This window comes from Janthinobacterium sp. SUN033, assembly GCF_030397595.1.
GTDB lineage: Bacteria > Pseudomonadota > Gammaproteobacteria > Burkholderiales > Burkholderiaceae_D > Janthinobacterium > Janthinobacterium kumbetense.
The window spans coordinates 283,315-340,985 of sequence record NZ_JAPQNV010000006.1 but is presented as its reverse complement, the minus strand read 5'-3'; the positions used below and the strand labels follow the sequence as shown (position 1 = coordinate 340,985).

Below are 57,671 nucleotides of genomic sequence, written 5' to 3'. Positions count from 1 at the left end.
CACGAGCACCTGCCGCCCGCCATGCACGCCACCTTGCTGCGCGCCTGCGTGCAAGCGAATGCGCCGCGCCGCCATGCCGTCAAGACCCTGGCCCTGCTGCTGGCCTGCGGTGCCTCGCTGTATGAGTTTGAGCGCCGCAGCCCATGGCGCGGCTGGATGGCCGATTACCGCACGGCAGTCAACCAGCGCCGCATGGTGACACTGGACGATGGCACCCAGCTCACGCTCAACACCAGCAGCGCCGTGAACATCGCTTACGACGGCGAGCGGCGCAGCATCGAACTGCTGGCCGGCGAAATCTTCATCGCCACCGGCAAGGATGCGGCACGGCGCCCCTTCTTCGTCGCCACACCGCACGGCAGCCTGCAGGCACTGGGCACGCGCTTCACCGTGCGCCTGCACGATGACTATGCCAGCGCCGGCGTGCTCGAAGGGGCCGTCGCCGTGCTGACCGGCGACGGCGCCCAGCGTCTGGTGCTGCATCCCGGCGAAGGTGCCCATTTCGACAGCAACAGCCATCATCGCCAGGCGCTGGCGCCATATGGCGGCGCCTGGCTGGACGGCATGCTGGTGGCGCGCGACATGCGCCTGGCCGATTTCCTCGCCGAGCTGGCGCGCTACAGCGAGCATCCGCTGGCCTGCGCGCCCGGCATCGCCGACCTGCGCGTGTCCGGTTCCTACCCGCTGGCCAATGTCGGCGCCATCCTCGACGCCGTCAGCGCCAGCCTGCAATTGCGGCGCAATACCGTGACGCGCTTCTGGGGTCAGCAAGTCGTCAGGATCGAACTGGTGGCCCGCTGAATTAAATTTTCTGCAAAGTGAGCTGTTTCGGCGTGCTCGCGTGACTTGGAAGGTAGGCAGTCTCCATCTTGCGCATCCACGAAAGGTTTTATTCCATGCACCACGCTTCGCGTTCCCTCCTTACCCGCACCGTCCTGGCCTGCGCCCTGTCGCAAATCGGCTTGGCTCTCACCCTGCCGGCGCTGGCCCAGGCACAAAGCCAGCAAGTGCGCATCTACAGCATTCCCGCCGGCGCGCTGGGCGATGTGCTGACGCGCTTCGGCAGCGACAGCGCCATTTTATTGTCGTTCTCCAGCGACGCCACGCAAGGCTTGCGCAGCGCCGGCCTGCAAGGCAGCTATGGCGTGCACGATGGTTTCCGCGTGCTGCTGGCCGGCAGCGACCTGCAAGCCGTGCCGCAGGCGAACGGCGGCTACCTGCTGCAAAAGATCCCCGCCGGCGCGGATACTGCCTCGGTGGATAGCCGCGGCGTGGCCGTCATGGGCGGCGTCACCGTGGTGGCGGCGGCCGAGCGTAGCGCCGTGACGGGCGGTACCGGCAGCTATACGGGCGGCCCCGCCAGCGGCGCCACGGGCCTGGCCTTGAGCCAGCGCGAAACGCCGCAATCGCTGACCATCGTCACGCGCCAGCAGATGGATGACCAGAACAGCAATGCCGTTTCCGACGTCATGAAAAACGTCAATGGCGTGAGCGTGCAAAATTACGACAGCGACCGCTGGAGCTTCCAGGCGCGCGGCTTTGCCGTCACCAATTTCCAGTACGACGGCGTGTCGGCCATCTATGACGGCGTCTACGACTGGGGGACGACGAACAGCGACATGGCCATCTACGACCGCATCGAAGTGCTGAAAGGCGCGACGGGCCTGATGAGCGGTTCGGGCGACCCGTCGGCCACCGTCAACATGGTGCGCAAGCGCCCCACTGCCCACTTCGAGGGTTCGGCCACCCTGGGCGCGGGATCGTGGGACAACTACCGCGGCGAAGCCGATGTTTCCGGCCCCCTGAACGACAGCCGCACGGTGCGCGGCCGCCTGGTGGGCGCCTACCAGGACAAGCACTCCTACCTGGATCGCTACACGCAGCAGAAATCCGTCGCCTACGGCATCATCGAGGCGGACCTGACGCCCGTCACTCTGCTGACGGCCGGCTTTACGCACCAGGATTACAAGCCGCGCGGGTCGACCTGGACCGGTTTCCCCGTCCTGCTGTCCGACGGCACGCGCACGGATTTCCCCACCTCGTGGAACCCGGCCACGGACTGGAGCCGCCGCGACATGCAGAACACCACCCTATTTACGTCGCTGGAACACAGCTTCGCCAACGCGTGGAAAGTGAAATTGAGCGCCAATCAGTTGCGCAGCAAGCATGACAGCGTGCTCGGTTCGGCCAGCGGCGGCAATCCCGACCCCGCCACGGGCGCAGGCGCGTTTTTCTTCATGGGTAAATACAAGGGCGACCGCCGCCAGACCACCGTCAACGTCGACGCCAGCGGCCCGTTTACCGCGTTTGGCCGCCAGCATGAAGCGATGATCGGTTATTCCAGTTCGGCGGCGAAGCAGGATGGTCCCGTCTATGATTCGGTCTACCCGCCCGTCGAAGGCAGTTATTTCGACTGGCGCGGCCAGTACGCGGAACCGGCGTTCAAGCGCCTGGGCAACGACAACGATAGCACGCGTCAGAGCGGCCTGTATGGCGCCGTGCGCCTGCATCCGCTTGACGCGCTGTCGGTAATTCTCGGCGCACGCGTGAGCGATTACAAGCAGGAGCAGGACCGCACTTTCTTCGACGCCGGCACCGCGCGCATCACCTCGCGCATCGAGGAAAACAAGGTCATCACGCCGTATGCGGGCGTCGTGTATGACCTCGACAAGACGTATTCCGTGTTCGGCAGCTACACGAGCATCTTCGCGCCGCAAAGCAGCCGCGACATCAACCGCAACTTCCTGTCGCCCGTGCGCGGCAAGGGTGTGGAAGCGGGTGTGAAGGCCGAATACCTCGACGGCAAGGTCAATGGCAGCGCGTCCCTGTTCCAGATCCGTCAAAGCAACGTGGCCAGCCCTGTGGGCGAAGTCAACGGTGAGATAATGTATAAAGCCATCGACGGCGTCACCAGTCGTGGCGTGGAAATGGAAGTGACGGGCGAAGTGGCCAAGGATGTGAGGCTGAGCGCCGGCTACACCTACACCCACGTGCGCGATGCGGATGGCAAGGATGTCTTTTCTACCATGTTGAAAACGACGCAGCCTGCCCACCTGGTGCGCGTGCAAGGCACGTGGCGCCTGCCTGCCAGCCTGGACAAGCTGACCGTCGGTGGCGGCATCAACTGGCAAAGCAGCTACGACGGCAATATCTGGAACCCCGCCATCGAGGACAATTCACGCATCAAGCAGGGCGGCTACGCGCTGCTCAACCTGATGGTGCGCTACGAGATCAGCAGGAACGTCACGGCCAGCGTCAACGTGAACAACCTGCTGGACAAGAAATACTTCACGGGCCTCGGCCTGTTCCAGACGGGCTTCTACGGCGAACCGCGCAATGTGATGTTCACCGTGCGCACGAAGTTTTAATCAGCTCCCATACAGCGCCAGCGCCCAGGCTGGCGGGTGCAATTCCAGCGCCAGCGGCAGGTAAGCGGGATCGAAGCGCGCCGCCAGCAGATACACATTGGCGGCGCCCTTCGGCTCCCAATTCCCCGTAAAGCCTTTTTCGCCGGCCGCCACGCGCTTGCGGTCGAAGGGCACGGCGCTCTTGGCGAACTCCTCGTGCGTCTTTCTCCCCTGCGCGTACGGCGCCAGCCAGGCCAGCGCCTCGGCCAGGCGCCGCGCTGCCGGTGCGCCGTACCAGTCGTCGCCATGCGCCTGCGCCATCAGGGCGGTCGTCAGCAACGGCTCCAGGCTGTAGGTGGTGTAATGCAGGGCATCGCGCTGCTCGAAGTCGAAGGGTACGCCGCCGACGCCGATATTGCGCGGCACGTGCGCCAGGAAGCGTTCCTTCGCCCGCGCGATCAGCAAGGCGTCGCCCGTGACATACGCGGCGGCCGTGCCGATCTTGATGCGGTGGCTATGCCAGTTGTTGCGCGCCGTGGACGGGCCGCCCACCTTGATGGGGTCACTCAGATATCCGTGCGCCAGGGTGCGGCAAAACGCCTGCACCTGTTCGCGCTCGACGCCGTTCAAGCGTTCCTGCACCAGGTCAAAGCCCATGAGGAAGCTGGCCAGCTCCGTCTCGTCGACGGGACTGAACGACGGCTGGTAGGCGCCGCTCCAGGCCAGCAGCAGCTGGCGCGCCGCCTCGAAATGCGCCATCTCGCCCGATAGTCTCCAGGCCAGCGCCTGCAGGCGCGCCTGGCGCCAGTCTTCCTGCGCCTGCTGGCTGGTCTCGCGTCCGCCCTCGCCCTTCAGCAAGCCGCCCGTGCGCACTTCGGCCATCAGGTGCACGGGGCGCGCCGCATCCTTGCGCGCCGCCTTGACCACCTGTTCCGCAATGGCCGGCACCACCCGCGCCTTGAGCGTGCGGACGCGCGCGGCGGACGTCAGCGCAAACGGCAGCGCGCCTTCATGCGGGCGCGGCGCCGCGCGCAAGCCAGCCAGGGGCAGCGCCAGCAGGCCGGCCAGCACAATGCGCCGGCGCATCAGGTGCGTACTCAAAACCGCGTCTCCCGCGCCGCGCGCAAAAAGTTATCGAGGATGGGTGTGCAATCGAGCAGTTCGACGCCGCCCGCCGAATGGAATTCCGGGTGCCACTGCAGGCCCATGACGAAGCGCGCCCGCTGGTAGCGGATGGCTTCGACGATATTGTCCCCTTGCGAATACGCTTCCACCGTGATGTCGCGCCCCAGGTCCTTGACCGACTGATGGTGGATGGAATTGACGAGCGCCTCGCCCGTCTTCGGGAACAGCCCCGCCAGCGACGAGCCTTTCGGGAAGACGATGCTGTGGCGGTGGCGGTCATACAGGTCATTGACGTGCGAGGTGGCGCCTTCCACATCCGAGGCGATGTCCTGGTACAGGGTGCCGCCAAAGCCCACGTTGATGAGTTGACAGCCGCGGCAGATGCCCAGCACGGGCTTGCCCGCATCGACGAATTCGTGCAGCAGTTCCAGTTCGTACAGGTCGCGCGCGCGGTCGCCGCTCCATTCGGGCCGCGTGGCCGCCTCCGAATACGTCTGCGGCGAGACGTCGGCGCCGCCCTGCAGCACCAGGCCGTCCAGGTGGCGCGCATAGTGGCGCAAGGTGATGTTACTCGGGTGTAGCTGGCCGCTGGTATTGACGGTCGGGATCATGAACACCAGCACGTCGCGCGACATGACCCACTGGGCGATCGACTCTTCCAGGTATTGCAGGTTCTTGCTGCGCAGGCCAGTGGCACCCGGTTCGGGGTGGAAAATGCGCGCCGAGATGCCGATGCGCAGGGTGCGCCGCATGAAATCGCGGCTGGCCTTGTCGCGCATGGAGCGGTAGCGCGACGAGATCACCCGCCAGGCCAGCGCCAGCGGCGTGTCGTTGTCCTTCAGATAGCGGGGTGCGGCATCGCGCGCGCGGTGCTCATCATCGGGCGCCCTGCCTACCCGGTCGGGCCGCGCCGAAGCTGGCGCCGCGGGATCGGTGGAAGGGGGAAGCTGGGGATCTTTTTCGTCTGACATGGCGGAGCTGACTGAAAGCGGAGACGTTTTCAATATAAACCCCTGCCCCGGAAAGCACGATTCAATTTTGTAACAAAAGCCCACGCGCGGGGCATCCACGCAACACGTCCACGCCCGATGCATACAGCCCGTTTACGCTGGCGGCACCGCTTTTTAGAGAATCTTTACGCCCCCGCTGCTAATCTTGAGCGTACCTCAACCACCGCTGCAAAGCCACCATGGAACCCCATTCACGCCTGCAAACGCATCAAGCCCTGCCCCACCGCCATCCCCGCCTGCCCACCTTCCTCATGCATATCACGGTCGACAAAGCCTGCCTGGCCGAGCTGCGCCAGCTGGTCGTGCGGACCTGCGGCGGCATGCTGTCATTCATGCGCGTCGAGGCAGTCGACCACGCCGAACGCATGAAAGTCTGGCTGTGCGTGACGGAACCGGCCCTGCGCCTGACCATGGATGCCGTCATGCGCCTACTGCCGGCGGCAGAATTTGGCCGCATCAGCCAGGGGAAATCGCTATGAACCAGTATGCCTGCGAACACGCGATGTCTTCCTCGCGCATCACTGCGCACTTCCAGGGCATCTGGGTGCCGATGGTCACGCCATTCCTTGATGTCGATGGCGAAATCGACTTCGACGCCGCCCAGCAACTGGCGTGCGAACTGGCCGCCAGCGGCATCGATGGCCTGGTGGTGTGCGGCACCACGGGCGAAGCGGCCATGCTGAGCGCCGCGGAACAGACCATGCTGCTCGACAGCGTGCTCGAAGCCGTCGGCCCCCGTTTCCCCGTCGTGATGGGGATCGGCGGCAGCGATACGCGCAGCGTCGTCGCCACGGTGCAGCGCTACAACGACCATCCGCTGGCCGGCCTGCTGGTCTCCGCGCCCGCGTACGTGCGCCCGTCGCAGGACGGCATCGTGCGCCACTTCCAGGCCATCGCCGCCGCCACCGACCAGTCCATCGTGCTGTACAACGTGCCGGCGCGCACGGGCGTCAATGTCGAACCGCAGACAGCCGCGCTGCTGGCGCGCGACTCGCACTTCGTCGCCATCAAGGAAGCGGGCGGCAAGCTGCAGCAACTGGGCGAACTGCTGCTCGACACGCGCCTGGACGTCCTGTGTGGCGACGATGCGCTGCTGCTGGCCAGCCTGTCCATGGGCGGCCACGGCGCCATGTCGGCCGCCGCCCAGGTCCGTCCCGATCTGTATGCGCAGCTATATCATCTGGTCAAGCAGGGCCGCCACGGCGCCGCCGGCGCCCTGTTCAAGATCATGCTACCCGTCATCCGCCTGCTGTTTGCCGAACCGAATCCCGCTCCCGTCAAAGCGGCGCTGGCCATGCAAGGCAAGGTGCGCGACGCATTGCGCCTGCCGATGACGCCCATGTCCGCCGCCGGCCAGGCCGCCCTGGCCGCGGCGCTCGAACCCCTGATGGAACTGCCCGCATGGACCGCCAGCGACAGGGATGCGCCGCGCGAAGGCTGTCTGCTGCAGCTGGTTTCCCCCGCCAACATCATGCCAGCCGTGCGCCAAGATGATCATCGCCATCACGGATGAACGCGGGGGCATGGAGAAATCCATCCTGGCCGGACGGCTGGCCGCCTCGCGCGCGCTGGCCGGACGCAAGGTATTGCTGCTCGATGCCGATCCGCGCCAGGGCGCCATGGCGCAGGCCAGGAACCTGCACGACGGCGCCATGCACGGCAGCCTGACGCGGCCGCGCCTGATGGCGCGCGCCATCAGCGCCAAGGGCTTGCAGCCGGAGCTCGAGCACCTGGTGCACTGCTACCACGACATCGTCATCGACAGCGAAGGCCGCGACTCCATGGGCAGCCGTTCGGCCCTGATCGCCGCGCGCGTGCTGGTGGTGCCGCTCGACGGTGTCGTCGATGGCGCCGCGCAGGCGGGCCTGGCGCGCCGCATCGCACACGCGCGCAGCGTCAATCCAGGCTTGCGCGTCCTGCTGGCAACGGACGCGCAAGCGGCACCCGCCCATGCGCTGGCCGCGCAGATCCCCTCCGCCCGCGTGGTGGGACTGGGGCAGCTGTACTGCGCCGTTTTCAACCTGCCAGCGTAAGTACGCAAAAAAGGCGGCGCATGCGCCGCCTCTCCTTTCAGTCAACTCAGTCCATTAAAACGTCTTGCTGACCGTCAGCTGCAGCGCCGTCTTGCCCATGAATTTGCCATTCACGGGCGAGGCATAGGCCGACTTGCCCGCGTTCGTGCCGATCACGGCCAGCGCGCCCGAAACAAAGCCGAAGTCGCGCGTGACGCCCACTTTCCAGTCCGTATAGCTCGACGCGTCGTTGTTCCTGACCTTCTGGTGGCCCGCATGCAGGTTGCCGGTCCAGCCGTTCGTCAGGTCGATGGTCGCGCCGATGTCCAGGTAGCCGCTGTTCTTGCTGTTGACGATGCCGAACAGGTTGGAGACGGCGTGCGAATATTTGACGTAGGCGGGACCATACGACAGCTGGCCGTAGACTTCCTGCGTGTCCGCGTTGGCCAGGCCGATATTCTTCAAGCCGTTGTCCGCATACACGTAGGCGAGCACGCCCACGTCATAGCCGATATCACCGGTCAACTGGCCGCGCTTGCCCGCATACAGGTCCACTTCCACGTCGCCGCTGCCGCCCGCGTCCTTGGTCCACTTGATGGTCGAGGCCCAGGCGCCCGCATACAGGCCCGTCGGGTTGTTGACGTAATCGACGCCGCCCTGCAGCGCCGGTTTCAAACGCGTCTGCGAGATGCCGCGATAGCGGTAATCGGACACGCCGGCCACATTGAAACTGACTTCATTGTCGGGCTTGACCTCATCCGCGTGGGCCAGGCTGCCCGTCAAGGCGATGAAGGGGGTGGCTAGGGCAAGTGCCAGTAGCATTTTATTCATGGTTTTTTCTTCTTCATGGGTGGTATGGGCCTTTGCCAACATGGCGCAGCTGGCCCGCCGCTGCAAAAAAATGGGTAAAGCGTCCCCCTGGCGCGCGCGGCGCCTGTTTTCCAACAGGGAAATAACAGGTGTTAGAGCGGCAGCAGCAACCGGTAGCCGACGGCCGTTTCCGTCAGCAGGTACTGCGGCTGGGCCGGGTCGGCTTCCAGCTTCTGGCGCAGGTGGCCCATGTAGATGCGCAGGTAGTGGCCGTTTTCGCTGTTCGACGGCCCCCATACTTCGCGCAACAGCTGCGGATTGGTGACCACCCTGCCCGCGTTTTTCACCAGCACCGACAGCAGGCGGAATTCCGTCGGCGTCATGTGCACCAGCTGCTTGTTGCGTGTCACCAGACGGTCCTTCAAATCGACGCGCACGTCGCCAAACTGCACCACGCCATCGTCGCTGGCGGCAGGCTGGCGCTGGCGGCGCAGGGTGGCGCGCACGCGGGCCAGCAGTTCGCCCACGCCGAAGGGCTTGGTGAGATAGTCGTCGGCGCCCGCATCGAGCGCGCGAATCTTGTCCTGCTCGTCGACCCGCGCCGACAGCACGATGATGGGCACGGCCGACCATTTGCGGATGTCGGCGATGAAATCGATGCCGTCGCCATCGGGCAAACCGAGGTCCAGCACGATCAGGTCGGGCCGGCGCGTGCCCGCATCGATCAGGCCCCGCTGCATGGTGGCCGATTCGAAAATCTGCCAGCCCTCGTCCTCCAGCGCGGCGCGCACGAAGCGGCGGATTTGCGGTTCATCCTCGACCAGCAGGGCGGTGGCGGAAGGTTCGTTCATGTTGGTTTTCCTGTTTCATGGTCGTTGGCGTCGTCGAATTCGATCTCCGGCGGCGCCGGAGGCGTGCCCAGCGGCAGGCTGAACACAATGGCGGCGCCCCGTCCCGGCGCGTGCGGCTGCGCGTGGATGGTCCCGCCGTGGGCTTCGACGATGGCGCGGCAAATGGCCAGCCCCAGCCCGACGCCCGGCTTGTTCGATTCGCGCTCGCCGCGCGTAAATTTTTCAAAGATCGCTTCCTCGCGGCCGGGCGGCAAGCCCGGTCCATCATCAGCCACCGTCACCTGCAGGAACTGGCCATGCCCCCCGGCCGCGACCGTGATGGTGCTGCCGGGCGGCGTGTACTTGGCCGCGTTTTCCAGCAGGTTGCACAGCACGCGCTCGATCAGCACAGCGTCGTAGCGCACCAGCGGCAAGTCCGGCGCCAGCTGCGTCTGCACGGCGTGTTGCTGCAATTGCGGACCGCTGGCGCGCAGCGCGCTGCCCACCACTTCCTCCAGCGCCTGCCATTGCAGGTTGAGGCGCACCTGGCCGCTTTCGATGCGCGCCATGTCCAGCAAGTTCGCCACCAGGGCGCTCATGCGCACGGTTTCGGATTGCAGCGAACGCGCCATGTCCAGCTGCGCGGGCGACAGCGCCGGTTTCGACAAGGCCAGCGATTCGGCCAGGCCCACCAGCGACGTCAAGGGCGTGCGCAAGTCGTGCGACAGGGCCGCCAGCAACGAATTGCGCAAGCGCTCGGACTCCATCTGCAACAGCGCGCCCTGGGCCACGTCGATGTAGTGCACGCGCTCGAGCGCGATGGCCGCCAGCGCGGCAAAGGTGTCAAGGTGCTGGCGCTGTTCCGGCACCAGCAGCCAGCGCCCGCGGTGCGCGCCATCGAGCGGCAGCAGTGCCAGCACGCCTCGTGTGCGCATAGGTGCGATCAGCGGCAGGTAGAAAATGGGCGAAGCGGGCAAGGTATCCGTGCCTGTCCCCGCCGCCTGCGCATGGTCGAAAGCCCACTGCGCGATGCCGATATCGAGCGGCTCGCCGCCGTTCGGGGCTTGCAAGCTGCCCTTGTCATCAGGTAAAAGCAAGGTGGCGCGCGCGCGGAAAGCGCGTTCGATGGCGCTTTTCGTGATGTCGAAAATCTGCTCTGTCTGCAGCACGCCGGACAGCTCGCGCGAGAATTCGTACAGGGCGCGGGCGCGCGCTTCGCGGTGCGAGGCCACGCGCGCCTGGAAACGCAGGCCGGCAGTCAGGTGGCCTGTGATCAGGCCCACGGCCAGCATCACGCCAAAAGTGATCACATACTGGAAATCGCCCACGGCAAACGAAAAGCGCGGCGGCACGAAGACGAAATCGAAGCAAGCCACGCCCACCAGGCTGGCCAGCGCCGCCGGCCCGCGCCCCAGGCGCACGGCCACCAGCACCACCGTCAGCAAGGACAGCATGGCGATATTGGCCAGGTCCAGATAGGGCTGCAGGGGGACGGAGGCGAGCGCCGTGGCCAGGCTGGCGCCGGCGGCCAATATGTAGCGCCAATGGCGCGAGGGCCGGCGCGGCGCTTCCGCATCTTCGCCGGCCGCGCGCCGGGGCGCCGCATCGGCAGGCGGCAAGCCCACCTCGATCAGATCGATATCGGGCGCCAGGCTGGCCATGCGCGCGGCTGGCGACGCATGCCACAGGCGCGCCAGCGCACCGGCGCGGCTACGGCCCACGATGACTTTCGAGATATTCGCGCTGCGTGCATACTCGACCACGGCGCCGGCGATATCGGCAGACGGATTGACGGCCGTGCGCGCGCCCAGGTCCTGCGCCAGTTTCAGGGTTTTCAGGATGCGCTCGCGCTGGACCGCCGGCAGGCGCTGCAAACGCGGCGTTTCCACGTACAACGCATGCCATTCCGCGTTCAGCTGGCTGGCCAGGCGCGCCGTGCTGCGGATCACGTGCTCGCCCCCCGCGTGCGGTCCCACGCAGGCCAGCAGCGCGGCCCCCGTCTTCCACACGGGATTGATCGATTTTTCGACACGATAAGCCTGCACGTCGTCCTGCACCCGGTCCGCCGTGCGGCGCAAGGCCAGTTCGCGCAGGGCGATCAGATTACCCTTGCGGAAAAAATGCTGGGACGCCCGCTCGGCCTGCTGCGGCTGATACACCTTGCCCTGTTTCAGGCGGTGCAGCAATTCATCGGCGGGGATATCGACCAGCACCACTTCATCGGCGCGGTCGAACACCGTGTCGGGCAGGGTTTCGGCCACGCGCACGCCCGTGATGCCGCCCACCACGTCGTTCAGGCTTTCCAGGTGCTGCACGTTGACGGTCGACAGCACGTCGATGCCGGCCGCCAGCAATTCCTCGACATCCTGCCAGCGCTTCGGATGGCGCGAACCGGCCACGTTCGAATGGGCCAGTTCATCCATCAGTATCAGCGCCGGCGCGCGGCGCAGCGCTTCGTCCAGGTCGAACTCGAACAAGGTCTTGCCCCGGTATTCGATGGCCTTCAGGGGCAGCACGGGCAAGCCATCAAGCTGGGCCGCCGTATCCTGGCGCCCATGCGTCTCCACCACGCCCACCAGCAAGTCCTGGCCATCGGCCAGCAATTTGCGGGCGGCGGCCAGCATCGCATAGGTCTTGCCGACGCCGGCCGAGGCGCCAAAGTAAATGCGCAGCCGGCCGCGCGCGGCTTTCTTTTCCTGCGCCTGCACTTGCGCCAGCAGGGCATCAGGGTCGGGGCGTTGGCTGTCGTTGGGGAGCATGGGCATCTTTTAATGTCAAAACCAGGGGCAAAACCGGCGGCTCTGCTCCTGCATCATCTTACTTCGCGGCCGCATCCAGCGCCAGATTCAGTTCCAGCACATTGACCCGCGGTTCGCCGAAAAAGCCGATATACGCGGTTTTCTGCACCTTGGCGATGGCGTTTTCCACCTGCGCCAGCGGCACGGCGCGCACGCGGGCCACGCGCGGCGCCTGGTACAAGGCGCCCGCCAGGCTGATTTCCGGATCCAGGCCGCTGCTCGACGCCGTCACCAGGTCGACAGGGATCGGGGTGCGATTGCCCGGATCGGCTGCCTGCAGGGCAGCGATGCGCGCCTTGACGGCGTCCACCAGGGCCGGGTTGCTCGGACCCTGATTCGAACCGCCCGAACCGGCGCCGTTATTCGCCATCGGCGCGGTGGCCGATGGCCGGCCCCAGAAGTACTTGGGCGAGGTGAAGGACTGGCCGATCAGGCTCGATCCGACAGGTTTTCCACCACGCTCGACGATGCTGCCGTTGACTTCATCGTTGAAGGCCAGCTGCCCGATACCGGCCGTGGCAAACGGATAGACGACGCCGCAGATCACGGTCAGCGCGGCAAACAGGACCAGGGCGGGACGTACGATAGTGCTCATGATGGTTCCTTTAGACTAAATTGAGTGCGGACAGCAGCATGTCGATCAGCTTGATGCCGATGAAGGGCAGGACGATGCCGCCCAGGCCGTAGATCAGCAGGTTGCGGCGCAACAGGCTGGCCGCACCGATGGCCCGGTACTGCACGCCTTTCAGCGCCAATGGAATCAGCACGACGATGATCAAGGCATTGAAGATCACGGCCGACATGATGGCCGACGCAGGGCTGGCCAGGTGCATGATGTCCAGCGCCTTCAATTGCGGATAGGTGCCCACGAAGGCGGCCGGGATGATGGCGAAGTACTTGGCGATGTCGTTCGAGATCGAGAACGTCGTCAATGAACCGCGCGTCATCAGCATCTGCTTGCCGATTTCAACGATTTCCAGCAGCTTGGTCGGGTTCGAGTCCAGGTCGACCATATTGCCCGCCTCCTTTGCCGCCTGCGTGCCCGAGTTCATGGCCACGGCCACGTCGGCCTGCGCCAGCGCCGGAGCATCGTTGGTGCCGTCGCCCGTCATCGCCACCAGGCGGCCTTCGGACTGGTAGCTGCGGATGAGTTTCAGCTTGTCTTCCGGCGTCGCTTCGGCGAGGAAATCGTCCACGCCCGCCTCGGCGGCGATGGCAGCTGCCGTCAGCTTGTTGTCACCCGTGATCATGACGGTCTTGATGCCCATGCGGCGCAGTTCCGCGAAGCGCTCCTTGATGCCGCCCTTGACGATATCCTTCAACTCCACGGCGCCCATGACGCGGCCATCATCGACCACCACCAGCGGCGTGCTGCCGCGGCGCGCGATGTCGTCGACGGCGCGCCCCACCTCGGCCGGATACGGCTGGCCCAGCGCTTCCACATACTTTTTCATGGAGTCGGCCGCGCCCTTGCGCAGCTGGCGTACCTGCTGTCCGCCCGGAATATCCACGCCGCTCATGCGCGTCTGCGCCGTGAAGGGCACGAAGGTGGCGTGCAGGCTGGCCATCTCGCGTTCGCGGATATTGAACTTCTGCTTGGCCAGCACGACGATGCTGCGCCCTTCCGGCGTTTCATCGGCCAGGGAGGCCAGTTGCGCCGCATCGGCCAGCTGCTGCTCCGTTACGCCGGGCGCCGGCACGAAGCTGGAAGCCTGGCGATTGCCCAGGGTGATGGTGCCCGTTTTATCCAGCAGCAGCACGTCCACGTCGCCGGCCGCTTCCACGGCGCGGCCCGACGTGGCGATCACATTGGCTTGCATCATGCGGCTCATGCCGGCCACGCCGATGGCGGACAACAGGCCGCCGATGGTGGTCGGGATCAGGCACACCAGCAACGCGATCAGCACGGTGATGGTCACCGGCGTGCCACTGCCGGCCGCCGCCACGGAAAACAGCGAATACGGCAGCAAGGTCACGGTGACGATCAGGAACACGATGGACAGGGCGACGAGCAGGATCGTCAGGGCGATTTCATTCGGCGTCTTCTGGCGCTTGGCGCCTTCGACCATGGCGATCATGCGGTCGATGAAGGCTTCGCCCGGATTGACGGAAACGCGCACCAGCAGCCAGTCCGACAGCACGCGGGTGCCGCCCGTCACGGCGGAAAAATCGCCGCCCGACTCGCGGATGACGGGCGCCGATTCGCCCGTGATGGCGCTCTCGTCGACGGAGGCCACGCCGGCCGTCACTTCGCCGTCTGCGGGAATGACGTCGCCCGCCTCGACCAGCACCGTCATGCCCTTGCGCAGGTCGGTGGCCGGCGTGGGCAGCCAGGAAGTGCCGTACTTCGGCGTTTGCATTTTCTTTGCCATCACCGTTTGCTTGAGGGCGCGCAGGGATGCCGCCTGCGCCTTGCTGCGGCCTTCGGCCAGCGCCTCGGCGAAGTTCGCGAACAGCACGGTAAACCACAGCCACACGGCGACGGCGACGATGAAGCCGAATGGCGCTTCACCCTGGCCATTCAGGGCCTGGATGGCCAGCAGGGTCGTGATGATGCTGCCCACGTAGACGACGAACATCACGGGGCTGCGCCACTGCGTGCGGGGGTCGAGTTTTTTGAACGCATCGACGACGGCGGGGCCGATCAGTGCGGAATCGAACAAGGTCAGGCTTGTGCGTGACATGGTAGCCTCTTATTTGATGAAAAGTTGCAGGTGTTCGACGATCGGGCCCAGGGCCAGCGCGGGAACGTAATTCAAAACGCCGACGAGCACGACAACGCCGATCAGCAAGCCGATGAACATGGGGCCGTGCGTGGGCATGGTGCCGGCATTGGCCGACAGGCGCTGCTTGGCCGCCAGCGAACCGGCCACCGCCAGCACGGGCACGATCACGCCGAAGCGGCCGAACCACATGGCGATCGCCAGCATCACGTTGTAGAACGGCGTGTTCGCGGACAGGCCGGCAAACGCGCTGCCGTTGTTGTTGGCCGCCGACGTGAAGGCGTAGAGGATTTCCGAGAAGCCGTGCGCGCCCGGATTGGCCACGCCCACCGTACCCGGTTCGACCATCACGGCGATCGCCGTGCCCGTCAATACGAGGGCTGGCGTAATCAGGATGGCCAGCGACACCATCTTCATTTCATAGGCCTGGATTTTCTTGCCCAGATATTCGGGCGTGCGGCCTATCATCAGGCCGGCGATGAAGACGGCCAGGATGGCGAACATCAGCATGCCGTACAGGCCCGTGCCCACGCCGCCGAAGATCACTTCGCCGAACTGCATCAGCAGCAGCGGCACCATACCGCCCAGGGGCATGTAGGAATCGTGCATGGAGTTGACGGCGCCGCACGATGCGGCCGTCGTCACCGCCGCGAACAGGGTCGATGAGCTGATGCCGAAGCGCGTTTCCTTGCCTTCCATATTGCCGCCCGATTGCAGGCTGCTGGCCTGCTGGTCCAGGCCCAGGCCTTGCAAGGCGGGATTGGCTTGCTGCTCGGCGCTCATCACACCGGCCGTCATGACGACAAAGATCAGGGTCATGGCGGCCAGCACGGCCCAGCCCTGGCGCAGGTCGCCCACCATGCGGCCAAAGGTGAAGCACAGGCCGGCGGGGATGATGAAGATGGCCAGCATCTGCAGGAAGTTCGACAGCACGGTGGGGTTTTCATACGGGTGCGAGGAATTGGCATTGAAGAAGCCGCCGCCATTCGTGCCCAGCAGCTTGATCGATTCCTGCGACGCGACGGGCCCCATGGCGATCGTCTGCGTGGTCGCCACCTGCGCTTCCATCACGGGCTTGCCGGCGGCATCCAGCACGGGCTGGCCGTCGGCCGTCATTTTCGGCGTTTCATACGCCACGTGGTCGAGCAGGGTCACTTCCTTGTAGGCGGAGAAATTCTGGATCATGCCTTCGCCCATGAAGACGACGGACAGGGCCAGGGACAGCGGCAGCAGGATGTACAGGGTCGAGCGCACCAGGTCGACCCAGAAATTGCCGATCGATTTACCCGAGCGCGAGGCGAAGCCGCGCACCAGCGCAAAGATCACGGCGATGCCGGTGGCCGCCGAAAAGAAGTTCTGGCATGCCATGCCCAGCATCTGCGTCAGGTAGCTCATGGTCTGTTCGCCGCCGTAGCCCTGCCAGTTGGTATTGGCGACGAAGCTGACGGTGGTATTGAACGAGGAATCGGGGCTGACGGCGCCGAGACCCTGGGGATTCAAGGGCAAGAAGCCCTGCAGGCGCTGCAGGCCGTACACGAAGACGGCGCCCACGGTATTGAAGACGATCAGGGCGATGGCATAGCTTTTCCAGCCCATGGCCTTGTCGGCGGGCAGGCCGGACCAGCGGTACAGCAGGTTTTCCAGCTTTTGCAGCCAGCCCAGGCCGCGCACGGGGCCATCGCCGGCCACCCTGGCCATATACAGGCCCAGCGGATAGCCGGCGGCCAGCAGCACGGCCAGGAAAGCCACCAATAACAATATCGATTGCGTCGTCATCACAGTTCCTCCGCCTTCAGCAGCGCGACCAGCAGGTACACGAGCAGGCCAGCCGACACGACGGCGCCCAGCACATAAAACGCGTTCATTTGACGCTCCCTAATTTGTCGCAGGCGACGGCAAAGCCGGCCGCCACGACGAAAAACACGGCAATCAAGCCGAGATACACGAGATCCATTCCCACCCTCATTCAGGTTTGTTTTGATAGTGAGCAGATTAGCCAAAAGGGTCTAAAAAATTCGTAAAGACTGGGGAGGCAGCTGTAAACAAGATGTAAAAACGGGCGCTTTACCGCATAAAATCCTTCACAATGGGCGCCAAACCACGCGCGCGGCGCACTGTTGTTGCCTTGGAGTAGCGCTATTGCTCGCGGGACAAGATAGAATGCGCGAGCGTCCGCACAAGGACGCCAAGCCTGCCGCACTGCCCTCCCCCAGTGACGCTGGACGGGATATACTGTATATTCATACAGTTATCGCCGCCGCTGTCACTGTGCCCCGCAGTGCCCTGGCCTGGCGTTCCAACCACTGTCTTTACTTAGCTTGAACACGTATGGCCACTAAAAAACCAGCATCCGACTACAGCGAATCATCCATCCGTGTCCTGAAAGGACTGGAACCCGTCAAGCAGCGCCCGGGGATGTACACCCGCACTGAAAATCCGCTGCACATCATTCAGGAAGTGATCGACAATGCCTCCGACGAGGCGCTGGGCGGTCATTGCACGCATATCGCCGTGACGCAAAACACGGATGGCAGCATCACCGTCGAAGACAATGGCCGCGGCATTCCCGTCGGCCTGCACCCGGAAGAAGGCGTGCCGACGGTGGAAATCGTGTTTACGCGGCTGCACGCGGGCGGCAAGTTCGACAAGGGTTCGGGCGGCGCCTACGCGTTCTCGGGCGGCTTGCATGGCGTCGGCGTGTCCGTCACCAATGCGCTGTCGACGCGCCTGGAAATCACCGTCTGGCGCAAGGAAAGCGACGGCAACGGCTTGCATCACATGGTGTTTGCCAACGGCGACGTGATCGAGCCCCTGAGCTCCCGCCCCGCCCCGCGCGACGGCAAGAAGTCAGGCACGCGCGTCACCGCCTGGCCCGATGCCAAATACTTTGATTCGCCGAACATTTCACAAACCGAGCTGCAACGCCTGCTGCGCTCGAAAGCCGTGCTGCTGCCGGGCGTCACCGTCACCCTCACCAACGCGAAAACCGGCGATACGCAAACCTGGCAGTACGCGGAAGGCTTGCGCGGCTACCTGACCGAAACGCTGGCGCAGGTATCGAATGGCGAAACGCTGATTCCCCTGTTCGAAGGTGCGCAGTATGCGGGGCCGGACTCGGAAGGCTTTGCCGAGGGCGAAGGCGCGGCCTGGGTCGTGGCGTGGACGGAAGAAGGCGCCATCGTGCGCGAATCGTACGTCAACCTGATTCCCACCTCGAACGGCGGCACGCACGAATCGGGCTTGCGCGACGGCCTGTTCGGCGCCGTGAAAAACTTCGTCGAAATGCACTCGTTGCTGCCGAAAGGCGTCAAATTGCTGCCGGAAGATGTGTTCGCGCGCGCCTCGTTCGTGCTGTCGGCGAAGGTGCTGGACCCGCAATTCCAGGGCCAGATCAAGGAACGCCTGAACTCGCGCGACGCCGTGCGCCTCGTCTCGACCTTCACCAAGCCGCCGCTGGAACTGTGGCTGAACCAGCACGTCGACTACGGCAAGAAGCTGGCCGAGCTGGTGATCAAGCAGGCGCAATCGCGCCAGCGCTCGCTGCAAAAAGTGGAAAAGAAAAAATCCTCGGGCGTCGCCGTCTTGCCGGGCAAGCTGACCGACTGCGAATCGTCGGACATCACGCGCAATGAACTGTTCCTCGTCGAGGGCGACTCGGCGGGCGGTTCGGCCAAGATGGGCCGCGACAAGGAATTCCAGGCAATTCTTCCCCTGCGCGGCAAGGTCTTGAATTCGTGGGAAACGGACCGCGACCGCCTGTTCGCGAATAACGAGATCCACGACATCGCGGTCGCCATCGGCGTCGATCCGCACAGCGTGGGCGACTCGCCCGACCTGTCCGGCCTTCGCTACGGCAAGATCTGCATCCTGTCCGATGCGGACGTGGACGGCTCGCACATCCAGGTACTGCTGCTGACGCTTTTCTTCAAGCACTTCCCGGCCCTGATCAACAAGGGCCACATCTGCATCGCCCGCCCGCCGTTGTATCGCGTGGATGCGCCCGCGCGCGGCAAGAAGCCGATGCAGAAGATCTATGCGCTCGACGACGGCGAACTGCTCGCCATCGAGGACAAGCTGCGCAAGGAAGGCGTGAAACAGGGCGCCTGGTCGATCTCGCGCTTCAAGGGCCTGGGCGAGATGAACGCCGAGCAGCTGTGGGAAACGACGATGAACCCGGACACGCGCCGTCTGCTGCCCGTCACGCTCGGTGAAGTCGACCACATGGCCTCGGCCTCCCGCTTCAATATGTTGATGGGCAAAGGCGAGGCGGCAGGACGCCGCGCCTGGATCGAAGAACACGGCAATGAAGCGGAGGCGGATATCTGATGATCATCGGCATCGACCTGGGCACCACCAACAGCCTGGTCGCCATCTGGCGCGACGGCAAGGCTTCCATCATCCCGAATGCGCTTGGTGAACACCTGACGCCGTCGTGCGTGAGCATCGATGACGACGGCACCGTGCTGGTGGGCCGCGCCGCGCGCGAGCGCCTGCAGACGCACCCGCAGCTGACGGCAGCCGTCTTCAAGCGCTACATGGGCAGCGAAAAGAAGATCACCCTCGGCACGCAGCAATTCCGTCCGGAAGAGCTGTCGTCGATGGTGCTGCGCGCGCTGAAGGAAGATGCCGAAGCCTTTTTAGGGCACAAGGTCGAGGAAGCCATCATTACGGTGCCCGCATATTTCAGCGATGCGCAGCGCAAGGCCACGCGCATCGCGGGACAACTGGCGGGCTTACGCGTGGAGCGGCTGCTGAATGAGCCGACGGCCGCCGCGCTGGCCTACGGCATCCGCGACAAGGAACAGGAAAGCAAATTCCTCGTCTTCGACCTGGGCGGCGGCACCTTCGACGTGTCGATCCTGGAACTGTTCGAAGGCGTGATGGAAGTGCGCGCCTCGGCTGGCGACAATTTTTTAGGGGGCGAAGACTTCGTCACCGTGCTGGTCGACGCCTTCCTGGAAGGCAGCGGCCTGCGCGACGCTGTCGGCGGCCGCCTGCTCGACCCGCGCCAGCAGCAGCTGCTGCGCGATGAAGCCGAGCGCGTCAAGCGCCTGCTGTCGGAGCAGCCGTCCGTGCGCATGGCCACGCGCTACCAGGACAAGGAATACAGCTGGGAGATCAACGAGGACAAGCTGGCGCAGCTGTGCGAACCGCTGCTGGCGCGCCTGCGCCTGCCCGTCGAACGGGCGCTGCGCGACGCCACCATCCGCGCCGCGGAATTGAATGAAGTGGTGCTGGCCGGCGGCGCCACGCGCATGCCGCTGGTGCGTAAACTCGTCTCGCGCATGTTCGGCCGCTTCCCCGCCATCCACCTGGACCCGGATGAAGCCGTGGCACTGGGAGCCGCCGTGCAGGCAGGCCTCAAGATGCGCGACTCTGCCCTCGATGAAGTGGTGATGACGGACGTGGCGCCGTACTCGCTGGGCATTTCGATTTCGCGCCAGGTCGGCGCGAACCAATATGAAGGCGGGCATTACCTGCCCATCATCGAGCGCAATTCCGTGGTGCCTGTCTCGCGCACGGAAAACATCACCACCATCTACGACAACCAGAAGGAAATCAACGTGGCGATCTTCCAGGGCGAGTCGCGCCTGGTGGCCGACAACGTCTTCCTCGGCAAGATCAGCTTCCCGATACCCGCGAAAAAGGCGGGCGAGATCGGCATCGACGTGCGCTTCACCTATGACGTCAGCGGCGTGCTGGAAGCGGAAGTGACGGTGCTGGCCACGCAGGAAAAGCACAAGATGGTCATCAGCGACAATGCGGGCGTGATGACGCCGGAACAGATCGAGCAGCGCTTTGCGGAACTGGCCGACCTAAAGATCCACCCGCGCGAACAGATGGAAAACCGCACCCTGGTCACGCGCGCCGACCGATTGTACGAACAGTCGCTGGGCGACGTGCGCCAGTACCTGGCGGCGCACACGGCCAATTTCCAGGCGGCGCTGGAAACGCAGGACCCGAGCACCATCCGCAAGGCGCGCCAGGCGCTCGACGAGGTGTTGCGCCAGGTCGAGAGCGAGAGCTTCCTGTAAATGGACGGCGGCATGCACAACGGGCAGCGCAGCCTGTGGGAGATCCTGGACACGGAGCCGACGGGCGACGAGCGCGCCCTCAAGCGCGCGTATGCGAAGCGCCTGAAGGTGACGCGTCCCGAAGACGATCCGGCCGCCTTCCAGGAGCTGCGCGAAGCGTATGAATACGCGCTGCGCCATGCGCACCTGTTTGCCGAGGAATTTCCGGAACCGCAAGCGGCCGAAGCGGCAGCGACGGAAACGCCAGAAGCGCCGCCCATGGGACCGGCCGACCTGTGGGGCGTCATCGACGAGGCGGTGCAGGAAGCGCCTGCGGAACTGTGGGGCATCATCGCCCAGGAACAGCCCCCTCCCCCGGAACAATGGGGCGTGGTCGCCATCGACCCGGCGCAGGAAGCGGCCAACCTGTGGCAAGGCTGCCTGGTGCTGACGCAGCATGCGCATGCCGGCGACGTGCTGGCCCGCATGCTGCAGGACGACGCCATGCTGAACCTTGACGTGCGCGAGGAATTCGACCTGTGCGCGCTGCGCTATTGCGCCAGCGCCGGCTATGACCTGGCGCTGCGCCAGGCCCTGTTCGAGCAGCTGGGCTGGGACCGCGACTTTTCCTACCTGGCGCGCAGCCATGCGGACCTGGTGCGCGGCGCCGTGCAGCGCTTCCGGGCAGACCGCTCATTCGCCCATTTCAGCGACAACCGCGACAGCTACCCCGGCCTGGACTGCATCATGTCGCAGCAGCCGCCAAGCGCCTACGCGCGCCAGCTGTTCGACCAAAAATTCACGCTGCAGCTGCGCGAACTGCTGCACGCGATACGCTGGCAGCACAGCGAGATGCTGGCCTGCAAGCTCGATACAGACCTGTTCGAGCAGTGGGAACACGTCGTCCATGCCAAACGCTACTTCAAGCAGACGGCACTGGCCTCGGGCGGCCTGGGTTTCGTGCTGCACTTCATGCTCGCGGGTGTGCTCGATGCAGCCGGCTTCAAGCTCGGCGACACGGCTGCCTATGCCAGCCTGCTGGGCTTCCAGGCGCTCGCCTTTTCCCTGCTGGCCATGCATGCCTTGCGCTGGCCGGCGCCCCTGTTCGCGCGCCTGGAAGCGCTGCAGGAAACGTTGCAGGAACGCCTGCCCGTGCTGTGGCAACGGCCCGGCTTGCGGCAACTGAGCTGGATCGCGCCCTACCTCGTGCTGGCCTTGCTGCTGTTCCTGCCAGAACGCGGCGAGACCATGCGCCTCGTCACGGCGGCCGGCCTGTGCGCGTCGGCCCTGCTCGCGTATGCGATGAACCGCCAGCTATTGCATGGCATGCTGCTGTTCCTGTGTCTGGGCCTGTCGCTATTCGCGGCCATGTTCATGAGCGGCAGGGGCCAGTCGGCGCTGGCCATCGGCGATGCCATGCCATTGATGTTTTGCCTGGCGGCGCTGGCCCTGCGCAGCGCCACCGGTCTGTATGGCGATTGCGGCTGGCCAGAGGCGCTCTTGCCCCGCCTGCGCGCGGCATGGCTGATCGGCTGCGCGGGCTTGCTGCTGCAACTGTATTTGCAACTGCTGCCGGCCGCCTTCGTCGGCGCCGCGCTGTATGTCTGGTCGTGTGCCGGCTTGCTGTTTTCCCCCAGCGATTTCAAATGGAAGACGATCTGGCCGGTGGTGCTGGTGCCGTCCATCGCCACTTTCGTGCTGGCCAGCCAAGCCCCGGCCATCCGCGCCATGCCGATGATGCATAACAGCGTCGAACTGGCCCTGGCCGTGCTCTATTTGACCTTGCGCTACATGTATCTGACGTACGGCAAGTCCTTTTCCAAATCCGGGCTGTCATAATCAGCTCCACGAATTCAACCGCAACCACTTAACACCGAAACAAGCGCCATGTCCACACAAACCAATTTATTTGACGATGCCCAGCCTGAGCCGATCGAGCCGGATGAACCGGTATTCGACGGCGAAGCGCTGACCCTGTCCACCTTCGCCGAGCGCGCCTATCTCGACTACGCCATCTCCGTCGTCAAGGGCCGCGCCCTGCCCGACGTGTGCGACGGACAGAAGCCCGTACAGCGCCGCATCCTGTATGCGATGAATGAGCTGGGCTTGAATTCCACGGCGAAGCCGCGCAAATCGGCGGCCGTGGTCGGCGATGTGCTCGGTAAATTGCATCCGCACGGCGACCAGTCCGTATACGACGCGCTGGTGCGCATGGCGCAGGATTTCTCGCTGCGCTACCCGCTGATCGATGGCCAGGGCAACTTCGGCTCGCGCGATGGCGATGGCGCGGCGGCCATGCGTTACACGGAAGCGCGCCTGACGCCGATCGCCAAGCTGCTGATGGATGAAATCGGCATGGGCACGGTGGATTTCCAGCCCAACTACGACGGTTCGACGGAAGAACCGAAGCTGCTGCCGGCGCGCCTGCCGATGGTGCTGCTCAATGGCGCCTCCGGTATCGCCGTGGGCCTGGCGACGGAAATCCCGTCGCACAACCTGGCGGAAGTGGCCAAGGCGGCTGTCGCCATGATCCGCGATCCGAAGATGACGCACGCCGAGCTGATGGCCATCATTCCCGGCCCCGACTTCCCCGGCGGCGGCCAGATCATCACCCCGCCATCGCAAATCCAGGACATGTATGCGAGCGGCCGTGGCAGCATGAAGGTGCGCGCGCGCTGGAAGATCGAAGAGCTGGCGCGCGGCCAGTGGCAAGCCGTCGTGACGGAACTGCCGCCCGGTACCTCGTCGCAAAAGGTGCTGGAAGAAATCGAGGAATTGACGAATCCGAAGATCAAGCTGGGCAAGAAGGCGCTGTCGCCGGACCAGGTGGCCCTGAAGGCGCTGATCCTCAATTCGCTCGACACCATCCGCGACGAATCGGGCCGCGCCGCGCCCGTGCGCCTGGTGTTCGAACCGAAGTCGAAGAACCAGGACCAGACGGAATTCATGCTGATGCTGCTGGCGCATACGTCGCTGGAATCGTCGACCTCGATCAACCTGGTGATGATCGGCGGCGATGGCCGTCCGCGCCAGAAAGGCCTGGGCGACATCCTGCGCGAGTGGATCGATTTCCGCTTCGAGACCGTCACGCGCCGCACCGGCTACAAACTGGGCAAGGTCAAGGACCGCATCCATATCCTGGAAGGGCGCGAAGCGATCCTGCTCAATATCGACAAGGTGATCCAGATCATCCGCAATTCGGATGAGCCGAAGGCGGCCCTGATCGACGCGTTCAAACTGTCCGAACGCCAAGCTGACGATATCCTGGAAATCCGCCTGCGCCAGCTGGCGCGCCTGGAAACGATCAAGATCCAGCAGGAACTGGCCGAGCTGCGCAAGGAAGAAAAATCGCTGCAAGACCTGCTCGACAACCCGGGATCGATGAAGCGCGCCATCATCCGCGAAATCGAAGCGGACGCCAAGCAGTTCGGCGACGCGCGCCGCACCCTGATCGAGGAAGCGCAGAAAGCCGTGGCCGAACAGAAGGTGGTCGATGAACCCGTCACCGTCATCATTTCGGAAAAAGGCTGGGTGCGCGCGCGCACCGGCATCGGCCACGATGCGGCGCAGTTCACCTTCAAGGCCGGAGACAGCCTGCATGGCGCCTTCGAGTGCCGCACGGTCGATACCCTGCTGGGCTTTGGCAACAACGGCAAGATTTACTCGGTTCCCGTCTCGGCCCTGCCCAACGCGCGCGGCGACGGCGTGCCGATCACGACCTTGTGCGACCTGAGCGGCGGCACGCCCGGCAACGCCGTGCGCATCCTCCATTACTTTGCGGGCAATGGCGCCACCAACTTGCTGCTGGCGTCGAGCGCCGGCTACGGCTTCATCGCCAAGGCAGGCGACATGACGAGCCGCCTGAAAGGCGGCAAGGCCTTCATCACCCTGGACGACGGTGACGTGCCTCTGGCGCCCAAAGTCATTCCCGAGGCGGCCAGCGCCCTGGCTTGCCTGACGGAAGGCGCGCGCCTGCTGGTGTTCGGCCTCGATGAAATGAAAACCCTGTCCAAGGGCGGCACGGGCGTCAAGCTGATCGACCTCGATGCCAAAGACAAGCTGCTGGCCGTGCAGCCGATCACCCAGCGCGGCGTGGTGGTCTCGGGTATCGGCCGGGCATCGAAACCGCAGGATGCATCGCTGGGCGCCACGGCCCTGGCCGAACACTTCGGCAAGCGCGCGAAGAAGGGCAAGGCGCTGGCGGCCAAGCTGAAACCGGTATCCATGGCGGCCATCGGCTGACCGCCATCAAGTTATATGAAAAGACAGGTTCGCCTGTCTTTTTTTTGCCCGTCACCGCGTCGCGGCCGCAGAGAAAATAGTTGTACAGATAATTTTACAGATACGTCCCGCGCTCCCGTTATCCCTGCAGGCATGCCACCGGCATGCTGCCCACGGAGAGGAGAACAGCGATGACAAACAACGTTTCAGGCAAGCGGCCATGCAGCGCCTGACCCCGGCCGAACGGCTGGTGGCGGCGATGGCGGCCGAAGGCTTGCCGTATAAAAGCATCGCCAGGGAACTGGGCAAGTCGCCGGCCACCGTGCGCAACCAGCTGCATGCGATTTACCAGAAACTGGGCGTGGGCAACCGCACGGCGCTCGCCTGCAAACTGCGGGATCATCCTTGATGCCGCGCCAGGCGCAGCACGTCGGGCGTCGCTTCGACGATGTCGATCACCTCCTGCGCCCCGGCGGCGTCACTGAGCGCATAGCGTCCCATGCCCAGGGGGTGCAGCCGGGTAACGGGGCCGGCGCGGGGACGGTCATCGGGGCCGGGCGCCATGGACGTCAAGGTCGCCTCCTCTGGCGCCATGGCGCCGGCGGGCGCGCCGAACTCCAGCACCTTGCGCCCCTTGCGGCTGGGAGGAAAGGCGAACGTGGCCGTGGGCCGGTACACCTCGATACCATCCGCATCCTCCTCGAAGGAATGCGTCCAGCTACCGCTGGGCAAAGCCATCGTCATGCCGTGCATGCCGCCTCCCGTTGAACAGATTGTCATCAGAAACACGATACCACGCCGCCGAGGCTTTCATAGCCGCTCACGGAAGGCGACCAGGCCGTGCCATTCCACGCCTTGTGGAACAGGGCACCATTCGTGCCCGTGACAAACACGTCGAGGCGGTTCGCCGCCCACGCCGTGGCGCGCGGACGCGAGGTGCAGATACCGCCCAGGTTTTCAAACCCCGTCAAGGAAGGCGACCAGGCGGATCCATTCCACGCCTTGTGGTACAGGGCGCTGTCCGTGCCGATGACGAAGACATCGAGCCGGTTGGGCGCCCACGACACGGCTTCCACTTCGCCCACGCAGATGCCGCCCAGGCGTTCGAAGCCGTCGTTGGACGGCCCCCATTTCGCGCCATCCCACCACTTGTGGTACAGCGCGCCATCGGTGCCCGTGACGAAGACGTCGAGGCGATTCGGCCCCCACGCCACCGCCTTCGGCGACGAGGTGCAGATGCCGCCCAGGCGTTCATAGCCCGTCAGCGACGGTCCCCAGGCCGTGCCGTTCCACCACTTGTGGTACAGGGCCCGGTCCGTGCCGATGACGAAGACATCGAGGCGGTTCGCCCCCCACGCCACGGCTTCCGGCTGGCCCAGACAGATGCCGCCCATGGCTTCGTAGCCCGTCAGCGACGGTCCCCAGGCCGTGCCATTCCACCACTTGTGATACAGGGCCCGGTCCGTGCCGACGACAAACACGTCGAGGCGGTTCGGCCCCCAGGCCACGGCGCGCGGGTCGCCCACGCACAAGCCGCCCATCGCTTCATAGCCGGTCAGCGACGGTCCCCAGGCCGTGCCGTTCCACCATTTGTGGAACAGGCCGCTGTCGGTGCCCGTGACGAACACGTCGAGCCGGTTCGGCGCCCACGACACCACCTGCGGCGCACTGGTGCAGATGCCGCCCTGCCCTTCATAGCCGGTGACGGACGGCGCCCAGGCCGAGCCATTCCAGGCCTTGTGGTACAGCGCGCGGTCCGTGCCCAGCACGAAGACGTCGAGGCGGTTCGCGCCCCAGGCCACGACGGGAGAAGAGCTCTGGCGCGGCGTGGCGCCCGTGCCGCCCGTCCCCGTGCCGATGCTGGCGCGCGGACCATCGAGGCAAGCCTGCATGCGCGCCACCTGGCCCGCCGTGAACATGAACATGGCGGGATCGTCGACATAATCCATGTAGTTCATGAACATGTCGCCATTCGGCCCATTGCTGCAGGAAACGTGGGGGAACGAAGGCTGGCCCGTGTTCGGCCCGCCCTGGTTCGGCGTATCGGCTACATTGTCCGTGCCCGAGCACCCGGTGCCGTCGTCTCCCCAGATATGGTTCAGGTTCAGCCAGTGGCCGATTTCATGCGTGGCCGTGCGCCCCAGGTGGAACGGCGGCGCGGCCGTGCCGCTCGTGCCAAACGCCGATTGCAGGATCACCACGCCGTCGGTGGCGGCCGGGCCGCCGGGAAACTGCGCGTAGCCCAGCAGACCGCCACCGAGCTGGCACACCCAGATATTCAGGTAGCTGTCGGCCGGCCAGGCATCCATGCCGCCCGTCGCCTGCGACTTGACGGCATCGTCCGCGCCAAACGAGGCCACCGTCGTCTGGCGCCGCTCGATGCCGCTGGTGGCCGCGCCATGCGGATCGGTCGTGGCCAGCGCAAACTCGACGCGCGCATCGGCCGTCAGGGGCAAAAATGGCGCCGGCGTGCTGTTCACATCCGGGTTGACGTGCCGGAAGTCGCGATTGAGGACATCGATCTGGCTGGCGATCTGCGCATCCGAAATATTCTGCGCGGCCGTATTCCACACCACGTGCACCACCACCGGTATCTGCGTCACACCGGAACGTCCGGCAATGCTGCTGTCGCCCTCGTAGAGTCCGGCCAGGTTTTCTATATCGGCGCGCACGTTCGCATAGGATGGATCTTCGGTCAGCAGGCGGCGATGCACGTCCATCGTGGCGCAGGTGCGCGTCTGCGGCGTACCGCCACCCTGCCCCCCGTCGCCACCGTTGCCACCGCCACCATCGCCGCCCATGCCGCCGCCACCGATCTGCATGCAGCTGGTGCCCGCCATGCCTTGCGGCGCCTGCTGCATGCCGCCGCCCGGCATGGCGCCGGCATCCACGGCGGCCACGCCCTGGGCGAGCGCCGTCTGGTCGGCATACGACACGCCCAGGCGCGGCCCCGGCATGGCGTCGCCACCCGTCGCATCAGCATCGGCCTGCATGTCGCCTTCGACCGGCATCGCCTGCATGGAAGACATGGCGGACATGCCTTCAGCCGAACCGGTGGCCGGTGTTTTTTTCGTTTTAGCGGTGCTCATGATGTCTCCCTTCGTCTGTTTGCCAGATCACTATGGCACGGCGAAAAGAGGAGCATTTGCGGCAGATCAAGACTGGCAAGCGACGCCAGGGAAAAGTGGCGGACGAAAAAAAAGACAGCCGAAGCTGTCTTTGGGGTTTGCGGGCCGTGGCCCGCAAACGGGGAATTACTTGGCGGCGGCTGCCTTGACTTCAGCGTCGGCCTTGGCCTTGGCTTCTTCCGTCTTGGTGGCGGCCAGGGCCTTGTCGGCGTTCGCTTCCACTTTTTCCTTGGCGACCTTGGCGTTCGCTTTCACGGCCGTCTTGGTGGCTTTCGCATCGGCCTTGGCATCGGTTTTATCCGCCTTGGCTTCCGCTTTCAGCTTGTCTTCCGCATCAGCATTGACGACTTTGTCGTGTGCCTTGGCCTTGGTTTTGTTGGCCTTGTGGTGGGCGTCGGCTTTCTTTTCGTCGGCCTTCATTTCCGCCTTGGCGACATTCGCGTCAGCCTTGGCATCGACTTTGGCTTCCGAAGCAACAGCCTTGTTGACGTCTTTTTGCGCGGAAGCCTGGGCTTTCACAACGGCTTCCGTGGCCGGTGCGGTTTGCGCGAAGGCGGCGGTGGCAAACAGGGTAGCGATCAGTGCGGCGAGTAATTTGTTCATGATGTGACCTTTCAATATGGTTTAATTTTATTCTTACTAAAGGCGGGCAAAATGTTCAAAATTTGCCAGGCATCGCGCTGTTTCTTGATGTAGCGCAATGGCATGACTTCATAGTAAAGATAACGGGCAAACCACACAGTGCGTTAGCGCACTCAACGGAAAATATGTGCATTTCGGCAAACTTCCCATCGAGCGCGGCCGTACACTGCAGGACCTCACACGCTGACGGCCAGGGCCGCGTGGCGCGCCGCCACCCACTCCTCATTGGCCGGCTCCACGCCCACCACGATGCGGCTGGCATCGCTGGAAATACGGCTGGCGTTGCGCGCATTGGCCTGCGCGTCGAGCACGGGGCCAATAAAGCCCAGCTCGGCGCAGATGCGCTGGCGCAGCTCGGCGCTGTGCTCACCGATACCGGCCGTAAACACCAGCATGTCCAGCCCGCCCAGCACGGCCGTCAGGGCGCCGATCTCGCGCACGATGCGGCGGATATATAAAGCCAGCGCGGCGCGGATGCGCTCGCCCGTGGCATCCTGGCGCTCCTGCTGCGCCAGCAAGACCGGTGGATCGGCCGACACGCCCGACACGCCCAGCAAGCCCGACTCGTGGTACAGCACGTGCGCCACCTTTTCCAGCGACAGCTTTTCGATCTCCATCAAGTAGATGACGGCGCCCGGATCGAGCGAACCGCAGCGCGTGCCCATCATCAGGCCGTCGAGCGCGGAAAAGCCCATGGTCGTGGCCACGCTGTGCAGATTATCCATGGCGCACAGGCTGGCGCCGCTGCCCAGGTGGGCGACGATGACCTTGCCGCGCGCGACGGCACCGAAACGCTGCTCCAGCACCAGCGACTGGTATTCGTACGACAGGCCGTGGAAGCCATAGCGGCGCAAGCCCCGCTCCCACGCATCGTAAGGCAGTGCCAGCATCTGCTCGACCTGCGGCACCGTGTGGTGGAAGGCCGTGTCGAAGCACGCCACCTGGGCGATGTCGGGACGCGATTCGAGCAGCACCTCGATCGCCTCCAGCGCGAACGGCTGGTGCAGGGGCGCGAGCGGCACAAAGCTTTTCAGGTCCGCCAGCACGGTGAAGTCGATGCGCACGGGGGCGAAATACTTGCTGCCGCCATGCACCACGCGGTGCGCCACGGCGCGCAGCGGACGCCCGTCCAGCTGCGCCACCACTTGCGCGCGGATGTATTCGAGGGCCGCGTGATGCGGCTGCTCCGGGTCCAGCTGCAAGGCGACCGCCGGCAGTCCGCCGGCGCGGTAAGTGGCATTTTCGCGGCCGATGCCTTCGACCTTGCCGCTCCATTGCGCCTGCTGCGGCAGCACGCCGTGCGCTTGCTCGAACAGGGCGAACTTGATGCTCGACGAGCCGCAATTGAGCACCAGGATCAGGGTGCCGTCGGCGGCATGTTGGACTGCTGCGTTCATGGCGGCGTGCTCCGGTAATGGTTGGCCAGCATCACGGCGATGGCGCACGAGGCGATGCGGCTGGCGCGCGAATCGGCGCGGCTGGTCAGAATGACGGGGATTTTCGCGCCCAGCACGATGCCGGCGCTGTCCGCGTCACCCATGTATTCGAGCTGCTTGGCCAGCATATTGCCGCTTTCCAGGTCGGGCACCAGCAAGATATCGGCGCGGCCCGCCACCTCGGAGACGATGCCCTTGACGGTGGCGGCGGCGATCGACACGGCATTGTCGAAGGCCAGCGGGCCGTCGAGGATCGCCCCGGTGATCTGGCCGCGGTCGGCCATCTTGCACAAGGCGGCCGCATCGAGCGTGGCGGGCATGTCCGCATTTACCGTTTCCACGGCGGCCAGGATGGCCACGCGCGGCCTGGCCACGCCGATCACGTGCGCCAGGTCGATGGCGTTGCGCACGATGTCGGCCTTCATGGCCAGGTTGGGCGCGATATTGATGGCCGCGTCCGTGATGATGAAAGGACGCGGATAGGCGGGCGTCTGCATCAGGAAGCAGTGGCTGATGCGGCGCTTGGTGCGCAGGCCGGCGCTGGCCGACAGCACGGCCGACATCAGCTCATCCGTGTGCAGGCTGCCCTTCATCAGCGCCTCGACTTCGCCCTTGCCCGCCAGTTCGGCACCGCGCGCGGCGGCCGCATGGCTATGCTCGACGTCCTCGATGGCGATGCCGGCCAGGCTCAGGCCAGCTTCCAGCGCCACCGCCTCCAGGCGCGCGCGCGGCGCCACCAGCACGGGCGTGATCAGGCCGGCCGCATGCGCGTCGAGCGCGCCGGACAGGCTCAGTTCATCGCAAGGGTGGATCACGGCCACCTTGATCGGACCCAGGGTGCGCGCGTGTTCCAGCAGGCGCCGCGTACCGTCGCCGTTATGCAGGCGTACCTCGGGCAGGGTGGCGCGCTGGCGTTCGATCTGCTCGGCGGGCGCGATCACCTGCGCCTCGCCGTCGAGCACCACGGCACCATGCTGGTTGACGCAGCGGCACGCCAGGGTCACGTGGCGGCTGCGCGGCTCAAGGGCCGTGACGGTGACGCTGATGGCCAGCGTATCGCCCACGCGCACGGGCTGCAAAAAGCGCAGGGTCTGGCCCGTGTAGACGGTGCCGGCGCCGGGCAGGCGCGTGCCCAGCACGGCGGAAATGAGGGCCGCGCCCCACATGCCGTGGGCGATCACGCCCTGGTAGCGGCTGGCGGCGGCAAATTCGGCATCGAGGTGCTGCGGGTTGTCATCGCCCGACATCACCGCGAACAGGGCGATATCGTCCATGCTCAGGGTGCGCGTGATGCTGGCGCTGTCGCCGATGGCGATCTGGTCGAAGGTGCGGTTGCGTACGATATTCAAGTCATCGTCTTGGGTAGTAGTCATCGTGGTCTTCTATACAGGGGTAATGTGTTTGGCCGGCTTGGCTTTTGGCCCGGCAGGGGATGAGCGCGCGTCCGACGGCAACGCCTTCGCTTGCGCCTTGATCGCGCGCTCGAAGACGTCTTGCATCTGCTGCAGGCTCGCTTCCTCGTCCGGCGTCGGCGCTTCGGGCACTTGCAGCACTTGCTGCAGCCATTCGGACAGCGCCCCGATGTCGTCCGGGCTGGCGCGCGACAGCAGAATCGGCAAGGCGGCGATGGCGGCATCGAAATCATGCAGCATCAAGCGCGCCTGCTGGCGCACGATGCCGCGGAATTCCTCCATGTTGACATCCTGCCGGTACTGCGGCTTGATCAATTTCAGGGCCAGGTTGACCCTGCGCTCGTCGGCGATCATGCGGAAGCGGTAGATGTAGAACAGCGCGCGCACGGCCGCTTCCACCAGGCCGCCCCGCTGCATGTCCTCGTCCATCTTGCGCGTTTCGCAACGCACGTATTCGCAATGCTCGGGCGAGATACCGGGATGGGGGCGCGGCGGCGTAGTGTCGCCGATGGCTTGTCCCGTCAGCGCCTGCACCAGGGGCGAGCCGTACACCAGGTCGAAGGTGGTTTCCTGCACCGTGTCGCGCCAGTCGCGCCAGCCGTTCAAGCCGGCCGTGATGGCGCCGGAGATGGCCTCCTGCATGGCCAACAGCGGGTTGTCGGGCGCCACCGGCTGGCGATGGGCGCGTACTTTTTCCGCCTCCTTGGCCACCAGCCTGGCCAGCGGATTATGGTCCGTCCAGCGTTCGTAAGACACGCGCAGCGGATGCGCGAGCTGCAGGAAGCGCGCCGACTGCGGCGTGACCATGGCGCGGACCCACGGTTGCGCAAACGTGCGGTACAAGGCCAGGTTCACTTCGGACACGCGCGCAGCGGCGGCGAACTTGCGGTCGTTTTCCACGCTTGGCTGCACGATGGCGCGCACATCCTCGATGCCGCGGTGCTCGACCTGCAGCACATAGTCGCCGCTGGCCAGGTCCGCGTTCGGCGTATCGGGCGTCTTGTCGACGATTCTCGCTTCGTAGATGCCGGCCGGCAGCAGGTTGATCAGGTCGATATTGCTGGCGAATTTCTGGTGCTCCTTGTGCCCCACCTTGGCCGAGACGAAGATACCCAGGTGGCCGATGCTGTCATGCACGGCATACACGATGGTCTGGTCGTGCATCAGCACGTCCTTGTCGTCGCGGTACAGGTCCGTGATCCAGCCCAGCGCCTGCGGCGGCGGCGTGATGTTGTCGCCGTTCGAGCAGAACACGACGATGGGCGAACGGATATTGCGCAAGTCCAGGCGTACGCCATCGGACGTGATCAACTCCGCCGTAGCCAGGCGGTTGCCGATGAACAGATTGTCGACGATGTACTGCATCTCGACGTCGTTCAGGAAGACGTGGCCGCCCCAGTATTTTTCAAATTCCAGGTAACGGGGCGCTTCCGTGTCGATGTTTGCATACAGGTTGTACTGCTTGCTCCACAGGGTGTTGGCCGGGTTCAGCTTCTCGAAATTCTGCACCAGGCTGGCGCCGTCGAAACGGCCGTTGCCCAGGTCGCCCGCCAGCGCCGTGGCCCAGCTGCCGCCCATCAGCCCACCGGCGTAGCGCATCGGATTGCGGCCATGCCAGCCGGCCCAGTACGACACGGGCGCGCCGGCCACGATGATGGGACCGAACAATTCCGGGCGCATGGCCGCCGTCATGAGGATTTGCCAGCCCGCCTGGCAATTGCCGATGACGACGGGCTTGCCCTCGCTGAGCGGATGCAGGGCGATGACTGTTTCCAGGAAGGCCGCCTCGGCGTGCATCACGTCTTCCACCGTCTGTCCCGGCACGGGATCGGGCAGGAAGCCGATGAAGTAGCACGGGTGGCCGGCGCGCAGGGCCACGCCGATCTCGCTCTCGGCCTTGAAGCCGCCGATGCCGGGACCGTGCCCGGCGCGCGGATCGACGACGACGAATGGCCGCTTCGATGGATCGGGTTCCGGCGCATCGGGCGTCAAGATGCGCGCCAGGCCGTAGTTGACGGGACGCGCCAGTTCCAGGCCCGACATCACCAGTTCGGCGGGGAAGTCCAACACGTTCGGCACTTCCTCGGCCATGTGCTCCTGGTACTGGTTGCCGCGCCGGCGCATCACGTCCGCGTACAGCACGATGCGCTGCCACGAGTCGCGTGCATAGTCGCCCAGCACGCCCAGCGACGGCAAGCCGCCGGTGGAGAAAAATGGTGCAGCTTCGATCTTCATGGCTATCCTTTTCATGCAAAAAACGCCGGACCATTCCGGCGCGGGGGCTACGCCATCTGGCTGATGGTCTTGCGAAAGCGCGCCAGCGCGAAGGTAAACAAGGCCGTGCCGATGGCCAGCAAGGCCAGGAACGGCTTCCACACCACGTCGATGCCGGCGCCCCGGTACAAAATCGCCTGGCTCAATTCGACGAAATGCGTGGTCGGGGCGATCAGCATGATGTTTTGCACCAGCTGGGGCATGCTTTCGCGCGGCGTGCTGCCGCCCGAGAGCATCTGCAGCGGCAGCAGCACGAGGATCAGCAACATGCCGAACTGCGGCATGCTGCGCGCCACGGTGGCGAGGAAAATCCCCATCGACGTGGTGGCAAACAGGTGCAGCGCCGCGCCGCACAGGAACAGCGCGATCGAGCCTTCGATGGGCACGTGCAGCATGCCGCGCACCACCAGGTTCAACGACAGGGCGGCGGCCAGCAGCACCACCAGCCCCATTGACCATACCTTGCCCAGCATGATCTCGGCCGGTGTCACGGGCATCACCAGCAAGTGTTCGATGGTGCCGTGTTCGCGCTCGCGTATCAGGGCCGCCCCCGTCAAAATGATCGACAGCATCGTCACCTGGTTGATGATTTCCATCAGCGAGCCAAACCACGCCTGGCTCAGCGAAGGATTGAAGCGCGCGCGCATCACCAGTTCCACGGGCGAGACCGTCGCGCCCCGATAGCGCTTGGCGAATTCGGACACTTCGCCGGCGACGATCTGCTGAATATAACCGCTGCCGCTGAAGGCTTGGCTCATGCGCGTGGCGTCCACGTTCAGCTGCAGCTCCGCCTGGCGCCCTCCCAGCACGTCGGCCTGCAGCTTGGGCGGTATCGTCAGCACGAAGGTGTACTGGCCCGCGTCCAGGCCCGCATCGACCTGGCTCTGGTTGATCATGGCCGGCGGCGTGAACTGGGGCGGAAAGAAGGCCGAGGCGATGCGCCCGGACAGGGGCGAGCCATCCTCGTCGACGATGGCGATCGAGGCCATGTGCAGGGTTTCCGGCTTGGCCGTGGCGGCCACGTAGATGGCCAACGTGAACGTGTAGAGGATCAGGATCAGCATCATGGGATCGCGGATCAGGCTCCAGATTTCCTTCACGCCCAGGCGGTAGATATTTTCAAGATGCCGCATATCAGCTCTCCTGTTTCTTCAGCAGCGCCACCGTCACACCGAGGATCACGGGGATCGCCACGATCAGGGGCCAGAACGAGGCATGCAGGTCGCCAAAGCCCAGCGCCTTGTTGAACACCCCCCGGCTGATATTGAGCATGTGCGTGGCCGGGTACATCAGGCCGATCGCCTTGCCCACGCCTTCCATCGACGAGACGGGATTGAGCAGGCCGGAAAACTGGATGGCCGGGATCATGGTGCCGATCATGGTCACGAACAGGGCCGCGATCTGGCTGCGCGTAAACGTCGACGCGAACAAGCCGATGCCGGTGGCGCAGATATTGAAGATGAAGGTGGCGCCGATCAGGGTCGGCAAGCTGCCCTTGATCGGCACGCCAAAGGCGGTGACCGCCAGCAGCGCCATGAGCACGAAGTTGAGCATCGCCAGCAGCACGTACGGCACCTGCTTGCCAAGCAAGAATTCCAGGCGCGTGACGGGCGTCACGTACAGGTTGATGATGGAGCCCAGTTCCTTTTCACGCACCACGGACAGCGCCGCCAGCATGGCCGGCAGCATCAGCAGCAGCAGGGGAATCACGGCCGGCACCATCGCCGGCAGGCTTTTCACGTCCGGGTTGTAGCGGTAGCGCGTCTGGATGGCGACGGGGTTGTTCATCGTGATGCCATAGCGGTGCAAGGCCTGGTCGGCCAGCCACAGTTGATGCATGCCCTGCACGTAGCCCTGCACGGTTTCGGCGCGCATCGGCATGGCGCCGTCGATCCACGCGCCCACCTGGGCCGGCGCGCCGCGCTGCACGTCGCGCGCAAAGCCGGGCGGAATTTCTATGGCCAGCGACAGTTCGCCGCTGCGCATGCGCTTGTCGATATCGGCATAGTCGCGCAAGGGCGGTCGCTCGATGAAGTAGCGCGAGCCGGCCAGGTTGTTCGTGTAATTCTGGCTCAAAGTCGTCTGGTCGTGGTCGAGTACCGCGTAGCTCAAGTCTTCGACGTCCAGGCTGATGCCGAAGCCGATGACGAACAGCAGCAGCACGGAGCCGCCCAGCGCCAGCGTCAGGCGCACGGGATCGCGGCGCAGTTCCAGGGTTTCGCGCCACATGTAGCTGAGCATGCGTCCCAGGCTGAAACGGCTGCGCCGGTGCTGCGGCGCTGGTGCCTGCACTGCCGCTTCCTGCGCGGGCGCCGGCGTTTCCTGCACTGCCGCGGGCGCCGTGCCGCCGCCCGCCTCTTCCAGGTAGGCGATGAAAGCCGCTTCCAGCGACGGTGCGCCCTTCTTGCGCACCAGTTCTGCCGGCGTATCGCTGACCAGCACTTTACCCGCGTGCATCAGCGAAATGCGGTCGCAGCGCTCGGCCTCGTTCATGAAGTGGGTGGAGATGAAAATGGTGACGCGGTCGCGCCGCGCCAGCTCGATCATCAGGCGCCAGAAATTGTCGCGCGCGATGGGGTCGACGCCGGACGTCGGCTCGTCGAGGATCAGCATTTCCGGCTTGTGCACCATGGCCACGGCCAGCGACAGCCGCTGGCGTATGCCCAGCGGCAGACTATCGGGCAAGTCGTCCATCACTGCGCGCAAGTCGAAGCGCTGCGCCATCTCGTCGATGCGTACACCGATTTCAGCTTCCGGGACGTGGAACAGGCGCGCGTGCAGCACCAGATTCTGGCGCACCGTCAGTTCGCTGTACAGAGAGAAGGCCTGCGACATGTAGCCGACCCTGCGGCGCGTGTCGATGTCGTTGGAATCGACCTCCTTGCCGAACAGCCAGGCCTTGCCTTCCGTCGCCGGCAAGAGGCCCGTGAGCATCTTCATGGTGGTCGACTTGCCGCAACCGTTCGATCCCAGAAAGCCGAAAATCTCGCCGCGGCCGATGCGGAAATTCACATGGTCTACGGCCGTGAAATCGCCGAAGCGCATGGTCAGATCTTTGGCCTCGATGGCCACGTCCTGCGCGCTGGCCGCATCCAGCGGCGTCATCACCACGGGCTGGTGGCCGGCGCGCTTGGCCTCGGGCAGCAGCTTGATGAAGGCCGCTTCCAGGTTGCCGCTGTCCGTGCGCGCCAACAGTTCGGCCGGCGTGCCCGTATCGAGCACCTTGCCGTCATCCATGGCCACCAGCCAATCGAAACGCTGCGCCTCGTCCATGTAGGCGGTGGCCACCATCACGCTCATTTGCGGGCGCTGCACGCGGATGCCGGCGATCAGGTCCCAGAACTGGGCCCGCGCCAGCGGATCGACGCCGGTGGTCGGTTCATCGAGAATGAGCAGGTCGGGATCATGGATCAACGCGCAGCACAGGCCCAGCTTCTGCTTCATGCCGCCCGACAGCTTGCCCGCCGGGCGCGCCAGGAAGGGCTGCAAACCCGTGCTGCGGGTCAGCTGGTCGATGCGGCGGCGGCGTTCCGCAGCGTCATGGCCGAACAGGCGCGCGAAAAACTGCAGATTTTCCTCGACCGACAGGGTCGGATACAGATTCTTGCCCAGACCTTGCGGCATGTAGGCGATACGGGGACAGACGTCGTCGCGGTGGCGCGCATCGCGCATGTCGCCGCCCAGCGCCATCACGCTGCCCTGCTGCACGGCGCGCGCGCCGGCCACCAGCGACAGCAGGCTCGATTTGCCCACGCCATCGGGCCCGATCAAGCCCACCATGCGGCCTGCCGGCACGTCCAGGTCGATGGCGTCGAGCGCTAACGTCTTGCCGTAATGCTGGCTGACGCCCTTGATGCTGACGACAAAGGAGTTCACGTCCATGCTCACTGCGGAACCTTGGCAGTCAGTTCAGCGGGCCATGCCTGCTTCGCATCGAGACGCACCCAGGCCACGCCAGGCAAGCCCACTTTCACCAGCGCCAGATGCTTTTGCAGCAGCTCGCGGCTGATCTGCGCCTTCACGCGGAACATCAGCTTCTGACGCTCGCTGGCCGTTTCCACCGTCTTCGGCGTGAATTGCGCACTGGCCGCGACGAACGAGATCGTTGCCGGAATCACGTAATTGGGCGCCGCGTCGAGGATGATGCGCACTTCGCCGCCCAGCGCCACCTTGCCGGCCGCCGTCTCGGGCAGGAAGAAGGTCATGTAGACGTCCGACAGGTCGACCAGGTTAAGCACCTTGCCGCCGCCCGCCAGCACTTCGCCCTGCTGCGCCACCAGGTATTGCACGCGGCCGTCGCGCGGCGCCGTCAGCTGGCCATCGGCCAGGTCGGAATCGATGCGCGCCGTCGTCGCCTCGGCGGCAACCACGGCAGAACGGGAGCCCACCACCTGCGCCCTGGCTGCGTCGATGGCTGCCTGCGCCGCCGTCACTTGCGCCTTGGCCGCATTCAGGGCCGCGGCCACGCTGCGCACGCGGGCGCGGTCGTCGTCGAGTTCCTGCACCGAGGAAGCGCCCTCCTTCGACAGGGTTTCGGAACGGGCCAGGCGGCGCTTGGCCGCATCGAGTTCACTTTCGCGCTGCGCCACCATGGCCAGCGCGGCCGCCTTGTCGCTCTCGCGCACGGCCACCTGCGCCTGCGCGCCCACCACGGCGTCGGACGCCTGCTGCTGGCGCGCGCGCGCCTCGTCGCGCTGGGCCGTCAGGGAATCGACCTGCATGGTGGCCAGCGGCTGGCCCGACTTGACGAAGTCGCCCTCGCGCACGAGGATCTCCTTGACCCGGCCCGCCTGCTTGGTGGCGACGTCGATTTCCGTCGCTTCGATGCGGCCATTGCCGCTGACGAAACCTTCGCCTAGGCCAGTGGGACGCATTTTTTGCCAGGCCACATAGCCCAGCACGAGGACGGCCACGACCAGCGCGGCGGGGATAAGTTTTTTCTTCAGTTGTGGAGTCATGGTATCGGGGCGATCAAATTAGTGGGTGGAAGCGGCGGCGGAAGTGGCTGGCGCGCCACCGCCCAACGCCGCATACAGGCTGACCTGGCTAGAGAGCAGCGCGCGGCGCGTCTGCACCAGCTGCTGCTCGACCGTCAGCAAATCGCGCTGCGCGTCGAGCACTTCCAGGTAGGGCGCGGCGCCATTGTCGTAGCGCAGCTTGGCCAGGCGCGCCCGCTCGCTCTGCGCGGCCAGCGTGGTCTTGCCGATATCGACCTGCAGCGCCAGCCAGCGCCGGTTCGACAGCGCATCGGCCACTTCGCGGAAAGCACCCTGCACGCTCTTTTCGTAGTTGGCCACGGCCACGTCGCGGCGCACCTCGGCCAGTTCCATATTCGCGCGCAGGCGGCCCGCGTCAAAGATCGGCAGCACCAGGCGCGGCGCGAAATTCCACGCGCCGCTGCCCGAATCGAACAAGCCGCTCAATTCCGCGCTGGCCGTGCCGTAGGCCGCCGTCAAGGAAATCGTCGGGAAGAAGGCGGCGCGCGCGGCACCGATATTGGCTTGCGCGGCGCGCAGCTGATGTTCGGCCGCCACCAGGTCGGGACGCTGCGTGAGCAAAGCCGAGGGCAGGCCCGCATGCAGCGGCTGCAGCACGCTGGCGTCGTCGAAGCGGCGCACCTCACCAGCCACCGGCGTCAGGTCGATGGGGCCGCCCACCAGTTGGGCCAGCGCGTGCGCCTGCACGGCGCGCGCCTGTTCCAGCTGCGCCGACAGCGACAAGGCCTGGCTGAGCAAGGTTTCCACCTGCGTCAGGTCCAGCTTGGAAATCGACCCGGCTTCAAAGCGGCGCGTGAAGATGCGCAGCGATTCGGCGCGGCTGTCGACGGTGGCGCGCGCCAGTTCCACGCGTTCATCGAGTTCGCGCAAGCCAAGGTAGCCATTGGCCACCTGCGCCACCAGGGCCACGCCGACGGCGCGGCGCGCCTCGTCGCTGGCCAGCAGGGTTTGCAGGGCGCTGTCCTTCAGGCTGCGCACGCGGCCCCAGAAGTCGAGTTCCCAGGCGCTCACGTTCAAGCCTGTCTGGTACTGCGCGCTCGTCATGGGACGGCCCGTCACGCTCAGGTCACCGGGCACGCGCGCGCGGCTGCCCGAAGCGCCCAGCGCGATGGTGGGAAATTGCTCGGCGCGCTGAATGCCATACGCGGCGCGCGCCTCTTCCACGCGCAGCGCGGCGATGCGGATGTCGCGGTTGCTCGCCAGCGCCTGCGCAATGAGCGCCTGCAGGCGCGGATCGGCAAAATAGGCTTGCCAGGCGACGTCGGGCGCGTGCGCGCCGGCGGAATCGGTTTCCGGATACTGCGCCGCCACGGGCAGCGGCGGTGGCGCATACGGTGGCGCCATCGAGGCGCAGCCGGCCAGAGCCAGCGCGGTGGCCAGCGCGGCCATCCTGGCGCAGTTGGGCAAAGTAGGAACAGCCATGGTCATCTTCTTCCAGTCAATTCAGAATGTTGTAGCCGCCATCGACATACAGGGTGCCGCCCGTGATGGCGCGCGCGCCGTCGCCGGCGAGGAAGGCGCACAGCGCGCCCACGTCCTCGATGGTGGCCAGGCGCCGCATGGGCGAGCGTTCGATGGCGTCGGCCATCAGGCGGTCGAAATGGGCGATGCCGGAAGCGGCCCGCGTCTCCAGCGGTCCCGGCGAAATGGCGTTGACGCGGATGCCTTGCGGGCCCAGTTCGGCGGCCAGGTAGCGCACCGACGCTTCCAGCGCCGCCTTCACGGGCCCCATCAGGCCATAGTCGGCGATGACTTCCTCCGCGCCCAAATAACTCATGGTCATCAGGCTGCCGCCGTCCGGCATCAGCGGTTCGGCCAGTTTCGCCATGCGCATGAAGGAGTGGCAGGAGATATCCATCGCCTGCGCAAAGCCGTCGGCTGAACTGTCCGTCACGCGGCCATGCAAGTCCTGCTTCGGCGCATAGGCAATGGAATGGACGACGAAATCGAGCCGCCCCCATTGCCGTTCGATCTGCGCGAACAGCGCTTCGAGCTGGCCCGGCACGGCCACGTCGAGCGGCGCCATGATGGCCGCCTGCACTTGCTGCGCCAGCGGTTCCACGTATGGACGGGCCTTGTCATTGAGCCAGGTCACGGCCAGTTCGGCGCCGGCCGTGCGCAGTGCGCTGGCGCAGCCCCAGGCGATGCTTTGCGTGTTGGCAATACCCACCACCAGGCCCCGCTTGCCCTGCAAAGGCAAGGGCCGCAAGTCGGCCGTCATGCCTGGACCGGACGCAGGGCGGGCCACGGCGTGGCCGCATGCACGCATCGCACCGCGCCGGCGTGCATGGCGGCGGCGCAAGTGGCCAGCGTCACGCCGCCGGCACGCGCATACGGCAAGGCAATGGGAGTGTGAGGGTGTAAGGTACTGCACGCGTCAGGCGCGGGGGTCTGCATCTTCATGAATCGGCTTCCGTCACTGAAATTCGAGGCACGCACCAGTGCATTTTCGGGGAACTGGTACGGGGCGAAATTACTCTACAGCATTTAGACGCGTGATTCGTGATGAGTCCGATCCGCATTCCATGACGCTTTGAGCTAGGTCAACTATAAGTGCGATTGCGGCAATGCAACATTGATGTAAATCAAATTTTACCTCAATATTATCTAAATGAAATATTTTTCAGGCAAGCGTGCGGACGTATTGATTTGATAATATCACTGGGCTAGCGAGAAGAAAAGCGCGCAGGTGAGCGACAATTGGCATTGCCTGGAAAACAAGCAGCGCTGGGCAGCGGCGGAAGGCAGGCGGTGGGGAGAGGCAGAGAGGGGACCATGCTATTGCGATGCAACATGACCCCCCATGCATTACGGAAGCGGCAAGAGCGGCATTATTTGCCCGGCGCCGCGGCGGGACGCGAATACAGGTCGATGATGGTGCTGATGCCATCCTGGCACACGGAGCAGAACGTCTCGCTGCGGTCGAACATGATGCACTGCATCTCGGGCCGGTAGTAGCCGGACGACTCGTAGTTCGCGCCTTCGAAGGCGCCCACCGCATGGCGCTGCGGCGCCTTCGAGAACAGCTGCTGCGTGTAGGCCAGGTCGGCCTTGAACAAGTCGCTCATCTCGCTTTCCGGGCGGTTGGCCGCACGCAGGGCCGCGCGCTGCTTCTGGTATTCGCGCGCATGGCTATCGTATGCTTCCTTCGGCCATGGCGTCGGCAGCGGCGTGCCGGCCTTGACGTGGTGCTTCCATTTCAGCCTGGCCGGATCGCGCAGCGCCGTGGCATTCGGTTCCCACGGTTCCTGGCGCTCGCCATTCGACTGATAGGCCACGGGCGAGGTGTAGTACTCGTCGGCCAGGCCGGCGAAATGGTGGCCGAATTCATGCACGAACAGGTAATTGGCCCAGTCGCTATTGGCCGCCGCCGTGCTGAACTGGCCGAAGATGCCGCCGCCGCCGTAGGTATCGTTGTTGACGAGGATTTCGATGAATTCATACGGCGCGTACTGCGCCAGGTCGCGCAGCGCGCGGTTATCCGTCGTCAGCACATAGCGCTCGCTGCCGAAGATATCGTAGCGCGTGCCCAGCTGCGACGCGTGATGCACGCCCGTCGAGGGACGCGACACGCCCGACTCCTGGGTCGGCGCGGCCATGGCCCACACGTTGAAGTCCCTGGCCCGCTCGCGGAATGGCGAGACGGTGAAAAGATGGTCAGCCAGCTTGCGCGCCGTCGCTTCGAACTTGCCCATTTCGGCGGCCGTATAGCCGTCGCCCATGATCAGCAGGTCGACCTTGTCGGGCGATGGCCCGCTGATGCGGATCGGGATCGGCTTGACGGGCGCCGGCGGCTGCTTGCGGATCACGTCCTGCGCGGCAGGATCGACATCCGTGCTCCATACAACGGAAAACAGGCCGCGCTCGTCGCGCTTGAGGATGCGCACGCGCACGGGGTGCTCGGGCTGCGGGAAGCGCACGGACTCCTGGAAGGCGCGCGTGGTGGTCTTCGCTTCATCGGTGCTGGCCCATTCGCCGAAGATGGTGGAAAAACCGCGCGAGTACAGCACCTTGCCCGACTTGATGTCGACCACTTCCAGCAGGTTGTTGCCGCGGTTGCTGTCATCGATGGGACGCGCCAGGTTGCCCGGCCATGGCAGGGGCTCGACCAGCACGCGCTCGACCGCATAGTGCTCCCCCAGCGCATTGCCGCTGTGCTGGTAATCGATGCGCATGGTGGCCGGCGGCGGCGCATTATCCGCCTGCGCGGCAGGGACGATGCCGGCGGCCAGCGCCAGCGCGCAGAGGAAGGATCGAATCGGAGTCTGCTGCATGTCATTCCTAAAACGGTAGAAAAACAGGTGAAGGGAACGGTTTTCCAAACAATCGGCGGGCCTGCCGGCAGGTGCGGGAAAAACCGCTGCGGCACATTGTAGCGACAGGATGCGGGCGTGCAAAGCGCCCATTTCACGCGATTCGCTTGACCATGCGATAGAATCGATTTATATTAGACTGACTAGTCGATTAATTAAAGGAAAGAGCCATGCGCACCATCGATCCCGGCAAACACGCGGCCCGCCGTGACGCCATTCTCGCCGCCGCGCGCCACTGCTTTGCGCGCAAGGGCTTTCACCAGACCAGCACCGCCGCCATCTGCGCGCAGGCGGGCATGAGTCCCGGCAACCTGTTTCACTACTTCCCCTCCAAGCAAGCCATCATCGCCGCCATCGTCGACGAGGAAGGCAGCGAGACGACCGCCTATTTCGCCGGCGTGCAAGGCAGCGCCGATGCCTACGGCGCCCTGCTCGACTTCATGGACCTGGTACTGGCGCTGGCGGCCGATGACGACTTTGCGGGGCTGGCGCTGGAAATATCGGCCGAAGCGATGCGCGACGCGGATATCGCGGCCAGGGTGGCGCGCAACGACGCCAGCCTGCGCGGAGGCTTGCAAGCCTTGCTGGAAGAGGCGGCATCAGGGGGCCAGGTCGACGCCGCGCTGGACGCCGCGCAAACGGCCAGCTGGATCGCCGCGCTGATCGACGGCATCTTCAACCGGGTCGCAGTCGATCCCGATTATGCACCGCTGGCGCAACGCGCCAGCCTGCACCTGCTGCTGGCGCGCTTCCTGCGCCCTGCCCTGGCATGAGCGCCGCCCTGCAAGCCCAGCCCACACGCATCGCCGACGTCGACGCCCTGCGCGGCTGCGCCCTGTTCGGCATTTTGGTCGTCAATATCGGCGCCTTCGCCACGCCCTGGTTCGGCCTGGGATTGACCGATCCCGCCTTTCACGGCGGCGTGGACCGCGCCACGCACTTTATCGTCGCCCTGCTGTTCGAAACCAAGTTCTACCTGCTGTTTTCCTTCCTGTTCGGCTACAGCTTCACCTTGCAGATGCAGGCGGCCGCGCGCGCCGATGCGCCGTTCGTGCCGCGCATGCTGCGCCGGCAAGTGGGCCTGTGGCTGATCGGCGCCCTGCATGCCGTGCTCCTGTTTCATGGCGACATACTCACGACTTACGCTCTGCTGGGCATCGTGCTGCTGGCGCTGTACCGCTGCGGCGAGCGCCAGGCACTGTCCCTGGCGTTGATACTCGTCACCGTCTGCGTGGCATTCTGGGCAGGCATGGCCTGGCTGCAAAGCCTGCAGCCAGCGGGCGACGCTGCGGACAACGCCGTGGCGATGGCGCAAAAGGCGGCAAGCGCGCTGGCCGCCTACCACGCCACGCCGGCCGCCGTCGTCCATCAGCACCTGCGCGAACTGGGTGAAATCTGGATCGTCCTGCTGCTGGTGCAGGCACCGTGCGCGCTGGCCATGTTCCTGTGCGGCCTGGCCGCCGGCAAGCGCGAGATGCTGCTGCACGCAAGCGATTATCTGCCGCTGCGCCGCCACCTGCTGTGGGCCGGCGCGCTGGCGGGATTGCCCGGCGCCGCCTTCTACGCGTGGACCTCCGTGTATGGGGATAGCCAGGCATGGCAGGTGGCGGGACTGGCCGTGGGCCTGGCGAGCGCGCCACTGCTGGCGGGCGCCTACCTGGCGCTGGCGCTGGTCCTGTTCGAGCGCCTGCGCGACGGCACGCTGTTTGCGCTGCTGGCCGACACGGGCCGCATGGCCTTGTCGAACTACCTGCTGCAGTCGGCCATCTGCGCCGTGCTGTTCCTCGCGTATGGCGCGCGGCTGATGGGCAGCGTGTCGCCGCTGGGCGCACTGGCGCTGGCCGTCATCATCTTCGGCCTGCAACTGCCGTTGAGCCGTTGGTGGCTGCGCGGCCATGCGTATGGCCCTATCGAGTGGCTGCTCAGGGCCTTGACGATCGCCGCGTGGCCGCGCTGGCGGCGCACCGCTTACTTGTAGCGGTACAGGGGCTGGCGCAGCTGGATGGGGCGGATGTCGAGGCGCAGTTTCAGCACCGAATACGCTTCCGCCTCGGTCGAGCTGTAGCCGACGCTGTTGACGGTTTTACTGAAGCGGAACTCGAAGCCCAGGTCCGGATACGGGTCGCGCGGGTTGCCAAAGGCGATGCCGATGGCTTCCTGCTGCGCGTTGTCGATCAGGTTGCCCATCAGGTCCAGCACGGCGTTGTTGCCGAGGATGTCATTGGTGAAAACGGGTTCGCGCATGTCAGGCTGGTTCGGATCGAGCTTGTTGTCGGCCTTGTCCGGCGACGGCGTAAACACGCGCGTGACGAGGTTGAATTTGTCGCCCCGGTCCAGGTAGCTAATGGCCGCGTTGCTGATGTTAAAATTTTTCACGCCACGGTCGCTGATGGCGCCCGACAGGTCGATCAGCAGGGCGCCGCTATAACCGATGACTTCCACGTCGCGCATGGCGTCGACCACCATGGCGCTGTTTTCATCGATGCCCAGCCCCAGGTGATAGCCTTTTTTCAGCATCACGGGAATCATGCGCGCAAAGCGTCCGCGCACCAGCAGATGCTGGTCCACGAAGACATCGCTGCCGATGAAGCCCAGGCCGGGCGCGATCTCGCGGCCATCCGTCACCCCCATCTTGAGCATGTCGAGCACGGGCTTGGCGTCGTAGAACATGGTGGTGCTCATGATGGCGGCACCGGCGCTGGAACCGGCGATCACGCCGCCATTGCGATAGACCGACCAGATGGCTTCCAGCGCGGCCGTACGGCTGCCGTCCGGCCGCAGCAAGGCTTGCGTGATGCGCCCCTGGTCTCCGCCGGCAAAATAGATGCCGCTGGCCGACTTGATCTGCGTGACGATGGCGGGGTCTTCGGCAGCCTTGCGGTAATCCCTGTTCGGCAGCTTGACGGCCAGCGGCACGAAAAAGGCATCGGCGCCATATTGGTGCAGCTTTTTGATGATGCTTTCGCCCGATTTTTCCGGGTTCATCGCGGCCGAGGCCAGCACGGCGATGCGCGCGCCTGGCCCGCCCGACAGCTTGACGATGCGCTGCCAGACTTCGGCATTATCGGCGCGCAGGCCGCCGCCGATGATGACGAGCGTCCCCTGCGGCGCACTGCCGATGGCGCTGCCGCCGGGCGCCGCCACGGCTTGGACGCTGCACAATGCCAGCGCGAACAGCAGCGCGGCGCACAATTGTTGATACAGGCTTGAAGATGATTTCATGGTGCCTTTCGAATACAAGGAAAGTGGCGCATATTTGTTGATACAGGCACGCGCCCTTGCTGCCAAAACTGCTGCTTGCAATCCAACGCCATCGCACTACGATACTACTTGCTGCATATGACAGCGTTGTTGCGGTATCTCCAATTTTTACTTGAAACTGTAATTGGCGCTGGCATAGAAGCGCCGGCCGCGCGGATCCGTATAGGTCGGGTCATAGCCGGACAGGAAAAAGTAGGCCTGGTTCGAGTATGGCGGGCTGGTATTGAACAGATTCTGTATGCCTGCGCGCAGCTTGAACTGCTTGCTGACGGCATACGCGCCCGACATGTCCCACAGCGTGTAGGCCTTGACCCGATTCGGCTTGACGACGCTGCCGTCATCCGTGTTGATGGCCGAGTTCTGGTCATCGTAGCTGCTCGAATAGGTGTTCGACAGGCTGGCCGAATACGGGCCATGGTCCCAGTCCAGGGTAATCGTATGGCGCCAGCGCTGCACCACGCCGTCCGTGACGAATTTATTCAGGTTGCTGATAAAGGCATCGCCGGGGCTCGTCTGGATTTTCGAATCGAGCACGTAGGTGCCACTCAGGTGGGCGCCGAAACGTCCCCAGGCCGTCTTCACGCCATGCAGGTCGGCCGTGATATCGATGCCCGTAGCCTTTTGCGCGCCGCGGTTTTCCTTGCGAAGTTCGATGTAGTCGATTTCATTGTCCTTGTTGCGATGTACGAGGTCGCCGTACTTGGCCAGGTTGCCGAGGATGATGTCGTCGCCGATTTCGCTGATCAGATCCGTGCGCTTGATGTTCCAGTAATCGAAGCTGAAGGTCCAGTGCTGGCTCGGCTCGAGCACCACACCGGCCGTGAACTGGCGGCTGCGCTCCGGTTTCAGCTTGTCGTTGCTGTAGCGGCGCGTATCCCAGTTTTGCGCGCAATCGGCGTAGTTATTCTCCACAGTGGCGCATAACACGGGATCGGGCAGGGTCGCCGTACTGCTGTAGACGGTGGGCCGGTGCAAGTCCGACATCGATGGAGCGCGGAAGCCCTTGCCGGTGGACGCCCGCATCAGCACCTGCTTGCTGGGCATGTAAGTCAGGCCCACCTTGGGGCTCAGGGCGCCACCCACCTGCTGGTAATGGTCGTAACGGCCAGATAACTGCGCCTGCCACTGCTTGGTAAACGGCAGCAGCAGTTCGCTGTAAATGGCTTGCACAGTGCGGCTGTCGTTGGTGTCCTTGCCGCCTTCCGGCGCCGAATCGTCATTGATATTATTACTCATCAGTAATTTGGAAAGACGGAACTGCGTACGTTCGCGGCGCACCTCTCCGCCAACGGCAAGGGCCATGTCGCCGCCCCCCATGGCCATCAGAGCACGTGACGCCTTGAAATCAAGCGCATCCATGACGCCGCGCGCGTGGCGCACTTCATCGTTGACCTGGATGCTCTCAATCAGTGCCAGGCCCTCGGCACTGGAAGGCCCGAAGGGATTGATGCTGCCATCGGCGATACCTGCACGCAGCTTGTCCTTCAGCAGATAGCCTTTGGTATCACGGTCCCTGACGGTATTGACGCTATGATTCAAACCCACGTCATAATCCCATCCCGCCACTGTACCGGTCGCCCCCACCACGAAGCGCTGGCTTTCGCTGGTCAACTCACTGGTGCGGTTGCCCGCCTCCTTCAATCGCATGCGCACTTCCAGTTCGCGCTCCACCTGCTTGCCATCGTCATCCAATATGGTATCAAAACCGGTATTGGCCAATTGCGGCACCTTGCTGTAATCCAGGTAACCGATCACCCGTGTCGACGACGCGACATAATTGGTACGCGAACGGCTCAATGCCACCTCCGCATATACCTGATGCTCCGGGTTCAGCTTCAACACGCCCCGCGAAAGAAAATTCTGCTTCTCCGACTTCGGATACAACTCCGTATCGCGCATGTAATCGTAGGTACAGCCATCGACGCCGCCAGTGCCGTTGGGCAGGTACAAATTGGCAGGTGGATTGCAGTCCGGGATGGACAGGTTGATTTGCCGGTTGGTGATCGGCTTGCCGTTCAACAGGAAACCGACCTCCTGCAGGTGATCGCGCTGGGCACCCGACAGGCGGATATTCGCCGGGCTGGTAAAACTCGACAGCAAATGGCCAAGGCGCTCGGGCACGTTCAGGTTCGGAATGAACTTGCGCTGCGAGGTGCTGAGGCGGTCCGTCTGCTGCGCGTCGAGCACGGCGAAGATATTGTAGCCATCCGTGGCCAGGTCGCCCGTACCGGCCGTGATGCTGACCGTGCGCTTGCCGGCGCCGCCTTCCTGCGTGCCGCTGCCGTAGGCATTCAGCTCCACACCCTGGTAATCCTTGCGCGTAATGAAATTGATGACGCCGCCAATGGCGTCCGTGCCATACAGGGCCGAGGCGCCGTCGAGCAGCACTTCCACGCGCTGCAGCGCGGCGGCGGGAATATTATTCAGGTCCACGCCCGCATCGTCGCCGGGCGAGGCAAAGTTGGCCATACGCCGGCCATTGAGCAGCACCAGGGTCGATGACGTGCCCACGCCCCGCAGATTGGCGCTGTTGAAGCCGCGCTGGTCGCCGCCGATATTGATGCTGGCGCCATCGGTCAGGCCGCCCACGTTGGCCGACACGCGCGCCATCAGCTCGGCCGCCGTCGTCACCCCCGCCTTGTCGATCTCGGCGCGCGTGATGATCTGCACCGGCAACGCCGTCTCCGATTCCAGCCGCTTGATGGCCGACCCCGTGATTTCCACGCGCTGCATTTTTTTCGGCGCCGCTTCTCCGTCCTGCTCCTGCGCCAGCGCGCCGTTGCCCAGCATGCCCAGCGCCGCCGACACGCTCAAGGCCCCCAGCGCCAGGCGCACGCCTTGCGCCAGTGCCGACTCGCGTGGCGATACGCAACTGCCGTCTTGTTTTTCTGCTTGCATGCAAACTCTCCCAGATGGTATTAACCCTGTTTTTATAATGACTGCGGCACTGCCTTGCGCTGCTTTGCTGCTGTTTTCCGGGTACCCTGCGCGCCATGTTCGCCGCCGTACAGGTAGGCGGCGATGACTTCGCTCAAGCGGGCCGCTTTTTCAACGTTTTTCCTGTTCGATACCATCAGCGCCACGGCCAGCGCCTCGATCATGGCCAGCGCCGTGCTGGCACTGCTGGGCAGAACGGGATGGGTACTTTGCGCATACAACACGTGATCGGCCAGTTCGGCCAGGGGAGAGGCGGGCGAGTCGGTGAGCGCCACGATGCAGGCGCCGCGGTCGCGCGCGAAGCTGGCCAGACCGATGCAGTCGAGCGTGTAACGGGGGAACGAGATCACCACCAGCACATCGTGCGCCGTCAGGTTGACCAGATGGCCGGCCGCCACTTCCGAGCCGCCGATACCCACCACTTCCACCACATGCGAGCAAAACGGCTGCAGATGCTGCACCAGCATGCCGGCCAGGTTGGCCGACAGGCCAAAACCCATCACATACACGACCTTGGCGCGCGTCAGGCGGCGCACCACGGCCTGCACGGCGGGCGGCGACAGGGCATCGGATGTGGCGGCGATGTTCGCGGCCGCATATTCCAGGCTTTCCGTGACGGGCGACGTGGCGCGCGCGCGCCGCTCTATCGTGCGGCGCAGTTTGTCGACTGGCTGCAACAGCGATTGCAAGGTTTCGGCCATCGCGCCACGCATGGCCGAATAATTCTTCTGGCCGATATCGCGCGCGAAGCGGCTGATGGTGGCCGTCGATACCTGGCAGCTGTCGGCCAGTTCCTCGATGCCCAGCGCCGTCACCCGCATCTGGTTGCGCAGCAGGTAATCGGCGATCTGCCGCTGCGAAGCCGAACCGCTGGCCAGCACGTGCATCAGCGCCTGCCCCAGCGGAGACTGCGCGAAGGCGGCATCGGGCGCCGACAACGTGCCAACCCGTGGCGTATGGGGACTGCTGCGTGCAGGACTGGCGGATGCTTTCATATCACTGGCGGCCTGTATTCTTGGACACTGCGGATCACTGGCGGAAGGCGAAATCGGGTCGCTGGAACTTACTGTACTCATATCAAAAAGAAAACTCAACAAATATTTGTAAAAGGATTTTCATTGATTTACTTCGTGAAAATATTGCTACATAATCGACCGGAATCCATCAACCGCGCCCCGTTTTGGGGCGAATTCACCATGCAAGTACGACAGCATCCCATCTCCACCGCGCACGCCAGCGTAGCGTGCCAATTGAGCAGCTTCCACTTTGGCAGTGCGGCCGCCGCTAGCCGCAGCGGCAAGAAGGTGTACATCCAGGCGGCGCTGCATGCGGATGAAGTGCCGGGCATGCTGGTGTCGCAATTTTTACGCCGCGAGCTGCTGGCGCTGGAAGCGGCGGGCAAGATCCACGGCGAAATCATCCTGGTGCCGGCCGCCAACCCGATCGGCCTGGCGCAAGCCATCCACGGCGCGCCGTTCGGCCGCTTCGACCTGACCACCGGCATCAACTTCAACCGCGCCTACCGCCACGTGGCCGATGAACTGAAAACCACGCTCGATGGTCTGCTGGGACAGGATGCGCAAGCCAACGTGGCGCTGATACGCGAACATGCGCGCGCCGCCGTCGCCGCCTGGCGGCCGGGCACGGATGCGGAAACGCTGAAGAAAACCCTGCTGGGCATGGCCATCGACGCCGACATCGTGCTCGACCTGCATTGCGACAACGAGGCGGCCCTGCACATTTATACGGGCACGCCGCTGGCCGCGCAGATCGCCCCCCTGTCCGCGTTGCTGGGCGCGCGCGCCGTGCTGCTAGAACTGGCGGCCGGTGAAGAACCGTTCGACGAAGCCTGCAGCCGATTATGGTGGGATCTCGACGCGCATTTCCAGGGCCGCTATCCGATTCCCGCCGCCTGCCTGTCGACCACCGTCGAGTTGCGCGGCGAAGTGGAAGTGAGCTACGCCCTGGCCGAGCGCGACGCCACCGCCCTGCTGCGTTTTCTCGCCATCGAGGGCGTGCTGGAGATAGCCGGCGCCGGCGACGACTTGCCCGCGCCGCAATGCGAACCGACGCCGCTGGCCGGCGTGGAACCAATCCTCGCGCCGCATCATGGCGTGCTGGTCTACCTGCGCGAAATGGGCGACGTACTTGCCGCCGGCGATGCGGTGGCCGACCTGATCGACCCCGTCAGCGGCGAAACGACGACCTTGCGCTGCACCGTCTCCGGCGTCTTTTTTGCGCGCAGCGCCCACCGCCACGTCCTGCGCGGCATGAATGTCGGCAAGGTCGCCGGCGCTGTCGCCTTCCGCGGCGGCAGCCTGCTGAGCCAATAAATCTCACAAAAAAGCGCCATGAGAAAATTCAAGCTCCCCAATACCTTCGTCCTGCTGTGCGGCATCCTGGCCATGATCGCCCTGGCGACGTGGCTGGTGCCAGGCGGGAAATTCGACACGCAACTGGTGAACGGCAAGCAGCTGATCATCCCCGGTACGTTTCACTATGTCGACAACAAGCCGCAGGGGCTCGCCGCCCTGATGATGGCGCCCATCAAGGGCTTCGTCGACGCCAGCCTGATCATCGGCTTCGTGCTGATCGTCGGCGGCGCCTTCGCCGTGCTGCAAAAAACCGAAGCCTTCGATTCCCTGATCAAGGCCATCGCCAAGGCGCACACCAGTTCGCGCTTCGTGCGCGCCGCCATCATCCCCGTCTTCTTCACCATGTTTTCCTTGGGCGGCGCCACCTTCGGCATGAACGAGGAAGCCATCCCCTTCATCCTGATTTTCGTGCCGCTGGCGCTGGCTCTGGGCTATGACACCATCACGGGCGTGTCGATTCCCTTCATCGGCTCGCAGGTGGGCTTTTCCGCCGCCTTCCTGAACCCGTTCAATGTCGGCATCGCACAGGGCATCGCCGGGGTGCCGATCTTTTCCGGCATCGGCTACCGCCTGATCGTGTGGGCCATCGCCACGGCGGTCAGCATCGTGTTTTTGATGTGGTATGCGGCGCGCATCAAGCGCCATCCGGAAAAAAGCCCGACCTACCTGCTCGACATCGAAAAGCGCAGTGAGCACACATTGGACCTGAACAGCTTTGCCGGCATGACGCGCACGCACCGCGCCGTGCTGTGGATTTTCATGGCGACCTTGCTGACGATGGTCGTCGGCGTCGTCAAATACGACTGGTTCATCGATGAAATCGCCGCCCTGTTCCTGGTGATGGCCATCGTCGTCGGCCTGGTGGGCCGGCTCGACATGGACAGCCTGGTGGCGTCGTTCGTACAGGGCGCGCGCGACATGGTCAGCGTGGCGCTGGTCATCGCGCTGGCGCGCGGCACCATGATCCTGGCGCGCGACGCACAGATCATCGACACCATGCTGCATGCATTGACGCCCCTGGTGGCCTCGTCGAGTCCCGTCTTCGCCGCGCAAAAGATGTTCTTCATGCAGTCGGTGATCAACTTCTTCATCCATTCCGGCAGCGGCCAGGCCGCGCTGACGATGCCCATCATGGCGCCGCTGGCCGACCTGGTGGGCGTGACGCGCCAGACAGCGATCCTGGCCTTCCAGTTCGGCGAGTTCACCACGCCGATGATCCCAACGTCCGGCATCACCGTCGGCGTGCTGGCGCTGGCGCGTGTGCCCTGGATTACGTGGGCCAAGTGGATGATCCCGCTGCAGCTGATTTACCTGGTGCTGGCGCTGCTGCTCTTGATTCCGCCCTGCCTGATGCACTGGCAATAACCACGGCCACGCGCCGTCGCCGTGGCGTTATTTGCGGTACGCCTGTCCGTAGGCGCCATGGATGCCGCCCTTTGCCCAGTCGGCCATCAGGTCGTAAAACCCGGGCGTGATGATGGTCGGCTTGCGCGTTCCATTGGGCGCCTGAGCGTAGCTGCGCATGCCGTGATCGGCCTGCGGGAAGAGATAGACCGAGATGGCCTGGCCCTGGCCGCGCAACGCCGTCAAGCGCTCGATAGTGACAGCCGGCGGCGCTTGGCGGTCATCCTCTGCCAGGGCCCACAGCTGCGGCACCGTGACTTGCCGCGCGACCTGCACGGGATCGAGCGACCAGTCGACACCGAGCTTGTCGAACCGCGGTATGCCATTCTTGCGCAGCTCATCGGCCGGCATGCCCAGCAACACGCCCGTGTAGCCGCCCTTGATGAGGGCAAACCACGGCTCCTTGCCAAACTGCTGCTGGAATGCCGACAGGTCGTCCAAGCCATCCTTGTAGCCGGATTTGACGATTCTGGCCGTGATATCCGTCACCGTCCTGGCCTTCGCGATGACGTCCCCGCCATAACCCTTGTCCTGAAGTTCCCTGGCAACCTGCGCCGCATCCTGCTCCGTGATATCGGCCACCAGGCCATAGCCGATGCCGAGAAATTGCGCCTTGGCGCGCGCCTGCGCCAGCGGGGCAATCCAGCCGCCCTGGCTTACACCCATCAGGCCGAAGCGGCCGTAACGCCCTTGCGCCAGCCGTTTTGCTTCGCGCGACGCGGCCACCAGATCATCGGCCAGGCACGGAAAATTTTGCGTATATTCGCCTTCGGACAGCCCGGTACCGCGCTTGTCATACACGAAAACGGACACGCCCCGTCCCACCATCTGATAAGGGTCGCGCGCGCGGTCAATCCAGCCGCTGCTTTCGGAACCATGGGCATACACGACCAGTGGCGTGTCCTTGCCGGCGCCCGGCGCTTCCATCAGGCGGCCCGCGAGCATGATGCCATGCGATTCAAAGCGCGTATCTGTTTCGGCCAAAGCCACTTTCGGCCAGCGTTCCTTGCCGTTGACAAGCACGGCGTCCTTTCCGCACGCGAGCAACGCGCCGGCGTCCTGCGTGTTGCCGACGGTCCCGTCGCTGAAGGTATAGCCATAGCCTTTCGCCCCCTTGGTGAGGGCGACGAAGCCCGTCTGGTTCTGGCGAAAAATACCCGTCTCGCAAGGCGCCGGGCTGAATGCCTCCGGCATGGGCGCAGCAGTCGCCGAGAACGATATGGCAAGCAGAGGCCAGAAAAAATGTGAGGTCATGGGATCATGGGTCCGATAGGCAGTCTGTCGTGTTGCCGTCATCCTTACAGGGCGGCTTTTTCTTCGGCGCTCAGGCGCTTGGCGCTGACATACACGGTGTGCATGGTGGCTTGATCGGCGCTGGCGACCATGGATGCCGGCGCGGCGCGGAATTTCGGCACGGCGGCGGTGGCCAGGCTGGTGGCAGCGGCGATGGCGATGACGGCAACGAAGATGGCTTCCATGTTTTTAGCGATGTTCATGATGGTGTCCTTTGGGTGGCTGGTTGTCTGCTGCGATGATGGAACTGTAGGCGCATGGGCCGGCCATCTCCAGCGGCTTGCGACAAACCGCCCAAAAGAAGGGACAGAATACCAACCGGCCCGATGAAAGGCAGGAAGGCTGGCTGGCCGCCGTTCCCTGCGGCGGACAAATCGCCGCATGCATTGCTTGCAGGGGTGCTACAAATGTCGCATGCTACATTTGTAGCCAACTCAACCATCAAGGAAAACGATGCTCTCATTCGCATGGAAGTGGACATGGGCCGGCCTGCTGTCTGCCGCCGCCCTGACAACACCGGCCGTCGCCGCCTATTTTGACGGCATGGTCAGCGTCGGCGGGCATCCGCTGCACGTGGCGCAGACTGGCGCCGGGCCGTATACCGTCGTCTTCGAGGCGGCTTCGCCAGCGACCTGTCGGTATGGCGCAAGGTGGCGCCGGAGGTGGCGAAGAAAGCGGCGGTGCTGGTCTACTCGCGTGCCGGCTACGGCAAGTCGCCGGCGCGTCCCCAGCCACTCAGCATGGAACAAAGCGTCGCCGAGCTGGCCGATGTGCTGCGCCAGCGCAAGGTGGAAGGACCGTTGATCCTGGTGGGCCATTCCTATGGCGACTTCCTGATCCGCTATTTCGCGGCGACGCATCCGCAGCAGGTCGCGGGTCTGGTCTTTGTCGACCCCGCGGATGAAGGCCTGGAAACCGTCCTCAAACGCCTCGATCCGGTGCGCTTGCAACAGGACCAGCGCATGCTCGCTGCCAGCATCCCGGCCAAGTGGCAGGGCGAGCTGCAGACCATCCAGGCCATCCTCGATGCGGGCAAGCTGCCGACGATGCCGGCGCTGCCCGACGTACCGGCGGTGCTGCTCACGTCCGTGCAGGCGCGTGCCGATTCGAACTTTTTCCAGGAGACGCCAGCCATCGTCAAGATCAAGCGCGAGCGGCACGCCGCCTTCCTCAGCCAGTTTTCCAGCGGCGCGCACGTCTTCACGCCGAATAGCGGCCATGGCATCCAGATGCAGGAACCGGAACTGGTCGTTGCCGCCATCGGCCAGGTCATGACCCTGGCCACGCAGAGCGCCGCGCGCGTGGCCAGGGCGCAGGCCAGACAAAAACTGATGGGGGAACTGGAGCACAGCGCCGCCTTGCTGGGCAAGCAGCAGAACGACGCGGCCGCAAGCCGCATCGCGCTGGCGCTGCGGGACAGCGCCCTGAGCGAAGCGGAGATCAATACGCTGGGTTTCGACCTGCTGACCAAGGCGAAGCAGACGGCGCTGGCCACGCTGGTGCTGGCGTACAATAACCAGGCCCACGCGCAGTCCGACAATGCCGCGGACAGCTACGGCGAAGCCTTGCTGGCGGACGCTCGCCCTGCGGAAGCGCAGCGCCAGTTCACGCGGGCGCTTGCGCTGGGACAGGCCAACGGTGCACGCGAACAGGCAATGGCCGGCTACCGCCAGCATCTTTCACAAGCAGAGCAAGCATTGAAACAACCATGAAAAAAAATCCCGTATCCACAACAGGCGCCGACATGCGCGGACTGGAAGACCTGGCGCCGCGCGAACGCCAGGTCGTCGAATGCGTGTACCGGCTGCAGGAAGCCACCGCGTCGCAAATCCAGGAAGCACTGGGCCCGGACTTGAGCAATTCGGCGGTGCGCGCCATGCTGGCGCGCCTGGAAACGAAGGGCGTGCTGCAGCATCGCGTCGATGGCCAGCGCTATTTGTACAGCGCCGTGGCGCCGCAGGCGCAGGTGCGCGAGTCGGCGCTGAAAAAACTGGTCGGTACCTTTTTCAATAATTCCAAGGCCAGCGCCGCGACGGCCTTGCTCGGCATGTCCGGCGAACTGAGTGCGAAGGAGCTCGATGACCTCGAAGCGATGATCGCGAAGGCACGCCAGGAAGGCTGCTGATGGCGGGAACCGACCTCGCGCAGCTGCTGTTGAAGCATAGCGTGACGGTCGTGCTGCTGCTCTGCATGCTGCGCCTGCTGCACCGCGCATCGGCCTCGCGCCGCGTGTTTGCCACGCGCTGCGGCCTGGTGGCGCTGCTGTTGCTGCCCTTGTTCTGGCTATGGCTGCCGCAGCTGCCCATGCGCATGCCGCTGGCCCTGTCGGCCCTGCTCGATCCTCCGCTGCGCATCCCCGTCAGCGTGACGACGGCCGCGCTGCCCGACATCGAGGCAGCCGTGGCTGCCCCGGCACGTGCCGCATGGCTGGGCCGCTGGCTGCTGGCCGCGTATGCCGTCGGCGTGGCATGCCACCTGCTGCGCCTGGCGCTGAACCTGGCGCGCTTGCGCTAGGCGAGCGTCGCCGCACAGGTGCTCGAAGCGCCGGCATGGACAACGGCCCTGCAAAGGCTGCATCGGTCGCTGGGGCTGCGCCGCGCCGTGCGCCTGCTGGTCTCCGATACGGCCGCATCGCCATACAGCTGGGGCTGGCATCATCCCGTCATCCTGCTGGACCGTCACAGCGCCGGCAACGCACAGGCCGATGCCGTACTGGCCCACGAACTGGCGCATATCCGCGCCCATGACTGGCCCATGCTGCTGCTGGCGCGCGTGCTGCTTGCCCTGTACTGGTGGCACCCGCTGATGTATCCGCTGTTGCGCATGTTCGAACACGATACGGAATGCGCTGCCGATGATGCGGTGCTGGCTGCCGGCGCCACGCCATCGCGTTATGCCCACACCCTGCTCACGGTGTCGCGCCAGGCCTTCGGCGCAGGAACGGCAGGCAAGCCGGCAACTGGCATGGCCAATCGCATTGCCAGCCGCGGCGCCATGCTGGGCGCACGCATCGCGGCGCTGCTGGAAGCCCATCGCCCGCGCGGGCGCGTCACGCTGCGTCAATGGTGGAGCGGCATGCTGGCAAGCGTGGCGCTGATGTGCGTGATCGGCAGTATCACGCTGCAAGGGGAGCGGGTGCTGTGGCCGGACAGCCTGCTGCCGGGCCCCGACAGGCGGCAGCAAGACCCGGTCGCCTTGCTGCAAGCGCTCGACAATCCGAATTTCACCCGGCTTGCCGGCGCGATGCGCGCCAGGGACTACACGCTGCGCCATGCGGCCGAGACGGAATCGTTCCGCCAGCGCGCCGCC

General features: G+C 64.8%; 43 protein-coding genes and 1 pseudogene (2 of these 44 only partly in view). 18 read left to right on the top strand and 26 right to left on the bottom strand.

What is annotated here, in order from left to right:
* On the top strand, positions 1-801 hold the 3' portion of the coding sequence (locus tag OX460_RS24885) for a FecR domain-containing protein (RefSeq protein ID WP_354669844.1). The gene continues 6 nt to the left of window position 1, outside the view; only the last 801 of its 807 coding nucleotides appear in the window; its start codon lies off the left edge, out of view; the stop codon is at positions 799-801.
* 95 nt (positions 802-896) lie between these two features.
* Positions 897-3,368, top strand: coding sequence for a TonB-dependent receptor (locus OX460_RS24880; protein WP_289900274.1), 2,472 nt, complete (start codon positions 897-899; stop codon positions 3,366-3,368).
* Here the strand turns inward: OX460_RS24880 and OX460_RS24875 are convergent, their stop codons facing one another.
* Both OX460_RS24875 and OX460_RS24870 read right to left on the bottom strand, forming a co-directional pair.
* On the bottom strand, positions 3,369-4,448 hold the full coding sequence (locus tag OX460_RS24875; protein ID WP_289900273.1) for an alginate lyase family protein: 1,080 nt from the start codon (positions 4,446-4,448) through the stop codon (positions 3,369-3,371).
* Complete coding sequence (locus OX460_RS24870) at positions 4,445-5,443, bottom strand: type 1 glutamine amidotransferase (protein WP_099666498.1); 999 nt, start codon at positions 5,441-5,443, stop codon at positions 4,445-4,447. The genes OX460_RS24875 and OX460_RS24870 overlap by 4 nt, the downstream gene beginning before the upstream one ends.
* 218 nt (positions 5,444-5,661) lie before the next feature.
* Here OX460_RS24870 and OX460_RS24865 point away from each other — a divergent pair, with 218 nt between their 5' ends.
* From OX460_RS24865 to OX460_RS24855, 3 genes are read left to right on the top strand one after another with little or no spacing between them, the layout of a single operon-like run.
* Positions 5,662-5,961 carry a hypothetical protein gene (locus OX460_RS24865; RefSeq protein ID WP_289900272.1) on the top strand — a complete coding sequence of 100 codons (300 nt, stop codon included), beginning with the start codon at positions 5,662-5,664 and terminating at the stop codon, positions 5,959-5,961.
* Positions 5,958-6,995 carry a 4-hydroxy-tetrahydrodipicolinate synthase gene (gene dapA / locus OX460_RS24860; RefSeq protein WP_289900271.1) on the top strand — a complete coding sequence of 346 codons (1,038 nt, stop codon included), beginning with the start codon at positions 5,958-5,960 and terminating at the stop codon, positions 6,993-6,995. The genes OX460_RS24865 and dapA overlap by 4 nt, the downstream gene beginning before the upstream one ends.
* Positions 6,996-7,005: 10 nt before the next feature.
* On the top strand, positions 7,006-7,515 hold the full coding sequence (locus OX460_RS24855; RefSeq protein ID WP_289900270.1) for a cobyrinic acid ac-diamide synthase: 510 nt from the start codon (positions 7,006-7,008) through the stop codon (positions 7,513-7,515).
* A gap of 54 nt (positions 7,516-7,569) precedes the next feature.
* On the opposite strand, the gene OX460_RS24850 is transcribed toward OX460_RS24855, so the two are convergent.
* The 7 genes from OX460_RS24850 to kdpF form a co-directional block, all read right to left on the bottom strand.
* Positions 7,570-8,325 (bottom strand): TorF family putative porin, encoded by a 756-nt coding sequence (locus OX460_RS24850; protein ID WP_289900269.1) that lies wholly within the window; start codon positions 8,323-8,325, stop codon positions 7,570-7,572.
* A gap of 131 nt (positions 8,326-8,456) precedes the next feature.
* Positions 8,457-9,155, bottom strand: a complete 699-nt coding sequence (kdpE, locus tag OX460_RS24845; protein ID WP_034746496.1) for a two-component system response regulator KdpE — start codon at positions 9,153-9,155, stop codon at positions 8,457-8,459.
* Positions 9,152-11,893, bottom strand: coding sequence for a DUF4118 domain-containing protein (locus OX460_RS24840; RefSeq protein WP_289900268.1), 2,742 nt, complete (start codon positions 11,891-11,893; stop codon positions 9,152-9,154). Before OX460_RS24840 ends, kdpE begins: the two co-directional genes overlap by 4 nt.
* 58 nt (positions 11,894-11,951) lie before the next feature.
* Entirely contained in the window at positions 11,952-12,527 is a 576-nt protein-coding gene (kdpC, locus tag OX460_RS24835; RefSeq protein WP_289900267.1) for a potassium-transporting ATPase subunit KdpC, read from the bottom strand.
* 10 nt (positions 12,528-12,537) lie between these two features.
* Positions 12,538-14,616 carry a potassium-transporting ATPase subunit KdpB gene (gene kdpB / locus OX460_RS24830; RefSeq protein WP_099666494.1) on the bottom strand — a complete coding sequence of 693 codons (2,079 nt, stop codon included), beginning with the start codon at positions 14,614-14,616 and terminating at the stop codon, positions 12,538-12,540.
* Between the two features lie 9 nt (positions 14,617-14,625).
* Entirely contained in the window at positions 14,626-16,431 is a 1,806-nt protein-coding gene (gene kdpA, locus OX460_RS24825; RefSeq protein WP_251350245.1) for a potassium-transporting ATPase subunit KdpA, read from the bottom strand.
* A complete protein-coding gene (gene kdpF / locus OX460_RS24820) occupies positions 16,431-16,520 on the bottom strand; it encodes a K(+)-transporting ATPase subunit F (protein WP_034746483.1) in 90 nt (29 codons plus the stop codon). Before kdpF ends, kdpA begins: the two co-directional genes overlap by 1 nt.
* Before the next feature lie 463 nt (positions 16,521-16,983).
* Here kdpF and OX460_RS24815 point away from each other — a divergent pair, with 463 nt between their 5' ends.
* The 5 genes from OX460_RS24815 (at position 16,984) to OX460_RS24795 (ending at position 25,299) form a co-directional block, all read left to right on the top strand.
* On the top strand, positions 16,984-18,981 hold the full coding sequence (locus tag OX460_RS24815) for a DNA topoisomerase IV subunit B (RefSeq protein ID WP_077408539.1): 1,998 nt from the start codon (positions 16,984-16,986) through the stop codon (positions 18,979-18,981).
* Entirely contained in the window at positions 18,981-20,690 is a 1,710-nt protein-coding gene (locus OX460_RS24810; protein WP_289900266.1) for a molecular chaperone HscC, read from the top strand. The genes OX460_RS24815 and OX460_RS24810 overlap by 1 nt, the downstream gene beginning before the upstream one ends.
* Positions 20,691-20,702: 12 nt before the next feature.
* Positions 20,703-22,508 (top strand): J domain-containing protein, encoded by a 1,806-nt coding sequence (locus tag OX460_RS24805; protein ID WP_289900265.1) that lies wholly within the window; start codon positions 20,703-20,705, stop codon positions 22,506-22,508.
* A gap of 48 nt (positions 22,509-22,556) precedes the next feature.
* Positions 22,557-24,911, top strand: coding sequence for a DNA topoisomerase IV subunit A (parC, locus tag OX460_RS24800; protein ID WP_289900264.1), 2,355 nt, complete (start codon positions 22,557-22,559; stop codon positions 24,909-24,911).
* A 199-nt stretch (positions 24,912-25,110) separates the two neighbouring features.
* Positions 25,111-25,299: a LuxR C-terminal-related transcriptional regulator gene (locus OX460_RS24795; protein WP_289900263.1), complete on the top strand. Its 189-nt coding sequence runs from the start codon at positions 25,111-25,113 to the stop codon at positions 25,297-25,299.
* On the opposite strand, the gene OX460_RS24790 is transcribed toward OX460_RS24795, so the two are convergent.
* The 12 genes from OX460_RS24790 to OX460_RS24735 form a co-directional block, all read right to left on the bottom strand.
* A complete protein-coding gene (locus tag OX460_RS24790; RefSeq protein WP_289900262.1) occupies positions 25,290-25,643 on the bottom strand; it encodes a hypothetical protein in 354 nt (117 codons plus the stop codon). The genes OX460_RS24795 and OX460_RS24790 overlap by 10 nt on opposite strands.
* 26 nt (positions 25,644-25,669) lie before the next feature.
* Complete coding sequence (locus tag OX460_RS24785) at positions 25,670-27,979, bottom strand: M43 family zinc metalloprotease (RefSeq protein ID WP_289900261.1); 2,310 nt, start codon at positions 27,977-27,979, stop codon at positions 25,670-25,672.
* Between the two features lie 165 nt (positions 27,980-28,144).
* Positions 28,145-28,621: a hypothetical protein gene (locus tag OX460_RS24780; protein WP_289900260.1), complete on the bottom strand. Its 477-nt coding sequence runs from the start codon at positions 28,619-28,621 to the stop codon at positions 28,145-28,147.
* Between the two features lie 215 nt (positions 28,622-28,836).
* Entirely contained in the window at positions 28,837-30,057 is a 1,221-nt protein-coding gene (locus OX460_RS24775) for an acetate/propionate family kinase (protein ID WP_289900259.1), read from the bottom strand.
* Entirely contained in the window at positions 30,054-31,469 is a 1,416-nt protein-coding gene (locus OX460_RS24770) for a bifunctional enoyl-CoA hydratase/phosphate acetyltransferase (protein WP_251350238.1), read from the bottom strand. Before OX460_RS24770 ends, OX460_RS24775 begins: the two co-directional genes overlap by 4 nt.
* Positions 31,470-31,478: 9 nt before the next feature.
* Positions 31,479-33,743, bottom strand: coding sequence for a DUF3141 domain-containing protein (locus tag OX460_RS24765; RefSeq protein WP_289900258.1), 2,265 nt, complete (start codon positions 33,741-33,743; stop codon positions 31,479-31,481).
* A 47-nt stretch (positions 33,744-33,790) separates the two neighbouring features.
* Entirely contained in the window at positions 33,791-34,915 is a 1,125-nt protein-coding gene (locus OX460_RS24760) for an ABC transporter permease (RefSeq protein ID WP_077408550.1), read from the bottom strand.
* Between the two features lies 1 nt (position 34,916).
* Positions 34,917-37,664: a ribosome-associated ATPase/putative transporter RbbA gene (rbbA, locus tag OX460_RS24755; RefSeq protein WP_289900257.1), complete on the bottom strand. Its 2,748-nt coding sequence runs from the start codon at positions 37,662-37,664 to the stop codon at positions 34,917-34,919.
* 2 nt (positions 37,665-37,666) lie between these two features.
* Positions 37,667-38,740, bottom strand: coding sequence for an HlyD family efflux transporter periplasmic adaptor subunit (locus OX460_RS24750; RefSeq protein WP_289900256.1), 1,074 nt, complete (start codon positions 38,738-38,740; stop codon positions 37,667-37,669).
* 18 nt (positions 38,741-38,758) lie between these two features.
* Entirely contained in the window at positions 38,759-40,207 is a 1,449-nt protein-coding gene (locus tag OX460_RS24745) for an efflux transporter outer membrane subunit (protein WP_289900255.1), read from the bottom strand.
* Between the two features lie 10 nt (positions 40,208-40,217).
* Positions 40,218-41,000, bottom strand: coding sequence for an enoyl-ACP reductase FabI (fabI, locus tag OX460_RS24740; RefSeq protein ID WP_289900342.1), 783 nt, complete (start codon positions 40,998-41,000; stop codon positions 40,218-40,220).
* Positions 41,001-41,610: 610 nt separating this feature from the next.
* Positions 41,611-43,053, bottom strand: a complete 1,443-nt coding sequence (locus OX460_RS24735) for an IgA Peptidase M64 (protein WP_289900254.1) — start codon at positions 43,051-43,053, stop codon at positions 41,611-41,613.
* A 209-nt stretch (positions 43,054-43,262) separates the two neighbouring features.
* Between OX460_RS24735 and OX460_RS24730 the strand changes: the two genes are divergently transcribed.
* Both OX460_RS24730 and OX460_RS24725 read left to right on the top strand, forming a co-directional pair.
* Complete coding sequence (locus tag OX460_RS24730; protein ID WP_289900253.1) at positions 43,263-43,865, top strand: TetR/AcrR family transcriptional regulator; 603 nt, start codon at positions 43,263-43,265, stop codon at positions 43,863-43,865.
* A complete protein-coding gene (locus OX460_RS24725) occupies positions 43,862-45,070 on the top strand; it encodes a DUF418 domain-containing protein (protein ID WP_289900252.1) in 1,209 nt (402 codons plus the stop codon). The genes OX460_RS24730 and OX460_RS24725 overlap by 4 nt, the downstream gene beginning before the upstream one ends.
* On the opposite strand, the gene OX460_RS24720 is transcribed toward OX460_RS24725, so the two are convergent.
* The 3 genes from OX460_RS24720 to OX460_RS24710 form a co-directional block, all read right to left on the bottom strand.
* The gene (locus tag OX460_RS24720) at positions 45,061-46,314 is read right to left on the bottom strand and encodes a cyanophycinase (RefSeq protein WP_289900251.1); all 1,254 of its coding nucleotides are present in this window, start codon (positions 46,312-46,314) and stop codon (positions 45,061-45,063) included. The two genes, OX460_RS24725 and OX460_RS24720, sit on opposite strands and share 10 nt — an antisense overlap.
* A 147-nt stretch (positions 46,315-46,461) precedes the next feature.
* Positions 46,462-49,251, bottom strand: a complete 2,790-nt coding sequence (locus OX460_RS24715; RefSeq protein WP_289900250.1) for a TonB-dependent receptor — start codon at positions 49,249-49,251, stop codon at positions 46,462-46,464.
* 32 nt (positions 49,252-49,283) lie between these two features.
* Positions 49,284-50,285 (bottom strand): MurR/RpiR family transcriptional regulator, encoded by a 1,002-nt coding sequence (locus tag OX460_RS24710; RefSeq protein WP_251350227.1) that lies wholly within the window; start codon positions 50,283-50,285, stop codon positions 49,284-49,286.
* Between the two features lie 201 nt (positions 50,286-50,486).
* Here OX460_RS24710 and OX460_RS24705 point away from each other — a divergent pair, with 201 nt between their 5' ends.
* A complete protein-coding gene (locus tag OX460_RS24705) occupies positions 50,487-51,623 on the top strand; it encodes a succinylglutamate desuccinylase/aspartoacylase family protein (protein WP_289900249.1) in 1,137 nt (378 codons plus the stop codon).
* 18 nt (positions 51,624-51,641) lie between these two features.
* Positions 51,642-53,030 (top strand): YfcC family protein, encoded by a 1,389-nt coding sequence (locus OX460_RS24700; RefSeq protein ID WP_083299835.1) that lies wholly within the window; start codon positions 51,642-51,644, stop codon positions 53,028-53,030.
* Positions 53,031-53,057: 27 nt separating this feature from the next.
* Here the strand turns inward: OX460_RS24700 and OX460_RS24695 are convergent, their stop codons facing one another.
* Together OX460_RS24695 and OX460_RS24690 are read right to left on the bottom strand one after the other, a co-directional pair.
* Positions 53,058-54,263, bottom strand: a complete 1,206-nt coding sequence (locus tag OX460_RS24695; RefSeq protein ID WP_251350225.1) for an alpha/beta hydrolase — start codon at positions 54,261-54,263, stop codon at positions 53,058-53,060.
* Positions 54,264-54,367: 104 nt separating this feature from the next.
* Entirely contained in the window at positions 54,368-54,565 is a 198-nt protein-coding gene (locus tag OX460_RS24690) for a hypothetical protein (RefSeq protein ID WP_099666473.1), read from the bottom strand.
* A 426-nt stretch (positions 54,566-54,991) separates the two neighbouring features.
* Between OX460_RS24690 and OX460_RS24685 the strand changes: the two are divergent.
* The 4 genes and pseudogenes from OX460_RS24685 to OX460_RS24670 form a co-directional block, all read left to right on the top strand.
* Positions 54,992-56,074, top strand: a pseudogene (locus tag OX460_RS24685) (alpha/beta fold hydrolase); the annotation flags it as partial.
* On the top strand, positions 56,071-56,487 hold the full coding sequence (locus tag OX460_RS24680) for a BlaI/MecI/CopY family transcriptional regulator (protein WP_251350223.1): 417 nt from the start codon (positions 56,071-56,073) through the stop codon (positions 56,485-56,487). The pseudogene OX460_RS24685 and the gene OX460_RS24680, both read left to right, overlap by 4 nt.
* Positions 56,487-56,876 carry a hypothetical protein gene (locus tag OX460_RS24675; protein WP_289900248.1) on the top strand — a complete coding sequence of 130 codons (390 nt, stop codon included), beginning with the start codon at positions 56,487-56,489 and terminating at the stop codon, positions 56,874-56,876. Before OX460_RS24680 ends, OX460_RS24675 begins: the two co-directional genes overlap by 1 nt.
* A gap of 18 nt (positions 56,877-56,894) precedes the next feature.
* A protein-coding gene (locus tag OX460_RS24670; RefSeq protein WP_289900247.1) for a HEAT repeat domain-containing protein crosses the window boundary here: on the top strand, positions 56,895-57,671 show its 5' portion. It continues 363 nt past the right edge of the window; the window shows 777 of its 1,140 coding nt (coding positions 1-777); its start codon is at positions 56,895-56,897; the stop codon falls past the right edge of the window.

Coding starts and splice junctions, on each gene's coding strand:
- OX460_RS24850 (WP_289900269.1), bottom strand. CDS start 8,325: ATGAATAAAATGCTACTGGCACTTGCCCTAGCCACCCCCTTCATCGCC.
- OX460_RS24770 (WP_251350238.1), bottom strand. CDS start 31,469: ATGACTACTACCCAAGACGATGACTTGAATATCGTACGCAACCGCACC.
- OX460_RS24765 (WP_289900258.1), bottom strand. CDS start 33,743: ATGAAGATCGAAGCTGCACCATTTTTCTCCACCGGCGGCTTGCCGTCG.
- OX460_RS24750 (WP_289900256.1), bottom strand. CDS start 38,740: ATGACTCCACAACTGAAGAAAAAACTTATCCCCGCCGCGCTGGTCGTG.
- OX460_RS24745 (WP_289900255.1), bottom strand. CDS start 40,207: ATGACCATGGCTGTTCCTACTTTGCCCAACTGCGCCAGGATGGCCGCG.
- OX460_RS24675 (WP_289900248.1), top strand. CDS start 56,487: ATGGCGGGAACCGACCTCGCGCAGCTGCTGTTGAAGCATAGCGTGACG.
- OX460_RS24725 (WP_289900252.1), top strand. CDS start 43,862: ATGAGCGCCGCCCTGCAAGCCCAGCCCACACGCATCGCCGACGTCGAC.
- OX460_RS24815 (WP_077408539.1), top strand. CDS start 16,984: ATGGCCACTAAAAAACCAGCATCCGACTACAGCGAATCATCCATCCGT.
- OX460_RS24880 (WP_289900274.1), top strand. CDS start 897: ATGCACCACGCTTCGCGTTCCCTCCTTACCCGCACCGTCCTGGCCTGC.
- OX460_RS24720 (WP_289900251.1), bottom strand. CDS start 46,314: ATGAAATCATCTTCAAGCCTGTATCAACAATTGTGCGCCGCGCTGCTG.
- parC (WP_289900264.1), top strand. CDS start 22,557: ATGTCCACACAAACCAATTTATTTGACGATGCCCAGCCTGAGCCGATC.
- OX460_RS24810 (WP_289900266.1), top strand. CDS start 18,981: ATGATCATCGGCATCGACCTGGGCACCACCAACAGCCTGGTCGCCATC.
- OX460_RS24715 (WP_289900250.1), bottom strand. CDS start 49,251: ATGCAAGCAGAAAAACAAGACGGCAGTTGCGTATCGCCACGCGAGTCG.
- OX460_RS24775 (WP_289900259.1), bottom strand. CDS start 30,057: ATGAACGCAGCAGTCCAACATGCCGCCGACGGCACCCTGATCCTGGTG.
- OX460_RS24730 (WP_289900253.1), top strand. CDS start 43,263: ATGCGCACCATCGATCCCGGCAAACACGCGGCCCGCCGTGACGCCATT.
- OX460_RS24700 (WP_083299835.1), top strand. CDS start 51,642: ATGAGAAAATTCAAGCTCCCCAATACCTTCGTCCTGCTGTGCGGCATC.
- OX460_RS24735 (WP_289900254.1), bottom strand. CDS start 43,053: ATGCAGCAGACTCCGATTCGATCCTTCCTCTGCGCGCTGGCGCTGGCC.
- kdpF (WP_034746483.1), bottom strand. CDS start 16,520: ATGAACGCGTTTTATGTGCTGGGCGCCGTCGTGTCGGCTGGCCTGCTC.
- OX460_RS24760 (WP_077408550.1), bottom strand. CDS start 34,915: ATGCGGCATCTTGAAAATATCTACCGCCTGGGCGTGAAGGAAATCTGG.
- OX460_RS24805 (WP_289900265.1), top strand. CDS start 20,703: ATGCACAACGGGCAGCGCAGCCTGTGGGAGATCCTGGACACGGAGCCG.
- dapA (WP_289900271.1), top strand. CDS start 5,958: ATGAACCAGTATGCCTGCGAACACGCGATGTCTTCCTCGCGCATCACT.
- kdpA (WP_251350245.1), bottom strand. CDS start 16,431: ATGACGACGCAATCGATATTGTTATTGGTGGCTTTCCTGGCCGTGCTG.
- OX460_RS24865 (WP_289900272.1), top strand. CDS start 5,662: ATGGAACCCCATTCACGCCTGCAAACGCATCAAGCCCTGCCCCACCGC.
- OX460_RS24710 (WP_251350227.1), bottom strand. CDS start 50,285: ATGAAAGCATCCGCCAGTCCTGCACGCAGCAGTCCCCATACGCCACGG.
- kdpE (WP_034746496.1), bottom strand. CDS start 9,155: ATGAACGAACCTTCCGCCACCGCCCTGCTGGTCGAGGATGAACCGCAA.
- OX460_RS24855 (WP_289900270.1), top strand. CDS start 7,006: ATGGAGAAATCCATCCTGGCCGGACGGCTGGCCGCCTCGCGCGCGCTG.
- OX460_RS24680 (WP_251350223.1), top strand. CDS start 56,071: ATGAAAAAAAATCCCGTATCCACAACAGGCGCCGACATGCGCGGACTG.
- OX460_RS24690 (WP_099666473.1), bottom strand. CDS start 54,565: ATGAACATCGCTAAAAACATGGAAGCCATCTTCGTTGCCGTCATCGCC.
- rbbA (WP_289900257.1), bottom strand. CDS start 37,664: ATGGACGTGAACTCCTTTGTCGTCAGCATCAAGGGCGTCAGCCAGCAT.
- OX460_RS24790 (WP_289900262.1), bottom strand. CDS start 25,643: ATGCACGGCATGACGATGGCTTTGCCCAGCGGTAGCTGGACGCATTCC.
- fabI (WP_289900342.1), bottom strand. CDS start 41,000: ATGACGGCCGACTTGCGGCCCTTGCCTTTGCAGGGCAAGCGGGGCCTG.
- OX460_RS24795 (WP_289900263.1), top strand. CDS start 25,111: ATGCAGCGCCTGACCCCGGCCGAACGGCTGGTGGCGGCGATGGCGGCC.
- OX460_RS24705 (WP_289900249.1), top strand. CDS start 50,487: ATGCAAGTACGACAGCATCCCATCTCCACCGCGCACGCCAGCGTAGCG.
- OX460_RS24695 (WP_251350225.1), bottom strand. CDS start 54,263: ATGCCGGAGGCATTCAGCCCGGCGCCTTGCGAGACGGGTATTTTTCGC.
- OX460_RS24840 (WP_289900268.1), bottom strand. CDS start 11,893: ATGCTCCCCAACGACAGCCAACGCCCCGACCCTGATGCCCTGCTGGCG.
- kdpC (WP_289900267.1), bottom strand. CDS start 12,527: ATGAGCACTATCGTACGTCCCGCCCTGGTCCTGTTTGCCGCGCTGACC.
- kdpB (WP_099666494.1), bottom strand. CDS start 14,616: ATGTCACGCACAAGCCTGACCTTGTTCGATTCCGCACTGATCGGCCCC.
- OX460_RS24870 (WP_099666498.1), bottom strand. CDS start 5,443: ATGTCAGACGAAAAAGATCCCCAGCTTCCCCCTTCCACCGATCCCGCG.
- OX460_RS24785 (WP_289900261.1), bottom strand. CDS start 27,979: ATGAGCACCGCTAAAACGAAAAAAACACCGGCCACCGGTTCGGCTGAA.
- OX460_RS24780 (WP_289900260.1), bottom strand. CDS start 28,621: ATGAACAAATTACTCGCCGCACTGATCGCTACCCTGTTTGCCACCGCC.